Below are 56,118 nucleotides of genomic sequence, written 5' to 3'. Positions count from 1 at the left end.
TGGCGACCGCCGTGGCGCATTTGATCGGACGCTCCAACTTTGATGCCATGAGCGGCCAGTATTACGCCCGCTTCGTGGTGAAAAACGTCGATAACTCAGACAGCTATCTGCGTCAGCCGCACCGCGTGATGGAGCTGCACAATGACGGTACCTATGTCGAAGAAATTACCGACTACGTGCTGATGATGAAGATCGATGAACAGAACATGCAGGGCGGCAATTCACTGCTGCTGCATCTCGATGACTGGGAACATCTCGACGAATTCTTCCGCGATCCGCTGGCCCGCCGTCCGATGCGCTGGGCCGCGCCGCCGAGCAAAAACGTCAGCAAAGACGTCTTCCATCCGGTTTTCGACGTCGACCAGCAGGGCCGACCGGTAATGCGCTATATCGACCAGTTTGTGCAGCCGAAAGATTTCGAAGAAGGCACCTGGCTGAGCCGCCTCTCCGATGCGCTGGAAACCAGTAAAAACATTCTTTCCGTACCGGTGCCGGTGGGGAAATTCCTGTTGATAAACAACCTGTTCTGGCTGCACGGTCGCGACCGCTTTACACCGCATCCGGATTTACGTCGCGAACTGATGCGCCAGCGCGGCTACTTTGCGTATTCCACGAATCATTACCAGACTCATCAATAAGGGTTCTCAGGCGAAGGAATTGAGCGGATGTATGATTTCGTGATTATCGGCGGCGGCATTATCGGCATGTCGACCGCCATGCAGTTAATTGAGATTTACCCGGACGCCCGCATTGCCCTGCTGGAAAAAGAGTCCGGTCCGGCCTGCCATCAGACCGGTCACAACAGCGGAGTGATCCACGCCGGCGTTTACTATACTCCCGGCAGCCTCAAGGCGCAGTTTTGCCTCGCCGGCAACCGCGCCACTAAAGCCTTTTGCGAGCAGAATGCGATTCGCTACGACGTCTGCGGCAAGATGCTGGTTGCCACCTCGCCGCTGGAAATGGAGCGGATGCGCGCGCTGTGGGATCGCACCGCCGCTAACGGCCTGCAACGCGAATGGCTGAGCGCGAGCGAGCTGCGCGAACGCGAGCCGAACATCAGCGGACTGGGCGGGATCTTCGTTCCTTCGAGCGGCATTGTCAGCTATCGTGAAGTAGCGGCGGCAATGGCGAAGATCTTCGAATCCAAAGGCGGAACGATCGTTTACGATGCCGAAGTCAGCGCCCTGAAAGAGCACGCCAGCGGCGTGGTCGTCCACACCCGCCAGGGCGGTGAATATGAAGCATCGACGCTGATTACCTGCTCCGGGCTGATGGCCGACCGGCTGGTGAAAATGATCGGCGTCGATCCCGGCTTTATCATCTGCCCGTTCCGCGGCGAATATTTCCAACTGGCGCCGCAGCACAACCAGATCGTTAATCATCTGATCTATCCGATCCCCGATCCGGCGATGCCGTTCCTCGGCGTCCACCTGACCCGCATGATCGACGGTAGCGTCACCGTCGGCCCTAACGCGGTGCTGGCGCTGAAGCGCGAAGGCTATCGCAAGCGCGATATCTCACTGACCGATACCCTTGAGATCCTGACCTCGCCCGGCATTCGCCGGGTACTGCAAAACAACCTGCGCTCCGGGCTTGGCGAAATGAAGAATTCGCTGTGCAGAAGCGGCTATCTGCGGCTGGTGCAGAAATACTGCCCGAGCCTGACATTAAGCGATTTGCGCCCGTGGCCTGCCGGCGTGCGGGCACAGGCGGTATCGCCGCAGGGCAAGCTGATCGACGATTTCCTTTTTGTTACTACCGCGCGTTCCATCCACACCTGTAACGCGCCGTCGCCGGCGGCCACGTCGGCTATCCCGATCGGCGCGCACATCGTCAGCAAGGTGCAAACCCTGCTGGCAAGCCAGAGCAATCCCGGACGCACGCTGCGTGCGGCACGTAGCGTGGAGACACTACACGCCGCTTTTATTCGTTAACCCCTTAAGACAGGAAGCGATTATGCAACTTAAAGATGCAACTCTGTTTCGCCAGCAGGCGCTAATTGATGGCCAGTGGCGCGATGCGCAAAACGGCGACGTGATTGCGGTGACCAACCCCGCCAACGGCCAGCAGCTGGGTAGCGTGCCGAAAATGGGCGCCGACGAAACCCGCGAAGCGATTGAAGCCGCCAACCGCGCCCTGCCAGCCTGGCGTGCCCTGACCGCCAAAGAGCGCGCTACGCTTCTGCGCCGCTGGTTCGATCTGATGATGGAGAACCAGGACGATCTCGCCCGTCTGATGACCCTCGAACAGGGGAAACCGCTGGCGGAAGCCAAAGGCGAAATCAGCTACGCCGCCTCCTTTATTGAGTGGTTCGCCGAAGAAGGTAAGCGCATTTACGGCGATACCATTCCCGGCCATCAGGCCGACAAGCGCCTGATCGTCATCAAGCAGCCCATCGGCGTTACCGCCGCCATCACCCCGTGGAACTTCCCGGCGGCGATGATCACCCGTAAAGCGGGCCCGGCGCTGGCCGCCGGCTGCACTATGGTTCTGAAACCGGCGAGCCAGACGCCGTTTTCCGCGCTGGCGCTGGCCGAACTGGCGAATCGCGCCGGTATTCCCGCCGGGGTATTTAACGTGGTCACCGGCTCTGCCGGGGCTGTCGGCAACGAACTGACCAGCAACCCGCTGGTACGCAAGCTCTCCTTCACCGGCTCGACCGAAATTGGCCGCCAGCTGATGGAACAGTGTGCGAAAGACATCAAAAAAGTGTCGTTAGAACTCGGCGGCAACGCGCCGTTTATCGTCTTTGACGACGCCGACCTCGATAAAGCCGTCGAAGGGGCGCTGGCGTCGAAATTCCGCAACGCCGGGCAGACCTGCGTCTGCGCCAACCGTCTGTATGTACAGGACGGCGTCTATGACCGTTTCGCCGAGAAACTGCAGCAGGCGGTGGAAAAGCTGCGCATCGGCGACGGCCTGCAGGACGGGGTCACCACCGGCCCGCTGATCGATGATAAAGCGGTAGCTAAGGTCGAAGAACATATTGCCGACGCCCTTGCGAAAGGCGCGCGCATCGTCACCGGCGGCAAACCGCACGCGCTGGGCGGCAACTTCTTCCAGCCCACCATCCTGGTCAACGTCCCGAGCAGCGCCAAAGTGGCGAAAGAAGAGACCTTCGGCCCGCTGGCGCCGCTGTTCCGCTTTAAAGATGAAGCCGATGTCATTGCCCAGGCCAACGATACCGAATTCGGCCTCGCCGCCTATTTCTACGCCCGCGACCTGAGCCGCGTCTTCCGTGTCGGCGAAGCGCTGGAGTACGGCATCGTTGGCATCAATACCGGCATTATTTCCAACGAAGTCGCGCCATTCGGCGGCATTAAAGCCTCCGGTCTGGGCCGCGAAGGTTCGAAGTACGGCATCGAAGATTATTTAGAAATCAAATATATGTGTATCGGCCTTTAACAGGAGAGCAGGACATGACCAACAATAAAGCGTTAATGCAGCGCCGTAGCGACGCGGTGCCGCGCGGCGTCGGACAAATTCACCCTATCTTTGCCGACCGTGCGGAGAACTGCCGGGTATGGGACGTTGAAGGCCGTGAATATCTCGATTTCGCCGGCGGTATCGCGGTGCTGAACACCGGCCACCTGCACCCTGAGGTGATCGCCGCGGTGGAAGGCCAGTTGAAGAAGCTGACCCACACCTGCTTCCAGGTGCTGGCCTACGAGCCCTACCTGCAGCTGTGCGAAATGATGAACCAGAAAGTGCCCGGCGATTTCGCCAAGAAAACCCTGCTGGTGACCACCGGTTCGGAAGCGGTGGAAAACGCGGTCAAAATCGCCCGCGCGGCGACCGGGCGTAGCGGGACCATCGCCTTTACCGGTGCCTATCATGGCCGTACCCATTACACCCTCTCGTTAACCGGTAAAGTGAACCCTTACTCCGCGGGCATGGGGCTAATGCCGGGCCACGTCTATCGCGCGCTCTATCCGTGCGCGCTACACGGCATCAGCGATGATGACGCGATCGCCAGCATCCATCGCATCTTCAAAAATGACGCCGCGCCGGAAGATATCGCCGCTATCGTCATTGAACCCGTCCAGGGCGAAGGCGGTTTCTACGCCGCCTCCCCGGCCTTTATGCAGCGCCTGCGCGCGCTGTGCGACGAGCACGGCATCATGCTGATCGCCGATGAAGTCCAGAGCGGCGCGGGCCGTACCGGCACGCTGTTCGCGATGGAGCAGATGGGCGTGGCGCCGGATATCACCACCTTTGCCAAATCCATCGCCGGCGGTTTCCCGCTGGCGGGCGTCACCGGACGGGCGGAAGTCATGGACGCCATCGCGCCGGGCGGATTGGGCGGCACCTATGCCGGCAACCCAATTGCCTGCGCCGCCGCGCTGGCGGTACTCAAGGTTTTCGAACAGGAAAACCTGTTGGAAAAAGCCAATCAGCTCGGCGACAAGCTGCGTAAAGGCCTGCTCAATATCGCCGAAACACATCGCGAAATCGGCGACGTCCGCGGCCTGGGGGCGATGATCGCCATTGAACTCTTTGAAGAGGGCGATCACAGCAAACCCAACGCCAAACTGACGGCGGATATCGTCGCCCGCGCGCGGGATAAAGGCCTGATCCTGCTCTCCTGCGGGCCGTACTACAACGTGCTGCGTATTCTGGTGCCGCTGACTATCGAAGATGCGCAGATCGCGCAGGGACTGAAGATTATCGCCGACTGTTTTAACGAAGCTAAACAAGGCTAACACTCCTGCACCGGATGGCGACGCTCACGCGCCCCGTCCGGTTGCCTGTCGGTCGGATTGGGCGCAATCGCCATCCGACAAACGGTGCCAAAAAACAATAAAAGGGGTTAATGATGGGGCAACTGTCGCAATCACATGATTTAGGGGGCGGGCTGAAATCACGCCACGTCACCATGTTATCTATTGCCGGCGTTATCGGCGCAAGTTTGTTTGTCGGTTCCAGCGTCGCCATTGCCGAAGCGGGCCCGGCGGTGCTGCTCTCCTACCTGTTCGCCGGGTTATTGGTGGTGATGATTATGCGTATGCTGGCCGAAATGGCCGTCGCCACCCCGGATACGGGCTCCTTTTCGACCTACGCCGACAAAGCGATCGGCCGCTGGGCGGGTTATACCATCGGCTGGTTGTACTGGTGGTTCTGGGTCCTGGTGATTCCCCTGGAAGCCAATATCGCCGCCATTATTCTCAACTCGTGGATCCCCGGCGTACCGGTATGGCTATTCTCGCTGGTCATCACCCTTGCCCTCACCGGCAGTAATCTGCTGAGCGTCAAAAACTACGGCGAATTCGAGTTCTGGCTGGCTATCTGCAAAGTTATCGCCATTCTGGCCTTTATCGTGCTGGGCGCGGTGGCCATCACCGGCTTCTATCCCTATGCCGAAGTGAGCGGGATTTCGCGTCTGTGGGATCACGGCGGCTTTATGCCTAACGGCTTCGGCGCGGTGCTCAGCGCGATGCTTATTACCATGTTCTCATTTATGGGCGCGGAGATCGTCACCATTGCCGCCGCCGAATCGGATACCCCGGATAAACATATCGTTCGCGCCACAAATTCCGTAATCTGGCGCATCTCTATCTTCTATCTGTGCTCCATTTTCGTGGTCGTCTCGTTGATTCCGTGGAACATGCCGGGGCTGAAGAACGTCGGTTCATACCGTTCGGTACTGGAGTTACTGCATATCCCCTACGCCAAACTGATTATGGACGGGGTGATCCTGCTGTCGGTGACCAGTTGCCTGAACTCGGCGCTGTATACCGCTTCGCGAATGCTCTATTCCCTGAGCCGCCGCGGCGATGCGCCAGCCATAATGGGCAAAACCAACCGCAGTAAAACGCCGTATGTGGCGGTGCTGCTCTCCACCGGCGCGGCCTTCTTAACCGTAGTGGTGAACTACTATGCCCCGGCGAAGGTATTTAAATTCCTCATCGATAGCTCCGGCGCCATCGCCCTGCTGGTCTATCTGGTCATTGCCGTATCTCAGTTGCGGATGCGCAAAATCCTGCTGGCGAAAGGCGGTGAAATTCGCCTTAAGATGTGGCTCTATCCGTGGCTCACCTGGCTGGTTATCGCCTTTATCACCTTCGTACTGGTAGTGATGCTGTTCCGTCCGGCGCAGCAGCTGGAGGTCATTTCCACCGGCGCGCTGGCGATCGCTATCATCTGTACGGTGCCGATTATGTCGCGCTGGAAAAAGCTGCTATTGTGGCAAAAACTGCCGCTACAAAATACGCGTTAACCCTGTACCCGGCGCAGGCCGGGAAATGTATTCAGGAGCAAGACTATGACCGCCATTCCCCAAGCGACGGCCATTGATGGATACCGCTGGTTGAAGAACGACATCATCCGCGGCGTTTATCAGCCTGATGAAAAACTGCGTATGAGCCTGCTGACGTCGCGCTATGAGCTTGGCGTCGGGCCGCTGCGGGAAGCGCTCTCGCAGCTGGTGGCCGAGCGGCTGGTGACGGTGGTCAATCAAAAAGGCTATCGCGTCGCCTCGATGTCCGAGGCGGAACTCCTCGATATTTTCGATGCCCGCGCCAATATGGAAGCCATGCTGGTGCGCCTCGCCATTGAGCGCGGCGGCGATGAGTGGGAAGCCGAGCTGCTGGCCCGCGCGCATCTGCTTAATAAGCTGGAATCCAGCGAAGCAAGTGAGCGCTTACTCGATGAATGGGATCAGCGCCATCAGGCGTTTCATACCGCCATTGTCGCCGGCTGTGGTTCGCAGTATTTACTGCAGATGCGCGAACGGCTGTTCGATCTGGCGGCGCGCTACCGCTTCATCTGGCTGCGCACCACGGTGCTGTCGGTAGAAATGCTGGAAGATAAACATGTCCAGCACCAGACGCTGCTGGAAGCCATTCTGGCGCGAGATGCCGAGCTAGCCAGCGCGCTCATGCGCGAGCACTTACTTACCCCCATCCCGATTATCCAACAGGCGATGGCCGGCAAACTGCTGTCGCAGCAATCCTGATTCAGGCAGCGGGCTTTTTATAATACGGCAGTTGTGTGACCGGATACTCGTAGTGTTCCTCCACCACGCAACGGTCCGGCGTCGCCATTCCCGAGTAGAAGAAAAAGTACTCCTGACTGTCCGGGAAAAAGACCAGATCGTCGCCGTTGCGAAAGCTGGTTACCCGATAGGGAATATGATTTTTGGTCTGCGCCTGACGCATGCCGGAAGCCACCTGGAAATGGTCGCCCCACTTCATGGTCGATAGCTGGTAATGGAAACGCGAGATGGTCACATTTTTGCGTAAAGAGCAGGACAATTTTACCGCTGTGCCGGCGAAAGCCGGAGAAAGAAAGAAGCTTAATAAACTGATAGATAATAGAAATTTCATGAAGGTCTTATAATTTTAGGGTCAATATTTGACGGTAACATGATTTTCCTGCGCAGGCAGGGATCGCGGCGGATTTTCTTGCCGCCGCGCCCTATTCCAGGAATATTCCTAATTATTCTCGCCGCGTAGCACCTCGCGAAAGTGCATCACCAGCGGGCGCTGGTTGGCTTTGTGCCATACCGCCCACAGCTGGGTCGAATAGCTCATCCATGGAAGTTCCCGCAGCACGACCCCCTCAGGGGCGTTATGCCGCAGGCTGTGCTGGATCAGCGCCACGCCCAGTCCCGCCGCCACCAGCCCCAGGGCCGTTAATGGCTCTCCGGCTTCCAGACGAATATCCGGATTAAAGCCCGCACGCACGCAGGCGGCGACGAAATCATCGCGCGAATGGGCATCGTCGTTATGGATAACCGCGATCCACTGCTGATCGGCCAGCTGCGCTGGCTGCAAGTTTTCCGCCGCGGCCAGCGGATGATTCTGCTGCAAAGCCAGCAGCATCCGGTCATCAAGCACCTGGGTATACTCCAGATCCTGTTCGCCCGCCGAAGGCGGCATGTCCACCAGCGAGAAGTCCAGGCTGCGCTGGCGCAGGCCCTCAATCTGCGTGGCGGGCGGCTGGCTATACAGCGCAATATGCACGTCCGGGCGCGACGTTCGCAGGGTGCGCAGAGCGGTAGAAAGCACGCCCGAGTGCATGGCGTTTTCGATATAACCGATACACAACCCGCCATCTTCGCCGCGCCCCAGCCGTTTACCTAATGATTCGAGACGGTTGGCGTGGGTCAGCAACGAGCGCGTTTCGGCCAGAAACGTCTGCCCGTCCGCCGTCAGGCGAATACGCTGCTGGTTACGTTCAAACAGCATGAGCCCAAGGCGCTCCTCCAGCTGGGCTATCTGGCGGCTGAGCGGCGACTGCGAAATATGTAAGCGTTCGGCGGCACGGCCAACATGCTCCTCTTCCGCTACCACCACAAAGTACTTCAACTGGCGTAAATCAATCATGTGAGACCTCAAAGGACTTAAGTCAGACGAATTATGTCCTATCAAGTCATAACACCGCAAGGTATTGTGATCTCCGTCACAGGGCGACAGCACAAATCGCCCGCACAGAACCCTTCCCAGACGGGAACCCAATATCGAGGACATCTTAGATGAGCATCAAACATATTCTGCCAGGCAACATTGGTTTAGGCGGCGCGCCGCTGGGTAACATGTTCCGTAACATCCCGGAAGACGAGGCGCACGCCACCGTCGCCGCCGCCTGGGATCTGGGCGTTCGTTACTTCGATACCGCACCGCTGTACGGGTCCGGTCTTTCTGAAATCCGGATGGGCGAAGCGCTCTCGCAATACCCTCGCGACCAGTTCGTTCTGAGCAGCAAAGTCGGCCGCATCATGCTTGATGAAATGGAAGACCCGGCGACGCGTGATTTTGGTGAGAAAGGCGGTCTTTTCGAATACGGCCTGAAGAACAAAATCCTCAACGACTACTCGGCCGACGCCACCCTGCGTTCTATTGAAGACAGTTTAAAACGGCTGAAAACCGACCATCTCGACATCGTATGGATCCACGATCCGGCGCAAGATTTCTACGGCGACAGCTGGCTGGAGCAGTTCAACATCGCCCGTACCGGCGCCTTCCGCGCGCTGACCCGCCTGCGTGAAGAAGGCGTAATAAAGGCATGGGGGCTGGGCGTGAACCGCGTCGAACCTTGCGAATTGACCTTAGCGCTCGACGAGCCGAAGCCTGATGCGTTCCTGCTGGCTGGCCGCTACTCGCTGCTGGACCACAAACGCGCCCTGCAGCGCCTGATGCCGGAAGCGCTGGAACAGAATGTCGATATTGTCGTCGGCGGCCCTTACAGCTCGGGCGTTCTCGCCGGCGGTGAACACTTCGAATACCAGAAAGCCTCTGCGGCGATCCACCAGCAGGTGGCGCAGATCAAGGCCATTGCCGCCCGTCATCAGGTGGATGTGAAAGCCGCTGCGCTGCAGTTTGCCCTGGCTCATCCGGCGGTGGCCGCCGTAATCCCAGGCTCCAGCCGTCCGGGCCGTATGGCGGAAGATCTGGCCGCGCTGAAAGCGACCATCCCAGCCGCTTTCTGGGATGAGATGCGCAGCCAGAATCTGGTGGCTGATAACGCGCCGCTGCCGATTCGTTAATTTTAGCGGGGCCGCAGGGCCCCTCTTAAAACAAGAGAGACAACATGAAACTGGATCTAACCCATAAAGTCGCCGTGGTGAGCGGCTCCACTTCCGGCATCGGACTGGGCATCGCTAAAGGCCTTGCCAGGGCGGGCGCGACCGTGGTCATCGTCGGCCGTCAACGGCGCGGTGTTGATACCGCCATAGCGGCGATTAATGCCGAATACCCCGATGCGCAACTGCGCGGAGTGGTCGCCGACCTCAGCACTGAAGAAGGCGTCAGCGCCCTGCTCGCCGCCGAGCCGCATGCTGATGTGGTGGTTAACAACCTCGGCATCTTTAACGATAAAGATTTCTTTAGCGTGCCGGATAGCGAGTGGCTGCACTTTTATAACGTCAACGTGCTTTCCGGCGTGCGCCTGTCGCGCCACTACGCGCAGGGGATGATCGATAACGGCTGGGGACGCATTATTTTCGTCTCCTCGGAATCCGGCGTCGCGATTCCTGCCGACATGATCAATTACGGCGTGACCAAAAGCGCCAACCTCGCGGTCTCCCACGGACTGGCGAAACGGCTCGCTGGTACCGGCGTCACCGTTAACGCCATTCTACCTGGCCCCACCTTCACTGAAGGTTTGCAGGAGATGCTGGCGGAGGCCGCTACGCAATCTGGCCGCAGCCCGCGTGAGCAGGCTGATGAATTTGTAAAGACCGCACGCCCAAGCTCGATTATCCAGCGGGCGGCGGACGTCGACGAAGTGGCGAACCTGGCGGTATATCTCGCCTCGCCGCTCTCGTCGGCCACCACTGGCGCGGCGCTGCGCGTCGATGGCGGCGTCGTCGACACCCTGGCAATGTAATTCTAATTATCTGAAATAAAGAGAGAAATAAAATGGCTACTACCACTGTATCTATCGAAATCCCGGCATCTGTCGACCAGGTCTGGCAACTGATGGGCGGCTTTGACTCGCTGCCCGACTGGCTGCCGTTCATCCCGAAAAGCGTGGTGAGCGAAGGGGGGCGCGTGCGTACGCTGACCACATCCGATGGCGGCACGGTCATTGAACGTCTGGAAGCGTTTGATAACCGCCAGCGCAGCTATAGCTACTCGATCATCCAGGCGCCGTTCCCGGTCGTGGATTACCTCTCCACTATCGCGGTAGTGGCAACTGCCGATAGCAATATCACCCGCGTTGAGTGGTCCGGCAGCTTCACGCCGGTTAACGTCAGCGACGCGGATGCCGAAGCGCTGTTCAGCGGTATTTATCGCGACGGCCTGCAGGCGTTGAAAAATAACTTTAGCGCCTGATTGTTGCCAGGAATGGCCGGGCCATTCCTTTTATGAACAAAAGAAGAAAAGTCTATTGCCCGTTGCCCTCTTTTTCAGACAACGGGCGGGACATATCCTTTACGCCATCACGTTGCAACGGGCAACGTTAACGAAACAACTTAACAGGATTATGAACATGAAAACCGTATCGACTATTTTTTCCGCAGCTGCACTTTCACTTTTTGCCTTTACCGCTTCCGCGCATAGCGTGACTGCAACCGGTAATACCCTTGACTCCGCTGAAGCGGTGATTGCCAAAAAAGCGAAAGAGCTGAATGCGACTGATTATAAAATCACCAGCGCCCATATGGGGAATAAGGTGACGATGAGCGCGGAACTGTACAAGTAAAGTCGGGTCCCCTTCAGAGCCCCGGCGACTCAGCATCTTGAGTTGGCCGGGGGCTAAGAATTCTCACTCTCCAGCCGCCGATTGTTTCACTTGCAATTAACCCTGTCCCTTGCATTCCTCTCTGCGTTTACGCTCATCAACAAATAATACTTCGGTATTAATCCCCCTCTATACCGCTTAAATAAGTCTCATAAAGAACATTAAAAAGCAGTTTTATTTTTAAACTGAGATTGGTCGACACTACTCAACTCATAGTCTACAATGATGATTGATAACCATTTATTGCAAATGTGAATGATTATCAGGCTTTCCAGTTAGTTTAAAAAAATAGCATAACGATGTTTAAATAACTCATTTTAAACGAGCAAAAAATGGCAGATAACAATATAAAAATTTATCATTCCCGTTATAGCAAGTTGATAAAACTACTGGACTTTCTCACCGTCAACGTTTTGATTTTTATCTATTTAAAATATTTTTATACTGAACCCACAACCGCTTCCGCGCTCGTTGGAATTATCTATTCATTAGTATTTATAAGAATTAATGAGTATTTTCATTTGTATTCAGGGCAATTTAAAGGGCACTATTTCACAAAATCAGCAGCGCTTATTTTAAGCGTGTGCCTTAGCAGTATTGTTTCATTCTTATTTTTCGTCGTCGCCGAGTGGTTAATTAATACGCAATCAGTCGTTAATTTTATTCCGCTGGCCGCCAGTCTGGCGAAATGCTCAATATTTATATTTCTCATTGTCTTCGTGGTACGGGCAATCACTGCCCATTATCTGTTTAACTCGGTGTTACGGGTCGCGATTCTCGGTATTACGCCCGCGGGCCTGGCCATCGAGCAGGCTTTACAAAAAGAGTACTCACAACGCGGTATCATCATCAGCTATTTTGAAGACCGCAACAACCAGCGAGATAGCCGGCTGATGAGTATCGAAAGAAAAGGCAACTCGCGCGATCTGCTGGCTCTGGCGAAGACAGGCGACGTTGATGAAATTTATATCGCGCTTCCCATGGTTGCACAGCAGCGCATTAAGCAATTTCTCAATGAATTCTCTGACACAACCGTCGATGTATTCCTGGTACCGGACCTGTTCTCTTACAGCTCACATATTTCCCAGCTGCGCATGTTCGGCAATCTGCAAACTATCAGTATCTTCACTTCGCCTTTTGATGGCGAAGGGGCAATCATCAAGCGTATTGAAGATATCATTCTCGGTTCTTTCTTTACCTTAATTAGCCTGCCGGCGATGCTGTTTGTGGCGATTGGTATCAAGCTCACCTCTCCGGGGCCGATTTTATTTAAACAGAATCGTTATGGCCTCAACGGTAAACAAATAGAAGTCTGGAAATTCAGAACCATGCGGGTCATGGAAAATAGCGCCGTGGTCACTCAGGCGACACGCAACGATCCACGCATCACCAAATTCGGCGCTTTTTTGCGTAAAACCTCACTGGATGAACTGCCGCAGTTTTTCAACGTGCTTCAGGGGCGGATGTCGATCGTCGGCCCGCGCCCGCACGCGGTGGCGCATAACGAGCAGTATCGCGTGCTGGTGGAGAACTACATGATTCGCCATAAGGTTAAACCAGGGATCACGGGGCTTGCGCAGATTAACGGCTTCCGCGGCGAGACCGACACGCTGGACAAAATGGAAAAGCGAATTCAGTACGATCTGGCCTACATCCAGTCGTGGTCGCTGTTCCTCGATCTCAAAATCGTCTTTTTGACTTTCTTCCGGGGCTTTGTTGGCAAAAATGCGTTCTAGGTTCGCCGTTCTGGCCGGTTTGCTGTCTGTGCCTTACGCACACGCCGACCTGCAGGCAAAACCGCATACCGGGGTTGCCGGCATCGATTTCGAGAGCCAGTTGGGTTATGACATCGGTTACGATGACAACGTGACCTGGCAGCGCTACGACCAAAATAAAATCGGTTCCAGCTACCAGAATATTAAACCTATCGTCAAAGCTATCGGCGAACGTTATGAAGACCGCTACCTGTTGATGTATTCCGGCGATTACCGCAACTATGGCAACGATAGCGCGGATAATCGCAATAACCATTTTTTTATGTTTAACGGCAAATGGCGATTTGGCAGCATGCACGGGCTGTCGCTGGATCTCGATGAGACGCTGGGTCATGAAGAGCGCGGCCGCGACACCACCGAAGGCTTTTTGCCCGAGCAGTTTAAAGAGTTTGGCATCAACAAGCCGATCGGCACCCGCTTCTTTAACAGCGAGCTGCGTTACAGCTACGGCGCGCCGGAAGGGCGCGGTAAAGTTGAAGTCGCGCTACTGCATAAACAGTTGCGTTTTCGCGACCTCGACAGCATCAAAGACGCCAGCGATGACTTTAACTATTACATGCACGATCAGGAGTGGCATGAAAACAGCCTGGTGGCCGAAGTGTTTGACCAGAAAGCCAAAACGCTGCGCTACCGCTATAGCTTTATCACCAACCAGCGCCGCTACGAGCTGAATCCGTTAAAAGACAGCAATGAGTATTATTTACTGGTCGGCATGAAGAATCGCCTGTCGGGTAAAACGGAGATTAACGGTAACGTCGCCTGGCTCTACAAAGACTTTATCCATAACCCGGACTCACAGGGTTTTAACGGCCTGAACTGGGATATCAACGCCGACTGGAAACCGCTGGAACAAATGAAAGTTAACCTACACAGCTCCCAGCGCATCAAGGACCCCACCGACTCCGGCGGCTATATCCTGGTGTCGAATTTCGGCGTCGGCTATGAACATCACTGGCTGGTGGATCGTTTCTCAACTCTGGTCGATTATTCATATATCACTGAAGACTATAAGCATCAGAGTAATAAGCGCAAAGATAAGTCTAATCTGCTGTCGCTGACCTTTAACTATGATTTCCGACCATCGGTTAACTTTAAGCTGAAGCTGCAATGGAACACCATGCACTCAAATAAAGATACGGACACTTTTTATATTGGCCCGGACTACTCGCATGCGGTTGACCGCACCCTGGGCTACGACGATTCGGCCATTATTTTTATGACGCAGGTACAACTATGACCTTTTTAAACAGGACACTGGTGATGCTTCCGCTGCTGGCGCTACTGCTGGCGGGCTGTTCAACGCCGCCGCAGACCATTAAAACGCCGCCGGACGCCGTCTACCTTTTGGACCAGGGCGATGAAGTCAATATTGCGGTCTCCGGGGAGCAGGATCTGACGATGCGGGTAAAAATCGATAATAGCGGCAGCATTGATTACCCCTATATCGGATCGCTGCTGTTAAAAGGCAAAACGCCTGAACAGGTGAGTAATGAAATCGCCGATAAACTGCGCGGTAACTACCTACAGGCGCCGATGGTCACGGTGAGCATCGCCGAATACCGCAAAGTTTATCTGCTCGGCGAAGTGAAAAAACCGGATGGTTATGCCTGGGAGCCGGGTTTAACAGCGGAAAAAGCCATCGCCCTGGCCGGCGGTTTCACCGACCGCGCCGATCGTCATGATATTCAAATTCGACAGGCCCGCGGCGGAAGGCTGCTGGAAAATGTCGCCGCCGACTCCGCCGTGCAGGCAGGAGATACCATCATTATTGGCATGAGTTTCTTCTGATATGGCAATTTCACTGGTCGAAAACGCGAAAAAGAAAGAAGGCTTTATCGACTTCACGCCTTATTTCAACAAAATTAAGCACAAGCTTATCTGGTGCCTGGCGGTGGTAATTGTCGCCGCCGTGGCGTCATTTATTCTGACGCGCTTTATGTCTTCCAGCTACACGGCGACCGCTACCGTACTGTTCAAAGCGCAGTCGCAGGACGTCTCTCCTCTGCCGCGACTGGAAAACTACGATTCCACGCGCAGCGATTACTACGAGACCAAGTACGCGTTAATGGGGTCACGAGTAGTGCTCGATGCCGCGGTGCGTAAATTAAAACTGGAGCAGGATAGCGAATTTAACGGCGGCGATAATCTCGACGAAACCGCGCGTATTAATAATGCTATTCAGGCGCTGCAAAAAAGCCTGACCATTTCCGGCGTGCGCACCACCCAACTGGTTGCCGTATCGATGGAAGCGAAATCACCGCAGAAAGCCGCCGATATCGCCAACGGCGTCGCCCAGGCCTTCATCGATTACAGCCTGCAGCAGAAGCAAAACACCTTGCTTCAGGCGCAGGGCTGGAACGAAAAAATGATGGACGACCTGAAAACCAAAATGGATCAGCAGAAGGCGGACATCGATAACTTCCTCAAGCAGAACGGATTACTAACCTTCCGCAGCATGGATGGTTATGAGACCGAGCGGCTGGGGATTGTGATTAACCATCTGGCCGACGCCACCCAGCGCCGCCTGAAAGCGCAGACGGTATGGGACAAGGTCCGCCGCCAGCAGGGTAAACCGGTAGAGCAGATTATCTCACTGCCGGAAATCTCCGGCCATCCGCAGGTGCAGGATTTACGCATTGCGCTCATCCAGACCCGGCGCAATCTTTCCGAAGCGGCCAAACACTACGGCCCGCAGCATCCGAAATATCTGCAGGCCCAGGCGCAGCTGCAGGCGGTGAATGCCCAGCTCGGCCAGGTATTGGGCGAGCTGTTTAACGGCCTGCGCCAGCAATATCAAATCGCCCTCGACGATGAGCAGCACTACCAAAAGATGCTCAACGATCAGAAGGCCGATTTCCAGGCGCTCGGCGCCAAGCGCGACCAGTACAACACCATGACTACCGCGCTGAATAAAACCGAAGAGCTTTATAAATCACTGTACCAGCGCGCTAACGAACAGAAATTATCGGAGACCTTCTCGGTACCGGATGAAGTCATTTACGACGCCGCCGTACCGCCGGATCGTCCATCTAAACCCCAGCGCGGCCTGTTGATCGTGATGATTACCCTGATGGCGCTGGCGCTGTATATCATGTACCTGATAGTCAGTACCGCACTGGATAAAACGGTGAATAGCCTCAGCGAGCTCAAAGCGAAAACCTCCCTCGAGGCCAGCGGCGAATTTCCGCTACTGGCGCATCTGGAAAACGCGCAGCAGATTTTCCATAACGTGCTCTACGCCGATATGATCCACAGCCTGCGGCTGGCGTTGCTCAATCAGCGCGATAAACCCGCCACCATCCTGGTGACTTCGGTGCAATCCCGTTCCGGCAGTTCGTATATTGCCGAACTGCTGGCCTGCTCAGCCAGCAAATCGCGTAAAACGCTGCTGATTGACCTCGACTACCTGGCGACTCAGGGGTTATCAGCGAAATTTCCGCAACATAAACAGGGCTTCAGTCAATTGCTGAACGGCGAGTGCATGCCGGAGCAGTCCGTCGTCAAACTGGATGATCAACTGGACTTTATACCCCGCGGCAAGCTCAACGACTCTTCGCTGCTGTTGCTCACCTCTGAACGCCTGCCGGCGCAGCTGGCAACGTTGCATCAAACTTACGATACGCTAATCATCGACGCCCCGGCGCTGAACCAGGCTCAGGATAGCCTGCTGTTGGCGGCACAAAGCGATATGACTCTGCTGGTGGTGAAGGCCGGCGAGCAGGCTCCGCGGATCCGCAAAGCGGAACAACGTCTGCAGAGCGCGGGTAGTAGCCGGGTGGCGAGCGTGCTTAACCAGGTGCGCGAAGAACACCTGGAAACGCAGGAAGGTAAACGCCTGCTTGAGCGCCAGATGCACGAACTCATTGCTCCGAAATAGCGCCTATGAATCTGATTAAGAGTATTTCATCCATCGCCAGTTCATCGGTGCTTTCGCAGCTGATCGGCGCCTTTTCGGTCTGGCTTATCTCTCATCGCTATGGGATGGCGGAGGTCGGCCATTACGCGATGATCTACAGCAATGTACTGATCGGCGCGCAGGTCTGTACCTTTGCCTCGCAGTTGCTAATCCCCCGTCAGGAGGATCACGAGCTTGGGCAAAACGTAGTGTTCTGCCTACTGCAGAGTCTGCTGATGGCCCTCCCCTGGGCGGTCATCACCGGGCTTATCTTCGAACTTAACATTGCGTTTCTCTATTTGCTGACCTTTGGCTATGCGCTGGTGCTGGTGGCGGAAAACCTTTCCCTGCGCGGCGGTAACTATCCTTTCCTGACCTTCCAGCGCATTGCGGTGTCGCTGGTGGTCGCTATTGCGCTGCTGGTGATGCCCAACCCAACGCTGTTTTATCTGGCGTGGATGGTCGGCATCCTGCTGCTGCTGGTCGCCTGCCTGATTCGCCTGTTTAACTTCAAAAGCTTAACGTTGCGCCACTTTTCGATTGCGACGAATGTACGTTTTTTACGCGAGCACTGGCAGCATATCAGCCGCGTCGGCAGCGCCGAGGTACTGGCGATGGCCAGTAATAACCTGCCGACGATGCTGATTAACATCTGGTTCTCGCCGCTGGTCGCCGGCTACTTTTCGGTGGTCAGCCGTTTCTGCCTGTCGCCGGTGATGATTATCGGTAACGCCGTGCGCAACTCCATCTTTTCTAAATGGTCGATGGATTTTCGTAACCGCACCTTTAACTATCCGGAATATAAAAAAGTTCGCCTGCTGCTGCTGGGCGCCGCCGCGGTTTGCATCCTTGGTATCTGGATTTTCTATCCACTGGTGATGCGCCTTGGCTTTAGCGAGGAGTGGCTGAATTCGATCCCCACCTCGCGCTACATGCTGCCTTATCTGTTCGCCGCGCTGGCGGTCAGCCCGCTGACGGTGATCGAACTGATCTTCGGCTCCCGGCGCTACTTTTTGCGTATTCAGATTGAGCAGTTGCTGATTATCGTCATCGCCTTCATCGCCTTGCCGTACTTTGGCGTCAGTTATGAAATCGCCCTGCTGGCCTTCTCGTTCCTGACCTTCGCGCGTTACTTGTTCATTTTGCTCAAAATGAATCAGCGGGCGAAAACGCTTTCGCTGCAGGAGCAGAAAATATGCAGCTAAACACCGGCCGCTATCTCGAAGCCTATGCCCTGATGACGCTGGTGTTCTGCGGTACGGTCCAGTATTTCACCGGTATCGCGGCCGTGCTGTGGCTGCCATTTTTTCTGGTGCTGGTGATGGCGGTGCTGCTCCTGATGCAGAGCCGCCCGCAGCCGCTGGCGCTCACCGGGCGGGAAAAGCTAATACTGGCGCTGTATCTGACCTTTATCGTACTCGGACTGGTCTCAACGGTACTACAGTCAGGGGTCGTCACCGCCATCGTCGGCTTTAAAAACGAGCTGGCGCTCTCGCTGCTGATGTTTTGCATGCTGCTGGGGATGTTTAGTGAATCACAGCTGTACCGTCTGACGCGGCTTTTCTACTGGATCTACTATGTGCAGATCCCGGTCGCTATCTATCAGGTGATTTTCGTGGTGCCTAAACGGGTGGCATTTCGCGGCGAAGATGAGAAATGGGACTCGGTGGTCGGCACTTTCGGCGGCGACCCGATGGGCGGCGGCAACACCGCGGCGATGGGGATGTTCTGTCTGCTGATCATGCTCATGAAAGTGTCAGAGTTTAAGCACGGCATCTGCTCATTTAAATCGCTGGTGATCCACATCGCGCTGGGTTTCTTCCTCTGCGTGGTGGGGGAAGTAAAATTCGTCATTCTGCTGTCACCGTTCCTGCTGGCCCTGCTGTGGATCCTGCCCGGCTACGTGAGCGGCGTGAGTAAAGTTAGCCTGCGATCGCTGCTGATCATCGCCGCCGGCATGGCGCTATTAATTTTTGTCGCCATTACCGTGTTGGCCTCCAACTATTCCTCGGCCTTCGGCGGCGACCCGACCAAAAGCGCGCTGTCGGTGTTTATCGATTCACTGGGCTATATTTTTGATACTAACTACATTATGCCCAGCGGCGAACTGGGGCGTTTTACCACCCTCTTCTTCTGGCTGCAGCATAACGAACTATTTGGTCCTGGCGGCATGCTGTTTGGTTACGGTCTTAACGCCACCAACAGCGGCAGTACCGTCTCGCCAGGCTATATCGGCGTCTGGTATCACCTGATCCTCGATTCCACCGCCTTAAGCATGCTGCTGTGGGAAGTGGGGATTATCGGCATCATTCTGTTCATTGGCACCATCGCCTCAATCCTGGTCGCCATGCGGCCGAAAGAGACCTTTTCGCGCCACGATCTCAAGCTTGAGGATCTGCAACTCCTTAGCGCGGCGCCGGCGTTCTACGTTTTTGTTATCGGCTGTCTGCTCAGCCTGCCCTACAGCCAGATCCTGATGATCATTCCCATGCTACAGTTTTTATTATGGTTATCCCTTGGGGCGCTGATTGTCATCCACCGCGCTGTCCGTCTTAACTCCGGTACCCACTATGAATAAAACGCCATCCATTACCGTCAGCATCAAGACCCTGAACGAAGCGCAGGGCATCGAGAAAACGATCGATAGCGTGCGCAAACAGCTGCAACCGTACCCGCATCAAATCATCGTCGCCGACAGCTTATCAACGGATAACACCCGCGAACTGGCTATCGCGAAAGGCGCGATGGTGGTGTGTCTGGATAACGCCGCCGACCGCTGCTGCGGTATCGGCCACCAGCTGGGCTGGCTGTATAGCGAAGGCGATTATCTGCTGCTGCTGGATGGCGATATGGAGCTGGAGCCGGGCTTTCTGGATACCGCGGTCGAATTCCTGGAAACGCATCCGGAGTACGCGGGAGTCGCCGGCAGCGTCGAGATGGATGATGCCTCTAACTATGAGTTCAAATCGCGCAAGCAGCGCCTGCATCTGATCTATCCACAGGGCGACACCGATCATCTGGGCGGCGGCGGCCTGTATCGTCGTGAAGCGATCGCGAAAATCGGCTATCTGACCAACCTCAACCTGCACGGCTACGAAGAAGCGGAGCTGGGCATTCGTTTACAAGCAGCAGGTTACAAACTGCATCGCCTGGCGGCACCCTACTTTAGCCACGCTTCTTACACCATGCCAACCTTTAAAATGCTGGCCTACCGTTGGAAGAACGGCTTTCTGTGGGCGCCGGGCGAGTTGCTCCGAAACTGCTGGGGTAAAGCCCATTTCCCGGCGGCGCTGCGGATTGTACGTAATGAGCTGCTCTTCACCCTCTATCTGCTGGTTTTACTGATTTGTCTACTGACCTTCAATGGCAAGGTTATCGCCATTGCCCTGCTGCCGCTGCTGGCGTTTATCGCTCTGAAGGCCATTAAAAATAAATCGCTGCGCGATGGCGTGCAGAGCGCGATTAACTTATCGCTATTTTCAGCGGGGCTGCTGCGCGGGGTGATTAATTCAGTGCGCGATCCGATGAAACGCCCGGCGGTGACCGTCTCGAATCCACAGCATATTGATACTGAAAATGAAAATTCTCTTCGTTAACAAATTCTTCTTTATCAAAGGCGGCGCGGAAACCGTTTATTTTCAGGAGCGCGACGCGATGCTGCAAGCCGGCTACCAGGTGGTCGACTTCAGCATGCTGCACGCGGAAAATAAACCGTCGCCGTGGGAGGAATTTTTCGTCCATAACGTCGATTACCACGACAGCCACGGCCTGATGAGCAAAATCAAAGCCGGGGTGGACTTTATTTATAATGCCGAGGCCTGCGCGAAGCTCAACACGCTTTTGTTGCGCGAGCGGCCGGATATTGTTCATTTTCATAATATCTATCATCAGCTTACGCCTGCCGTTATCGGCGTGGCGAAACGCTTTGGCTGCAAAACGGTACTCACCGCCCACGATTACAAAATCGTCTGTCCTTCGTACACCATGTTGCGCGATGGTCATGTCTGCGAAGAGTGTCTGACCGGGTCAGTGATCAACGCTTTTCGTCACCGCTGCCAGCAGGGCGATACTTTCAAAAGTCTGCTGCTATCGTTGGAGGCCTACTGGCAGAAGTTCGCCAAAAATTACGCCATGCTCGACTGTATCATCGCCCCAAGCGAGTTTATGCGCCAGACCCTGCTGCGTAAGCTGCCCGACGCCCGCATTGAAGTGATCGTCAACGGTATTGATGCCAATAGCACCGTCCCCGGCGAAACTGCGGGCGACTATTTTCTCTATATTGGCCGTCTGAGCCGGGAAAAAGGCGTACCGACTCTGGCGCAGGCGCAGCAAAAAATGCAGGAGGCGATGCCGCTTAAGATTGTCGGCGATGGCCCATTGGGCGCAGACCTGCGCGCGCGCTTCAACGGCCCGCAGTTCCTCGGCTATATGAAACACGGCGAGGAGCTGAATAACCTTATTCGCGGGGCCCGAGCGGTAGTCGTCCCCTCTGAATATTATGAAAACTGCTCCATGTCGGTGCTCGAAGCCATGGCTTTTGGCCGCCCGGTGATCGGCGGCAATATTGGCGGTATCCCGGAACAGATCCGTGACGGCGTCGACGGCTATCTGGTTGAACCCGGCAATAGCGACGCGCTGGCGCAACTGATGGACAAACTGGCTGCAGACCCTGAGCTGGCCCGCAATATGGGAATTAACGCCCGCCAGCGGCTGGAAGAAAAATACGATCTCGCCCGCCACATGCAGGTGCTGCAGGCGCTTTATGAACAACTTGTCGGGGAGAAAAAATGACCATCAACGTCACGGTATTAGGCACGCGCGGGATCCCCGATGTGCAGGGCGGCGTCGAAACTCACTGCCAGAATTTATACCCGGAAATCTATCGCCAGGGCAGCGCGGAAGTCTGCGTGATCGCCCGCTCGCCCTATGTGAACTACCGACGCAGCGAATATCAGGGCGTTAAACTCAAGAGTCTGTGGGCGCCGAAAAGCCGTAAATTCGAGGCTATTATTCACTCGGCGCTGGCGGCGTTCAGTACCTTATTCGACGGCTCCAACGTGGTTCACGTTCACGCCGTCGGCCCCGGCCTGGTGGTGCCGTTGCTGCGTCTGCTGGGAAAACGCGTCGTCTTTACCCATCATGGCCCGGATTACGATCGGCAGAAATGGGGCCGGATGGCCAAAGAGATGCTGCGCCTTGGCGAAAAATGGGCGGTGAAATACGCCAATGAAGTGATCGTCATTTCCGAGGTCATCAATAATCTGATTAAGCACAAGCATGGCCGCCATAACGCCCATGTTATCTACAACGGCGTGCGTCAGGCCGACCTGCCTCCTGCGGATCGGCAGGCGGAGATCCTCGATAAATACGGTCTAAAACCGGGCCAGTATATCGTTGCCGTGGCCCGTTTTGTCGAAGAGAAAGGGCTGCACGATCTCGTTGCCGCCTATGCCGCCGCCGGGTGTTCGGTACCGCTGGTGCTCATTGGCGATGCCGACCACGCCGATGAATATAGCGAGCGCCTGAAGCAACAGGCGACCGCCACGCCAAACGTCATCCTCACCGGCTTTATCAGCGGCGCGCCGCTGCATACGCTGTTCTCGCAGGCCGGGCTATTCGTGCTGCCCTCTTATCATGAAGGATTGCCGATCGCGCTGCTGGAGGCCATGTCGTGGTCACTGCCGGTGGTGGTCAGCGACATTCCGGCCAACCTTGAAATTGGCCTGCCGCCAGCGGACTACTTTCCCGTCGGCAACGTTCCGGCTCTGACGCAGAAACTGCAACAATGGGTCGCAGGAGAAAAAGCGGATTACAGCCAGTTTATGCCGAAGTACCGCTGGCCGGAAATCGCCGCGCAAACCGCGCAAGTCTATCAGCGCTTAACGTAAGCAGGTTACTCGTGCCGAAATCTACAGCAGAACTGGTGGTCGAGCGCTTCTATGCCGCGCTTGACCAGGAGGTTGAAACCTCATTAACCGCGGAGCAGAAACGGGGAATCGAGCAGGCGTTGGTGCGCGCCAACCTGGCGTCACGCCATCGCATCGATTTTCGCCACAGCTTTCCCTTCCTGCATCGCCGCTATTTCGTGGTATTTCTTTTTGGTCGGGATCTGCGCAAAGTTTCGCGCGAAAGCACTCTGTTCGGACGCATCTTCGCGACGCTGCTGATTACGCTTGGCGTGGTGTTCGCCCTGCTGTCGATCCTACTGGCGCTCTATATGTTGAAATCAGCGTTAGGCATTGATGTATTTAAAAATTTCCACGTCGGTATCTGGACGTGGTTTGTTAATCTTCATGACCACATGACAAAGTGAATTGAGTATGGCGATATTATCTCTGCATAGCGCTCCTCTGTTTCGCGCCCTGCTACTGGCCAGCGCGCTGGCGTCAGCATCCGTTGGCGCGCAAACCACGGTCATCACCCCGCCTCCTTTCGACGGCCTGCTCACCAATCCGGGCATCGGCGTCGCCAGCTTTCATGATGGCTATGGTGAAAAACCGACCCGCGCCGAGTATCCCGATACTGGTTTTGAATACGATCGCTTCTACTGGAGCGAGCTGGAGCCACAGGAAGGGGTCTACAATTTCGCGCCGATCGATAATGCTTTTAGCGTCGCCGCCAGCCATCAGCCAGCCATGAACGTCGGCCTGCGGGTAATGGCGCTCGACGAGCCGCAAACGGGATCGAAAATTCCCGACTGGCTGATCGCCAAAGGGATCAAAGGACAGTGGGTCGCCGACGGTAAAACCTTCGTGCCGGATCTCAGCGATCCAACTTTTATCACCTATGCGCAGAAACTGTTGAATGCCCTCGGTCAGCGCTATGACGGCAACCCGGAACTGGCCTTTATCGATATCGGCATGGTCGGCTCCTGGGGCGAATGGCACAACTCCAACTTTAGCGAGATTCCGCCGTTAATGGAGAAGTACACGCCGGAGCAGCTCAATCGCTATGTTGATATGCATTTCGATAGCTTCCCGAAAACGCCGAAAGTCATGCTGATTAGCGGCGGCGATTCGCTGGCCTGGGCCAGCCGCCGCGGCGCGGGCTGGCGGGCGGACTGCTGGGGCGACTGGCATAACTTCTCCAGCGAATGGAGCCATATGCGCGATGATTATCCGCAGCGTCTGGCCGCCGCTCAGGCCGCGGCGCCGGGGTTTGTCGATAGCTGGAAACGGGCGCCCGTCAGCCTTGAGATCTGCGGCTATATGAGCGAATGGCAGAGCGTACAGCACTACACGCGTGAAGAGGTGCAGGCCACCTTCGACTGGGCGCTACAGCAACACGCCAGCAGCCTGAACCTGAAATCACGACCGATTCCGCCGGAATACCGCGATATTGTCGATAAAGCCTTACTGCGAATCGGCTACCGTTTCCGGGTCAACAAACTCGCCTTCGAAACGCCGGTTAAGGCTGGTAAGCCGTTAGCGGTCAGTGTTACCTGGCGTAATGATGGCGTCGCCCCGGCCTACCTGTTCTACCCGGTACAATGGCGCGTGGTCAACGCCGCCGGCGCCACGGTTACCCAGGTAAAAACCCAGGATGACGTGCGCCGCTGGCTGCCGGGGGAGATGCAAAGCACTGTCACTCTCACGCTACCCGCCTCGCTGCCCGCCGGCGATTACGCGTTGCAGACCGCCATTACCGATGCCCAGGGCAAGCCGCGGCTGCTGCTGGCCAACCAGGGTAAAACCGCCGACGGCTGGTATCAACTGACCGCCTTTTCCCTTAAGTAAACGGAGAATTCATGCCTAATGCCATCAGCCAGGTCCGCCGCGAGATCAAACATACCGGCAGTATGAAGGCGAAAATCGCGATTCTGCTCTATCGCCTCGCGACGATGTATCGCAGCCGCAACCCGTTTTACAAGCTGCTCGGCATTCCATTCGTTATTCTCAATAAACTGATTAACGAGTGTCTGTTTTGCGTCGAACTACCGTGGCAAACGCGGATCGGCTACGGGTTGAGGCTGTACCATCCACACTGCATCGTCCTCAACCGCGGCACCGTCATCGGTGAAAACTGTATCCTGCGTCAGGGAGCCACCATCGGCAGCCTGACGGATAGCGAAGGCCGCGAAGGGGCAAGCCCGATGATTGGCAATAACGTCGAATTCGGCGCCCACGTGGTGGTCATCGGCCCGGTGACGTTGGGTGATAATGTCAAAATTGGCGCGGGTACCGTGGTGACGAAAGATCTGGCCGCCGGGCAGGTAGTGGTCGGCCAGCCATTCCGGGTGTTGTCAACTCATCGCGAAGTGCAGGAATAACGGCTGAAGCGCCGTGACCTGATGTCAAGTATCATCGTTGGCGGTCATCCGCTTCCCGCGGCAGGAAGCGGATGCCAAAAGCCGGGTTTACGCGCGCAGGCGAACCAGTTCGCTGAAATCGTCAGCCGGTTCGAGTTTCAGATTGAACGTTGCCAGCAGCGCCGCAGCGCGCTCGTGGAACTCACGCAGCGTTTTTTCGAGTCTTTCACGAACCTCGGGATCGTCGATGTCGACCGCTTGCCAGTCACCCTCTTTATCGAACAGGCCGAACTGGTAGCTATAAGTGAAACGAGATTCCTGTGCTTCCATTTCCATCCACCAGCCCCAGAATTCCCGCTTCTCCGGCGCTGGTTTAACGTTGACGCAAACTGCCAGGCAGTCGAAAAAAAAGCGGTTTTCTTCACACTGCCCTTCACGGATATAGGGGCCTAGCGCCGTGAATTTTTTAATCAGCTTACTTTTCAGGTGTCCACTCGGTAACGTCATTGCGATCTCCTTTAGTGATGCAACTGTTTTACCAAACCAATAAAATTTAGCAATATATTAACCAAATCTATGGTTGATCCAGCGGGCAATCTGACGCAATGCGTGATCGAAATTACGGTAAACCGGCTTAAACGGTATCTCCAGCAGCTTGCCATCCGCCGAGGAGGAGGTGATTAACCGCGACTCCTCTTCGGGGCTAAAGGGATCATCTTTCCAGTAGCCGGAGAGCATCGGCGTAGGGCAACGGCGGCCCAGCAAGCCCTGAGTTTTTAATGAATAACGGTTAAGTTCGACGCGCAGCGCTTCGTCGGAAGCATCGTGCATGCCAAGACGCGATGCCAGCACATCGAGGAACATCTCCGGCACCCGCGCCATCAGTTGCGGATCCACCAGCAGGTTGTGCACCACCGGCCCCAGACAGGCCACCGCCTTCAGCCGCTGCGACTCCAGATACCCCAGACGAACCGCAATATTGGCGCCGAAGCGGAAACCAAATGCCGCCACCCGGGTATGGTCAACCCAGGGGACATTCTGCAGATGCTGTAGCACGTACTGATGCAGCATGCTGGTGTCCTGGCTCAACGTCCACTTGGTTGAGAAACCGATGGACGGCATGTCCAGCGTCAGCATGGCGATCCCCAGCGGGGCAAAATACTTCTCATACAGGCTGTAATAATCGGTTTGCAGCGAATCCAGACCGCCGCACATCAGCACCGTCGGGAACGGGCCTTCGCCTTTCGGCATATGCAGGAAGCCCGTCACCGGGGCGCCGCCGGGAATAGCGAACTCCAGTTCACGCAGCTCGCCAGGCAGACGTTGCGCCGCCTCTTCATAGGCCCGATTGGCCAGCGTCTGCGCCTGATCGGCCAGCCCATCGCCCTTGATATGCGGGTAGGCGGCGATGCTATAGAGGTTGGAGGCGTGCAGCCAGTGGCGACCGCTCTGCAAAGGATCGGCTTCCTGAGTCGCTTTTTGCTGCCACATCATCGCTTGTTTAGTCCACTCATACACCCAGTTGCCGCCGCGATAGCCAATCACCGTATCGTAGAGCTCCGGGTCAGAGCGCTCGGCATCGCTCATCACGATGCGCGCCTGGACATCCCATATCTCCTGCGGCGAGACGCCGCGCCAGATCCACATCAGGCGATTGATTAAGCGATACCAGTGATCGACGTGATTACCGCTCAGCGCGGTCTGCATGCCCTGATGCTGGCCGGATGAAAACCGACGGACCAGCGTTGAGGTTTCCGGGTATTTGAATCGGGGTTTAAACAACGTTTCGCTAAGGTTAGCCTGTGACATGTGCCGCCTCCATCATGTTGCTGCTTTCGCTATTGTAACCCGCGTCAGGGTAAAAAAAACCACGCCCGGCATAACCGGGCGTGGTAATTATTCACGATTGGCGGGAATTAACGGCCAGCGATTGGCGGGACGAAGACGACGCCCATATCCCACGGCTGTTCAATCCAGGTATCCTGCGGGATATCAACCACATAATCATCAACCAGCGGACGGCCCGCCGGCTTAGCGAAAATGGTGACAAAGTGTGCTTTAGGATACATTTCGCGAATAGCGACGGCGGTGCCGCCGGTATCGACCAGGTCATCAATAACGATGAAACCTTCGCCATCGCCTTCAGCGCGCTTCAGTACTTTCAGTTCGCGCTGGTTGTCGTGATCGTAGCTAGAGATACATACGGTATCAACATGACGAATACCCAGTTCACGCGCCAGTAAAGCTCCCGGTACCAGACCGCCACGGCTAACGGCAATGATGCCTTTCCATTGTTCAACCGGCAGCAGACGGCTTGCCAGTTTGCGGGCGTGAATCTGCAACATGTCCCAGGTGACGACGTATTTTTCGCTCATGTGAATTGTCCCAGCCTGTGTATAACGGCTTAAATATTGTTCGAGGGGGAAAATGGTTGCGCGAGATTATAGAGACCTGACGCGCTAAAAACCAGTATTAAGCGCCTCCGGCAACGCTTTTTGCGTGCTTTACACTAGCAGAGCGCGTGGAAAGTGGTATTCTCAACCACATCGCGCAAGCCCGAGCTTGTAGTGAATCTTATTGCTAACCCTCGACCTGTAAACGACTTTTGCAGGTGACTGTAAGGAGACTCATCGTGTCTGAATTGTCTCAATTATCCCCGCAACCGCTTTGGGATATTTTTGCCAAAATTTGCTCCATCCCACACCCGTCCTATCACGAAGAACAGCTCGCCGAGCACATCATGGGTTGGGCAAAAGAGAAAGGCTTACACGCGGAACGCGACCAGGTTGGCAACATTCTGATTCGTAAAGGCGCGACCGCCGGTATGGAAAACCGCAAGCCGGTAGTTCTGCAGGCGCACCTCGATATGGTGCCGCAGAAAAATAACGATACCGTCCACGACTTCACCAAAGACCCGATTCAGCCGTACATCGACGGCGAGTGGGTTAAAGCGCGGGGCACCACCCTGGGCGCGGATAACGGCATCGGTATGGCCTCCGCGCTGGCGGTGCTGGCCGACGATAGCGTTGCCCACGGCCCGCTGGAAGTGCTGCTGACCATGACCGAAGAAGCCGGTATGGATGGCGCGTTCGGTCTACAGGCCAACTGGCTGCAGGCGGATATCCTGATCAATACCGATTCGGAAGAAGAAGGCGAAATCTATATGGGTTGCGCCGGCGGTATCGATTTCACCTCTAACCTGGCGCTGACTCGCGAAGCGATTCCAGCCGGTTTCCAGAGCTTTAAACTGACCCTGAAAGGCTTAAAAGGCGGCCACTCCGGCGGTGAAATCCACGTCGGCCTGGGCAACGCTAACAAGCTGCTGGCGCGCTTCCTGGCGGGCCATGCCGATGAACTGGATCTGCGTCTGGTCGATTTCAACGGCGGTACGCTGCGTAACGCTATCCCGCGTGAAGCCTTCGCGACCGTCGCCGTCGCCGCGGACAAAGCGGATGCGCTGAAAGCGCTGGTGAATACTTACCAGGATATCCTGAAAAACGAACTGGCGGCCAAAGAGAAGAATCTGGTCGTCCTGCTGGAAGCGGTCGCGAACGATAAAGCGGCGCTGACTCAGGCTTCCCGCGACGGTTTCGTGCGCCTGCTGAACGCGACGCCGAACGGCGTGATCCGCAACTCCGACGTCGCCAAAGGCGTGGTTGAAACTTCGCTGAACGTCGGCGTCGTCACCATGACCGACGACAACGTACAGATCCACTGCCTGATTCGCTCGCTGATCGACAGCGGTAAAGACTATGTTGTCAGCATGCTGGATTCGCTGGGCAAACTGGCGGGGGCGAAAACTGAAGCCAAAGGCGCTTACCCAGGCTGGCAGCCGGATGCCAACTCTCCGGTTATGCACCTGGTGCGCGAGACCTATCAGCGTCTGTTCAACAAGACGCCGAACATCCAGATTATCCACGCTGGCCTGGAATGTGGTCTGTTCAAAAAACCGTATCCGGATATGGACATGGTTTCCATCGGCCCAACCATTACCGGCCCACACTCCCCGGATGAGCAGGTTCATATCGAGAGCGTCGGCCAGTACTGGACGCTGCTGACCGAACTGCTGAAAGCTATTCCGGCTAAGTAAGCCCTATACCGGCGGCGCTATGCCGCCGGTTGTGCCTCCGGCCCCGGTGATGACCTGTTTTGTCGGGTGGCGGCTAACGCCTTACCCGACCTACGCCGGCTACAGTAATGTGCAGTTTGGTAGCCCGGATAAGGCGCAACGCGCCGCCGGGCAATAACCGCGGGTAAAGAGCCACTTTCGCGCCGGATGGCGGCTACGCCTTATCCGGCCTACGGTTCGTGGCCTCTACCCTGTACCCGTGGCTACTGAAACTGCCGGTGTTGGTGGCCTCAAAATCGCTGAGACGTTCCCGGCAGGCCGGGGCAGCCCGCATGGATGCGGGCTGAGGGCCGTGTTTTGCACGGACGCTGCCTCGGCCCGACCCGAAGCCTGCAGGGATAAGTCGAAGGTACCACGAAGTGGCGATTTTGGCGGCCAGAGCCCGGGGGTACAGGGGGCGGCGGCGACTGGCCGCCCCCTGTGCGCTCCCTGCGCCAGGAAAGCCATAACGCAGAAGAAATATCGGGAGCGCAATGTGCTCTGAATTAACACAAAACACGTGTTTTTCCCGGACCAAAAAAGTCGCAAACCGATAACAGTATCTATTCAGCCTTACCCGAACCGCGTTTTTCCATTCGATAGTTGGTGAACCTCTCTCCACGCGATTCTACTCGCTGCTCAGCGACGACACGAAATCCCTGACGAAGAAAACTGGATCGTGCCGTTATGCTCGCATCAACCGACAATATCTTTCCCGGAAGGCTGGCGCAGACCCCCCCGATGAGCGCATGACCGATTCCACGACGGGTATAATCCGGCGAGACGAAAAAGAGGTCGATATAATCATTATCGACAGTGATAAATCCAACCGGCTGATTATCAATAACCGCCACCAGCACTTGCGAATGCGCAAATTTCTGCCGCCAGCGGGATTCATCAACCTGCGCCCAGGCGGCAATTTGCGCGGGAGAATAATCCCGGCTGGCGGTCTCTTTAACCGCACGCAAAAAAATGGCGCACAGCGCCGGAAAATCCTCTTCTACATACGCCCTGATCGTTAACATCGTTATAGTCCAAGTACCAGTTGTCGTTCGAGCTGTGGGTCGAGCAGCGTCACGTGTAACCCCACCAGCCGCACGCCGCGACTGCCCCGACGCTCAAGCCAGGCGTTGCGCGCGGTCGCGATTAAATCCTCTTTGTTTAATCGCGGCCAGACGTGCTCCTGAGTAGTGAGCTGGAAATCGTTAAACTTCAGTTTAATGCCCTGACGCGCGATCAGTAGATCCGGTTTTACCTTCGCCAGACGGCGTTCCAGCTCGGGATAGAGATTTTCGATAATCGCTTCGCAGTCTGACCACTCGTGAATATCTTCCGCCAGAGTGCGCTCGACGCCGACCGATTTACGCTGACGATCGTTATGGATTTCTCGCTCGTCAATGCCGTGGCTGCGCTCCCACAGGATACGGCCAAACTTACCAAAACGTTTAAGCAGCATCGCCAGATCGCTGTTTTGCACGTCGCCACAGGTACGCAGCCCCATATTTTCCAGCTTCGCCGCCGACACCTTCCCGACGCCGGGAATTTTCGCCAGCGGCAGAGAGCGCACAAACTCCGCCACCTGATGCGGGGCAATGACGAACTGGCCATTCGGCTTGTTCATATCTGAGGCAATTTTAGCGAGGAATTTTACCGGCGCCACGCCCGCTGAAGCGGTGAGATTCAGTTCACGCTCGATGGTCTGGCGGATCTCCTGGGCCATCAGCGTGGCAGAGCCGTGGCAGTGTACGCTGTCGCTCACGTCAAGGTAGGCTTCATCCAGCGACAGCGGCTCGATTAACGAGGTATAGCGGGAGAAAATTTCGCGGATGTGGTTCGAGGCTTCTTTGTAGGCATCAAAGCGCCCCGGCAGCAGCGTGAGGTGCGGACACAGTTTAAGCGCCGTCGCCGTCGGCATCGCGCTGCGCACGCCAAACTTACGCGCAGGATAGTTCGCGGTACTAATCACGCCACGTTGTACCCGACTGCCGCCGATTGCAATGGGGATATCGCGCAACGCCGGGTTGTCACGCATTTCCACCGCTGCGAAGAAGCAGTCCATATCGACATGGATAATTTTACGCATCGCCTTGCCCAACACTGTATACCCATACAGCATAGCAAAACTACACGCAAATTTTATTCTTTTTTTAATTCAACCGCCAAAAAAGCTGTTACAACATAAAAGTGAAACAAATCACCTTTATTTTCATACATTTAAATAATGAATCAGGAAGATACAATCATGAAGAAAATACTCACGGTACTCTGTCTGCTGGCGACCGGCAGCGTTTTCGCCAATCCGCAGCTGATTGCCCACCGCGGCGGTACCGGCGATGCGCCGGAAAACACCCTACCGGCCATCAAACTGGCGCTGGAAAACCACGCGCAGGCCATCTGGGTCACGGTACAGCTAAGCCGCGATGGCGTACCGGTACTCTATCGCTCAAGCGATCTCTCCGCCCTGACCAACGCCGAGGGCAAGGTCTCAAGCTTAACCGCCGCCGAGCTGGCAAAAGTCGATGCCGGCTGGAAATGGGGCGATGACAGCCATCCGTGGCGCGGCAAGCAGGCCACGATCCCGACCTTACAAAGCGTGCTGCAGCAGTGGCCGCAGACCTTCTTCTACATCGATATAAAATCACCGGATGCCGATCCGGCGGTGATGGGCGAACGCCTGCTGGAGGTGTTAAAAAATACCCATAGCCTCGACCGGGTACGGGTTTATTCCACCGAAGACCGCTATATCGCCGCTCTGCCGCAACCGATCCCCCGCTTTGTTAGCCGCAGCGAAACCCGAACCAGGCTTGCAAACGTTTCGCTCAGCCACCAGTGCCAGCAAGACAGCCAGCGCGATGGCGATAAGTGGTACGGGCTGGAACTAAAGCGCAAGGTGGAGGTAGTCGAGAAGTTTACCCTTGGTGAAGGCGTTTCTCCGGCGACGCTCACCTGGGATAAAGAGGCGATGGATTGCTTCCGCTCGCAGGGCCAGGCCCACATCATTTTCTTCGGCATCAATAGCGCGGAAGATTATCGAACGGCGAAAGAATTAGGCGCCGACGGCGTGATGGTGGATTCTCCGGCGCAGGCGAAAAACTGGCAGTAAGATAAAAAAGGCCGCGAAAGCGGCCTGAAAAACACAAGCGTAGCGCCGTCGGCGCATTAGAGAATGCGCTGCTGCTGGCGCTGCGCCTCGCGGGCGAGACGTTTCTTACGCGCGTCGCACGGCTCCGGACAGTCGCAGACTTTCTCCAGCCCCAGCGAGGAGATCCCGCCGCAGCTGCCTTGAATACTCTTACGCTTCACCAAGTAGCCCAGGGACATGCCGAGGATCACCAGCGCAAAAATCACAAAGGTCGCGACAAATACCGTCCACATCATCAGCCTCCAAAGTCATCGAGCATGATGTTCTCATCTTCGACGCCCAGATCTTTGAGCATTTTAATCACCGCGGCGTTCATCACCGGCGGCCCGCACATATAGAACTCGCAATCTTCCGGCGCCGGATGGTCGCGCAGATAGTTTTCATACAGAACATTATGGATAAAGCCCGTATGCCCGGTCCAGTTATCTTCCGGCAGCGGATCGGAGAGCGCGACGTGGAAGGTAAAATTGGGGTTTTCGCGCGCCAGCTGTTCAAACTCATCGTCATAGAACATTTCGCGCAGCGAACGCGCGCCGTACCAGAAGCTGATTTTACGCGTGCTGTGCAGGCGCTTAAGCTGGTCAAAGATGTGCGAACGCATCGGCGCCATGCCCGCGCCGCCGCCGATAAACACCATCTCGGCGTCGGTCTCTTTGGCAAAGAACTCGCCAAACGGCCCGGAAATCGTCACCTTATCGCCAGGCTTCAGCGACCAGATATAGGACGACATAATCCCCGGCGGCGCATCCGGTACCTTCGGCGGCGGCGTGGCGATACGCACGTTGAGCATAATGATGCCCTCCTCTTCCGGGTAGTTAGCCATCGAGTAGGCGCGCAGGGTCGGCTCTTTCACATCAGAGACATAGCGGAACAGGTTGAACTTGTCCCAGTCTGAGCGATATTCATCGGGAATATCAAAGTCGGCATAGGCCACTTTATGCGACGGGCATTCGATCTGAATATAACCGCCGGCGCGGAACGGCACCGCTTCACCATCCGGCACCCGTAATTTGAGCTCTTTAATGAAGGTCGCTTTGTTATCATTAGAGATAACCTCGCACTCCCATTTTTTCACGCCGAAAATCTCTTCCGGCAGCTCAATTTTCATATTCTGCTTCACCGCCACCTGGCAGGCCAGGCGGCACCCTTCTTTGGCTTCGCGTTTGGTGATATGCGAAAGCTCTGTCGGCAGAATATCGCCGCCGCCTTCTTTGATGGTCACCCGGCACTGGCCGCAGGAGCCGCCGCCGCCGCAGGCGGAAGAGACGAAGATACCGTTGCTGGAGAGCGTGTTCAGCAGTTTGTCGCCCGCCGGCGTGCGGATCTGTTTATCCGCTTCGTTATTGATTTCAATAACCACATCGCCCGCGTTCACCAGCTTCGAGCGCGCCACCAGGATAAGCCCCGACAGGACCAGCACGATCAGCGTGAACATCACCACGCCAAGAATAATTTCCATACTTTTCCGCCCTTATAGCTGCACACCGGAGAATGACATAAAGCCGAGCGCCATCAGTCCGGTGGTGATAAAGGTGATCCCTAACCCGCGCAGACCGGCGGGCACGTTGGCGTACTTCATTTTTTCGCGGATCCCCGCCATCGCGACAATCGCCAGCATCCAGCCGATGCCGGAACCAAAGCCGTAGACAATAGATTCCGGGAAGTTGTAATCGCGCTGCACCATAAACGACACGCCGCCGAAAATAGCGCAGTTAACGGCGATAAGCGGCAGGAAGATCCCTAACGCGTTATAGAGTGCCGGGAAGTACTTATCGAGGATCATCTCAAGTATTTGCACCAGCGCCGCAATCACCCCGATAAAGGTGATGAAGTTAAGGAAGCTGAGGTCTACGCCTTCCATCAATGCGCCGTCGCGCAGCACCAGGTTATAGACCAGGTTGTTGATCGGTACGGCAAGACCCAGCACCACCGTGACCGCAACGCCTAGGCCAAACGCGGTGGAAACCTTTTTCGACACCGCGAGGAAGGTACACATCCCGAGGAAGAAGGCCAGCGCCATGTTCTCAACGAACACCGCGCGGACAAACAGGCTAATGTAATGAGCCATGATCGGTTACTCCTTTTCCTGCTGTTCAGGTTTCCAGCTACGCAGGGCCCAAATCAGCAAACCGATAATGAAGAACGCGCTCGGCGCCAGCAGGAACAGGCCGTTCGGCTGATACCAACCGCCGTTCTGCACCGTTTCCAGTACGGTGATACCGAACAGCTTGCCGCTGCCGATAAGCTCGCGCAGGAAACCGACGATAATCAGGATCGCGCCGTAACCGAGACCGTTACCGATACCATCCATAAAGCTGGCCAGCGGCGGCGATTTCATAGCATAAGCTTCGGCACGCCCCATCACGATACAGTTCGTGATGATAAGCCCGACGAACACCGACAGCTGCTTAGAGGTCTCATAGGCGAAAGCCCGCAGCAGCTGATCCACCACGATAACCAACGAGGCGATGATCGCCATCTGCACGATGATGCGCACGCTATTGGGAATATGGTGGCGAATCATAGAGATAAACATGCTGGAGAACGCCGTTACCAGCGTCACCGCAATGGTCATCACGAAGGCGGTTTCCAGTTTGGTGGTCACCGCCAGCGCGGAGCAGACGCCGAGCACCTGCAGGGCGATGGGGTTATTGGCGATAAGCGGCCCCACCAGCACGCGCTTCACCTCTTTCATATCGCTCTGTTCAGCCATTATTCAGCTCTCCCTCACGAACCTTTTTCAGGAACGGACCAAAGCCCAGTTCGCCCATCCAGAAATCAAAGCTATGCTGCACGCCGTTTGACGTCAGCGTGGCGCCGGATAAACCGTCAACCGCGTGGAGATCGCCTGCGCGCGCGCCGCCTTTTACCACCTTCAACGACGGCATGCCGTTGTCATCCAGCACCTGCTTACCGACAAACTGCTGACGCCAGTTCGGGTTTTCCACCTCACCGCCCAGCCCCGGCGTTTCGCCCTGGTCGTAGTAAGTAATGCCTTTCACCGTGCGCCCATCGACGTCCAGCGCCACGAAGGCATACATCATGGACCACAGGCCATTGCCATAGATAGGCAGCACGACTTCCTGAATCTGCTGCTGCGCGTCACGCACCAGGTAAATTTCCGCCAGGTTGCTGCGGCGTTTAATCCCGGCCGGATCCTGGCTTACGTCGAGCGCGATGCTCTGCTGCGGATCTTTCAGCGCCTGGGCCTGATTAAATTTACCCGGGTCTTTATCCAGCAGTTCGCCGGTCGCCAGATTGACCAGCCGCGGGGTAATGCGCGCGGCGAAGGTTTCCGCCACCGCGTCAGCATCCATCCCCTGCTGCATCAGGCCGGCGACGGCCAGGATATTGCGCTGTTTATCCAGCGCGCGTTGTTCCTGCTGACGCGACTTGAGGCCCACGGCGGAACCGGCGACCACAATGGAGCACACCAGACAAAGCACCAGCACCACCAGCAGCGTTTTGCCGATGCTATCGTTACTTTTCTTCTCAGCCACGCGACTTCCTCCGCTTGATATTGGCCTGCACCACCAGGTAATCGAACAGCGGCGCAAAGAGGTTGGCAAACAGAATCGCCAGCATCATCCCTTCCGGATAGGCCGGGTTGACGACGCGAATCAGTACGCACATCACGCCAATCAGCAGGCCGTAGCTCCATTTACCTTTATCGGTAAAGGAAGCCGATACCGGGTCAGTCGCCATAAACATCATGCCGAAGGCGAAACCGCCGAGCACCAGATGCCAGTACCACGGCATCGAGAACATGGGGTTGGTATCGGAACCGATGAAATTAAACAGCGTGGCGGTGGCGATCATACCGACCATCACCCCGGCGACGATGCGCCAGGAGGCGATACGGGCAAAGATAATGAACGCGCCGCCGATGAGGATCATCAGCGTCGACACTTCGCCAATCGAGCCGGGAATATTGCCAAGGAAGGCGTCCATCCAGCTCACCGGGATGCCGGTGGCGACGTTAACCAGCGCTTCACCGCCGCCGCTGGCCCACTGGGAGAGCGGCGTCGCGCCGGAAAAACCGTCCGCCGCCGTCCATACCAGGTCGCCGGAAATCTGCGCCGGGTAGGCAAAGAACAGAAACGCGCGCCCCGCCAGCGCCGGGTTGAGGAAATTGCGCCCGGTGCCGCCGAAAATTTCTTTGGCAATCACCACGCCGAAGGAGATCCCCAGCGCCGCCTGCCATAGCGGCATCGTTGGCGGCACAATCAGCGCGAAGAGAATCGAGGTAACGAAAAAGCCTTCGTTGATCTCATGTTTGCGCACAATCGCGAACAGCACTTCCCAAAAACCGCCGACGATGAATACGGTCAGGTAGATAGGCAGGAAAAATACCGCCCCCAGCGTCATCATGCTGAGCCACCCGGCATCGGCGCTGAAGCTCACCCCTAACCACTGGGCAACGCTATAGTGCCAGTTGTTGGCTATTACCTGCTGTAACTGTTCGGCGCCGTATAGCTTGTGCAGCGCCGGAATAGTCTGCAAGCCGACGTTATACATGCCCCAGAACATCGCCGGGAATACCGCAAACCAGACGAGGATCATCATCCGCTTGAGGTCGATGGCGTCACGTACGTGCGCCGCGCCGCGGGTGACTAAACCCGGGGTGTAGAAGATCGTCGCCGCCGCTTCATACAGCGGGTAATATTTTGCTAACTTGCCGCCGTGCGTGAAATGCGGCTCAAGTTTCTCAATCAGGTGCTTTAAGCCCATCTCTTATCCTTCCTGCTCAATCTGGGTTAACACGCTGCGCAGCGCCGGGCCGTATTCATATTTGCCCGGACAAACGTAGGTGCAGAGCGCCAGATCTTCTTCATCCAGCTCCAGACAGCCCAGCGCCTGGGCGCTATCGCTATCGCCGGCGAGCAGATCGCGCAGCAATATGGTGGGCAGAATATCCAGCGGCATTACCCGCTCATAGTTGCCGATCGGCACCATCGCCCGCTCGCCGCCGTTAGTATCAGTGGAGAAATTAAAGCGCTTGCGCTTAAAGAAATGACCAAGGGTGGTACGGGTAATCGAGAACTTCTCTTTGCCCGGCATCACCCAGCCAAACAGCTCTTTTTCACGGCCTTCTCGTACCACGCTGACCTGCAAATGGTAGCGCCCGAGGAAGGCGTGAGGGCCGCAGGCATGGGTGCCGCTCAAGACTGAACCGGAAATTACCCGGTTTTCATCATCCACCAGCTCGCCCGCCAGCAGTTCATCGAGGCTGGCGCCGAGACAGGTTTGCAGCAATCGCGGCTGTTTTACCTGCGGGCCGCCAAGGGCAATGACGCGGTCGCTGTACAACTCGCCGTCGAGGAACAGTCTGCCGATGGCGATGACCTCCTGATAGTTGAGATGCCAGACCTGTTTGGTCAGGCTGACCGGCTCAAGGAAGTGAATGTGCGTACCGGCAAGCCCTGCCGGATGCGGGCCGCTAAACTGGTTGAATGTCACCTGCCCGGCGGGATGGCCGCCCAGCTTGCCGCCGCTGGCCTGACAGACGTGGACTTTACCGTCCGTCAGGTGCGTCAGCACCGTCAGACCGGCATCAAAGGCTTCACGCTGGGCCAGGATAATCGGCTGCGGTTCAGCCGCCAGCGGGTTAGTATCAATAGCGGTGACGAAGATAGCCGCCGGAACGCTACCCGGCGCGGGAATTTTGCTGAAAGGACGGGTACGAAACGCCGTCCACTGCCCGGAGTCCAGCAGCTGTTGCTGCACCGCTTCCCGCGCTAAATCGTTAAGATCTTCTAATGCGTAGCGGGTAAACGACACCGCATCATTACTGCCGTCGACGTCAATCACCACCGATTGCAGCACCCGGCGCTCGCCGCGATGAATGGCGCTAACTACCCCGCTGGCTGGCGCGGTAAAACGTACCCCGGCGTTCTTTTTGTCTTCGAACAGCACCTGGCCTTTCTGCACCCGATCGCCTTCGCTCACCGCCATCGAGGGGCGCATGCCGACGTACTCCTCGCCGAGCAGCGCGACGCGTTTCACCGCAGGCCGGGACGAGATCTGCTGTAATGGCATGCCAGCTATGGGCAAATCCAGCCCTTTCGTGATTTTAATCATATCGTTAGCAGGTATCCGTAACCTAAACCCCGGCTCAAGCCGAGGCCAGCATTATTGATGGAATATCAGAATAAGAAAGGAATAGCGGTGCCACGGGGGCACAAGACGGGAGAGAAGCATCCTTTCTTACCCTGGTCATAAACGGCGGGAGTGTAACATTTTGTGAGTGGCAGAAGTAGGAAAAGCGCCAATAAGTGCTTCTAAAATGCGAGCTATTGCGCAAAGTTCTCACTGCGCTTTGCGGCAATATTCGCTATAAAGGAACATTAAATTGTAAACGCAGCCACACCGTGCTTGCGAAAAACTGCCGTGATGCTAATGTGAGCGCTCTAAATCCAGAAAACTCTGATTTCGGGTATCTCTTGCCGTCCTGGCATGTGGTTTTTTGTTTTATCAAGGAACAAGCAGTATGCGCAAAATCGCATTCTTTATTGCGATGCTTCTGTTGCCGTGCGTGTCATTTGCTGGGTTACTCAGCAGTAACAGCCCGACAACGCCGGTTAGCAAAGAATATAAACAGCAGTTAATGGGCTCTCCCGTTTATATCGAGATCTTCAAAGAAGAGCGGATGCTCGATCTCTACGTCAAAATGGGCGAAACCTACCAGCTTCTCGATAGCTACCGGATCTGTAACTACTCCGGCGGCCTCGGGCCGAAGCAACGCCAGGGCGATTTCAAAAGTCCGGAAGGATTTTATAACGTCTCGCGCAGTCAGCTAAAACCAGACAGCCGCTTTTATAAAGCGATCAATATCGGCTTCCCAAATGCCTACGATCGCGCGCACGGCTATGAAGGTAAATACCTGATGATCCACGGCGCCTGCGTTTCCGTCGGCTGCTACGCGATGACCGATACCGGCATTGACGAGATCTTCCAGTTTGTCACCGGCGCGCTGGTATTTGGCCAGCCAAGCGTGCAGGTCAGCATCTACCCGTTCCGCATGACCGACGCCAACATGGCGCGGCATAAGTTCTCGTACTATGCGGATTTTTGGAAGCAGCTGAAGCCAGGCTATGACTACTTCCAGCAGACCCACAAACCGCCGGTGGTTTCGGTGATGGATGGCCGCTATATCGTCAGTAAGCCGCTCAGCCACGAGGTTATCCAGCCGCAGCTGGCCTCAAACTATACGCTCCCCGAGGCAAAATAACGCCCACTCGCCTGGCATGATTTTATTCCAGGCCTCATTGCCGGTCAGCGGCTGAGTGGCGATAACGGAGACCACATCGTTTGGTGTGGTCTCACGTTGAAAATCAATTTCCACATCCTGATCCAGCAGCTTCGCCACGCCAAACGGCGCCCGACGGGTGATCCAGTACAGGTTGGTTGAACAGTACGCCATCACATAGCGCCCGTCCGATAACAGCATATTAAACACGCCCTTCTCGCGCATTTCGCCCGCCAGCGTCGCGATGTATTTAAACACGCCGACCATATTGCCAGGCGTGCGCGGATAGCGCTCGGTTAAACGGTGCAACAGCCAGCAGAAAGCCGTTTCGCTGTCGGTCTCGCCCACCGGGCGGAAATTTCCCGTCTTCAGCGATTTATAACCCTTGAGCTGGCCGTTATGGGCGTAGGTCCAGTGGCGGCCCCACAGTTCGCGGGTGAACGGATGGGTGTTCTCCAGCGCCACTTCGCCGCGGTTGGCCTGACGGATATGGGCAATGACGGAACAGGATTTGATGGGATAATCCTGTACCAGTTTGGCTATTGGCGACTGAAAGCTCGGCTGCGGATCTTTAAATGTGCGACACCCTTTCCCTTCGTAAAAGGTAATACCCCAGCCGTCTTTATGCGGCCCGGTGCCGCCCCCGCGCTGAACCAGCCCGGAGAAGCTAAAACAGATATCGGTCGGCACATTGGCGCTCATCCCGAGCAATTCGCACATAGATCACCTCATACCACTGCACAAAATATCCTGCCGCTAAAGCCTTGTCGCCGTGGCTCCTCAACATGGAAGCCACGACGCCGTCATCATGGCAAGTTAAGCTTTAACCATCTCTTTTTCGATCAACATAATCAGAATATGAATCACCTTAATGTGAATCTCCTGAATGCGATCGGCGTAACCGAAATGCGGTACGCGAATTTCCACATCGGCGGAACCCGCCATTTTGCCGCCGTCTTTACCGGTCAGGGTGATCACTTTCATACCCTGCGCGCGCGCGGCTTCAATCGCTTTGATCACGTTGCCGGAGTTGCCGGAGGTGGAAATGCCCAGCAGAACATCGCCTGCGCGGCCAACCGATTCAACGTAGCGGGAGAAGACATATTCATAGCCAAAATCATTACTCACGCAGGACAGATGGCTGACGTCAGAGATAGCGATCGCCGGATAACCAGGGCGGTTCTCGCGATAACGCCCGGTCAGCTCTTCCGCAAAATGCATCGCATCGCAATGAGAACCGCCGTTGCCGCAGGAAAGCACTTTACCGCCAGCTTTGAAGCTATCCGCCAGCAGTACCGCCGCGCGCTGGATAGCGTGAATGTTGGCCTCGTCCTGCAGAAAGTTGGCCAGCGTTTCCGCGGCTTCGTTCAGTTCGTTACGAATAAGATCCTGGTACATGAGGATAATCCTTCAGTATTGGTTGGAATAACCCTGGCAGTGTACCGGATAGCCGCCGAAGCGAGAAGCAGCAGGCGACTTTATCCCTCGTCCTTTTGATTTTACGTGCCGCTTTTCCAGCCAACAATGTGAGCAAGGTTGTAATTATTTTGTAAACACATTGCTAAAACAAATTACATCCACTACAACCAATACATCACAAGTGGTCAGACCTCCTACAAGATAAGGGAGCATTTCTCTATGATGATTTTGAGTATTGTTGCAACCGTAGTGTTACTCGGCGTGCTCTTCTATCACCGAGTCAGCCTGCTTCTCAGCAGCGTGATTTTGCTCGCCTGGACCGCGGCGCTCAGCGTGGCGGGGCTGTGGAATATCTGGCTGCTGTTGCCGCTGGCGATTATCCTGCTGCCGTTCAACTTTGCGCCGATGCGTAAATCCCTTTTCTCCGCCCCGGCATTCCGCGCCTTCCGCAAAGTAATGCCGCCGATGTCGCGTACGGAAAAAGAAGCCATCGATGCCGGCACCACCTGGTGGGAAGGCGATCTGTTCCGCGGCAACCCGGACTGGCACAAGCTGCATAACTATCCGCAGCCGCGCCTCACCGCCGAAGAGCAGGCTTTCATCGACGGCCCGGTAGAAGAAGCCTGCCGCATGGCGAACGACTTCGAAATTACCCATGAAATGGCGGATCTGCCGCCGGAGCTGTGGGCGTACCTGAAAGAGCATCGCTTCTTTGCGATGATCATTAAGAAAGAGTACGGCGGCCTGGAGTTTTCCGCCTATGCCCAGTCTCGCGTACTGCAAAAACTGTCCGGCGTTTCCGGGATCCTGGCGATCACCGTCGGCGTCCCTAACTCCTTAGGGCCGGGCGAACTGCTGCAACATTACGGTACCGAAGAGCAGAAAAATCACTACCTGCCGCGCCTGGCGCGTGGTCAGGAGATCCCATGCTTCGCGTTGACCAGTCCGGAAGCGGGCTCCGACGCCGGCGCGATCCCGGATACCGGCGTAGTCTGTATGGGCGACTGGCAGGGTCAGCAGGTGCTGGGGATGCGCCTGACCTGGAACAAGCGCTATATCACCCTCGCGCCAATCGCCACCGTACTGGGCCTGGCTTTCAAACTCTCAGACCCGGACCGTCTGCTGGGCGGCGAGGAAGAACTCGGTATCACCTGCGCGCTGATCCCTACCTCAACGCCGGGCGTGGAAATTGGCCGTCGTCACTTCCCGCTGAACGTACCGTTCCAGAACGGCCCCACTCGTGGTAAAGATATTTTCGTACCGATCGATTACATCATCGGCGGCCCGAGCATGGCCGGCCAGGGCTGGCGTATGCTGGTTGAGTGCCTGTCCGTGGGTCGCGGTATTACTCTGCCGTCCAACGCCACCGGCGGCCTGAAATCCGTCGCTATGGCGACCGGCGCCTACGCCCACATTCGCCGTCAGTTCAAAATCTCGATTGGTAAAATGGAAGGGATCGAAGAGCCGCTGGCGCGTATCGCAGGCAACGCCTACGTAATGGACGCCGCCGCTTCGCTGATTACCTACGGGATTATGCTTGGCGAGAAACCGGCGGTGCTGTCGGCGATCGTTAAATATCATTGTACCCACCGCGGCCAGCGTTCAATCATAGACGCTATGGATATTACCGGCGGTAAAGGCATCATGCTGGGCGAAGGCAACTTCCTTGCCCGCGCTTATCAGGGCGCGCCGATCGCCATTACCGTTGAAGGGGCGAATATCCTCACCCGCAGCATGATGATCTTTGGTCAGGGGGCGATTCGCTGCCATCCGTATGTACTGGATGAGATGGCCGCCGCGCAGAACAATGACGTTAATGCCTTCGATAAGCTGCTGTTTAAACATATCGGCCATGTCGGTAGCAACAAAGTACGCAGCTTCTGGCTGGGCCTGACTCGCGGCCGCACCAGCAGCGCGCCGACCCGTGATACTACACGTCGCTACTATCAGCACATGAATCGCCTGAGCGCCAACCTGGCCCTGCTGTCGGATGTATCAATGGCGGTACTGGGCGGCAGCCTGAAGCGTCGCGAACGTATCTCCGCGCGTCTCGGCGACGTGCTGAGCCAGCTTTACCTGGCATCGGCGGTGCTGAAACGTTATGACGATGAAGGCCGTAATGAAGCGGATCTGCCGCTGGTCCATTGGGGCGTGCAGGATGCGCTGTATCAGGCAGAGCAGGCTATCGATGACCTGCTGAAAAATTTCCCGAACCGCTTTGTCGCCGGCGCGCTGCGTCTCGCCATCTTCCCGACCGGCCGTCACTACGATGCGCCGTCCGACAAGCTGGATCATAAAGTGGCGAAAATTCTGCAGGTTCCGAGCGCGACCCGCTCTCGTATCGGTCGCGGCCAGTACCTGACGCCAAGCGAACATAACCCGGTTGGCCTGCTGGAAGAAGCGCTGCTGGATGTGATGGCGGCGGACCCAATCCACCAGCGCATCTGCAAAGAGCTGGGTAAAAATCTGCCGTTTACCCGCCTGGATGAGCTGGCCACTAATGCCCTGGCCAAAGGGTTAATTAATCAGGAGGAAGCCTCGATTCTGACCCGTGCGGAAACCAGCCGTCTGCGCAGTATTAACGTTGATGATTTCGCAGCGGATGAACTGGCGACCAAACCGGTAAAGCTGCCGGAAAAAATCCGCAAGATTGAAGCGGCATAATAAAAGCAATACTGCACATCACGACGAAGGCGGGGAATTTCCCCGCCTTTTCTTTTGTTACTCCCCCGCCAAAGTAGCATTTTTTTAACAAAATATTCCATGCCGCCTCCCGCTGCTGATATGGTATTAAAATTATCTAAACGCCCTCTTTATAATGGAGTTCACCACTGTGCCTGGCTTGAAAATTACGCTGTTGCAGCAACCGCTGGTGTGGATGGATGGTCCCGCCAACCTGCGCCATTTCGATCGTCAGCTGGAAGAAGTGAGCGGGCGCGACATCATTGTACTGCCTGAGATGTTTACTACCGGTTTTGCCATGGAAGCGGCGAAGCAGTCGATGCCGCAGGAAGAGGTCGTTGAGTGGATGCAGGCGAAAGCGGAGCAGACCAACGCGCTGATTGCCGGTAGCGCGGCATTGCAGACCGAACGCGGCCCGGTGAACCGCTTTCTGCTGGTAGAGCCCGGCGGTAAAACGCATTTTTACGATAAGCGTCACCTGTTCCGCATGGCGGATGAACATCACCATTATGAGGCAGGAACCGAACGAGTGGTCTTTGAATGGCGCGGCTGGCGGATTCTGCCGCTGGTGTGCTATGACCTGCGCTTCCCGGTATGGTCGCGTAACCACAACGATTACGACCTGGCCCTGTATGTTGCTAACTGGCCTGCCCCGCGTTCGCTGCACTGGCAATCGCTGCTGGTCGCCAGAGCTATTGAAAACCAGGCCTACGTCGCCGGCTGCAACCGCGTCGGCACCGATGGCAACGGCCACCACTATCGGGGTGATAGCCGTATCATCAGCCCGCAGGGAGAGATTATCGCCACCGCCGAACCGCATCAGGCGACGCGGCTCGATGCCGATCTGTCGTTGGCCGCGCTGCAGGAGTATCGCGAGAAATTTCCGGCCTGGCAGGATGCCGATCCTTTCACGATCGGCTAAACACTTTTCGGGAGCCGCTGCGCTCCCTTTTTATTCCACCACGATCCGCAAAGCGCAGTAGACCAATAACGCTGCCAATACCCAGTTCAGTTGCCGTCCGTACAGCAAAAACAGGCGCTGAAACAGATGCCCCGCCAGCGCCCAGCACAGATTTCCCAGCGCACCAATCGCCGCCAGCAGCAGACTCACGCTAATGAGCCAAATCGGCTCGCGGGTAACGGGCAGGACAAAGGTAGAGAGCGCGGTGATGCCATACAGAATAATTTTTACGTTGACGAACTGCAGGCCCAGGCTCGCCCAGAAACCCACCGGCTCTGTACTCAGCGCACCTGCCCCCGGTTTGCTTTTGGCTATCTGCCAGGCCAGCCACAGGATATACGCCGCGCCAATCCATCCCAATATCCGGGTAAATCGCGAGTCGAGTTCCACCAGCGAAAAGGTTAAAGCCGCGCAAATCAGCATAGTGATAATAAAACCAATGCTCATCCCTGCCAGCACCCGCAGACTGCGGCGTAAGCCATGGGAGGTGACGCTGCTGAGGGCAAGAATATTATTGGGGCCGGGAGTCAACGCGGTTATTAGGGTATAAGTCAAAAAAGCACTAATCAAAGCTGGGGTCACTTGTCTTCTCCTTCGTTTTGGCAGACAGTACCCAAAGCCATTCATTTAAAAAAATGAATGTTTTCTGATTCTGAATTCGATAATTTCGATAGTTGGTGGCGAAATGGATCTGCGGCGTTTTATTACTCTCAAGACGGTAGTGGAAGAAGGCTCGTTTTTACGCGCGGCGCAAAAACTATGCTGTACGCAATCCACCGTGACCTTTCATATTCAACAGCTTGAGCAAGAACTTGCCGTTCAGCTGTTTGAAAAAATAGGCCGCCGCATGTGCCTGACCGAATCCGGTAAAAAGGTGCTGCCGCACGTCCATGAACTGGCGAGGGTGATGGAAACCATTCGTGAGGCGGCTCGCGAGGATAGCGAACCGGCTGGCGAGCTGCGCGTTGCCTGTGGGGAAACCCTGCTGGCCTATAAAATGCCGCAGGTGCTACAGCGCTTTAAACAACGAGCGCCGCAGGTACGCTTATCATTGCAATCACTTAACTGTTATGTCATCCGTGATGCGCTACTCAACGATAGCGCCGATTTGGGCGTGTTTTATCGGGTTGGCAACGATGACGCGTTAACCATGACAAGCTTTGGCCAGCAGCCGCTGACGCTGGTCGCCTCGCCGCAGCATCCGGCGGTCGATTTTACCCGCTGCGGGCAACATATCCCGCTGAGCTTTGTTATCAATGAGCCACAGTGCGTATTTCGGCAAATTTTTGAAAGCACGCTGCGCCAGCGCGCCATTACCCTGGAAAATACTATTGAGCTCTGGAGTATCGAAAGTATTAAGCAGTGCGTGGCGAGCAATCTTGGCGTCAGCTATCTGCCGCGTTTCGCCGTTGAGGAAGAGCTTAAGCGCGGTACGCTGGTTGAGCTACCGTTTAGCGCTGTTCCGCTCACTATTAACGCGATATGCGCTCATCACGCCGGTAAAGTAGTTAGCCCGGCAATGCGGGTATTTATGCAGTGTGTTGAAGAGGCGTTAGGGGCGGATTAAATGATAATTCCCCCAAACGACGAAGGCCTGAATCATTTCTGATTCAGGCCTTCTGAATAGTGGCGGAACGGACGGGACTCGAACCCGCGACCCCCTGCGTGACAGGCAGGTATTCTAACCGACTGAACTACCGCTCCGCGTTGTTGTTCCGTTGGGAACGAGGCGAATATTACGGTTTCCCTACATCGTCGTCAACGCTTTTTCTTCACTTTTGAATCGTTTGATGCAAAATTAGCCCACCCGCCTATTTTTAGCGCATATTGTCGGCAATCAGGCGCGCCACAGGCAGCTTCCGCCCTTCTTCTGCACCAGATCGAGACGCGATTCATGGTCCGCCAGCTCGCTGTCAGAAGCATAAACCACGCGTAATTTACTGGCGGCGCGGACAACGCGCTGTATTCCAATATCGCCGGCCTGCTGTTGGCCTTCCCCTTCCATCGAAAACGCCATGCTGGTCTGCCCACCGGTCATCATCAGATAGACGTCAGCCAGAATCTGGGCATCGAGCAACGCGCCGTGCAGCGTACGCTTGCTGTTGTCTATTTCATAACGTGAACAGAGCGCATCGAGGCTGTTACGCTTGCCGGGGAACATCTTACGCGCCAGCGCCAGGCTATCGGTGACCTTACAAAAGGTTTCCGTTTTCTCAATGCCGCGGTTCAGCTTTTTGAATTCATAATCCATAAAGCCGATATCGAACGATGCGTTATGGATGACCAGCTCCGCGCCGCGGATATACTCCATGAACTCATCGGCAACGTCGGCAAATGTCGGCTTATCCATGAGGAATTCATCGGCAATACCGTGAACGCCGAAGGCTTCAGGGTCCACCAGCCGGTCGGGCTTCAGGTAAACATGGAAGTTATTACCGGTGAGGCGACGGTTGATCACCTCTACGGCGCCGATCTCGATGATCTTATGCCCTTCATAGTGGGCGCCGATCTGGTTCATACCGGTGGTTTCGGTATCGAGAACAATCTGTCGTGTAATTGCAGTGCTCATAGCGGTCATTTATGTCAGACTTGTCGTTTACATATCGATTTCAATTACAGGAAGTCTACCAGAGATGCTCAAACAGGTAGAAATTTTCACCGATGGTTCTTGCCTGGGGAATCCAGGGCCTGGCGGCTACGGCGCTATTATGCGCTATCGCCAGCATGAAAAAACCTACAGCGCGGGCTACCGCCTGACGACTAACAACCGCATGGAACTGATGGCTGCCATCGTCGCTCTCGAAGCGCTTAAAGAGCACTGCGAAGTGGTGCTAAGTACCGATAGCCAGTACGTCCGCCAGGGGATAACCCAGTGGATCCATAACTGGAAAAAACGCGGCTGGAAAACGGCGGACAAAAAGCCGGTTAAAAATGTCGATCTGTGGAAACGCCTTGATGCCGCTCTCGGCCAGCATCAGATTAAATGGGAATGGGTCAAAGGCCATGCCGGACACCCGGAAAACGAACGCTGCGACGAACTTGCGCGCGCCGCGGCATCTAACCCCACGCTGGACGACGTCGGCTACCAGCCGGAAAGCTAATTTCCCCCGTCGCGCCACTGCCTGGTGGCGCCAACGGCCGGACGCAGCTGCGTCTTCGCCTTCCCGGACTTCATCGGATTTAGCGTCAACGGAATGGTTCTTTTCCGCGCGACGATCATCTGCAAACATCCCAAAGCAGGCAGATGAGTACTTAGCATTTTTCCCCCCTGCCTCGACCAGGGCAGCACCTGATAGCGACCATAGTGCAGCACCTCAAAATTGAGCAGCGCCAGCCAGTCTAGCTGTCGCGTCATGGTAAACATCCGGCTGTTATAGGGGATAGTTTTTCGCAGAACCGGCGTCACTTTGCGCAATCCAATCAGGCTCAGCGGGTTAAAAGCAGTCAAAATCATCCAGCCATCGTCAATCAGCACGCGGTCAGCTTCCCGCAACAGCCGGTGCGGATCGCTGCACCATGGCAGAGTATGCGCCAGTAAACAGGCATCCACCGATTTGGCGGCGAAAGGAAGATACAGCGGGTCGGCTTTGACCTGGATAGGACTTCCCCCCAGCGAAACGTTCACCTGATGGGAGATCGCGCAGGCTTCGGTATTGATTTCCGCGCTCAGATTGCCAATCTTAAGTAGATGAAAGCCATATAATTTAGCCAGCCACGGTTTCATATGTCGTTCCAGCGACTCGCGATAGTATTCACCCCACGGCATACTGGACCAATGCTCTGGAGCTGTAATTGTATGAGGTATCCTTGCCGGCTTCATCGCAACCTTCCGCAACGCTTTGAGAGGTAATTTATGAATCTTATCAGTATTCCTGCATTTCAGGACAACTACATCTGGGTTGTTAGCGACGATAGCCGTCGTTGTGTGATAGTCGATCCCGGTGAAGCCGCGCCGGTACTCGCGGCCATTGAAGAAAACAACTGGCAGCCAGAAGCGATTTTGTTAACCCACCATCACCATGATCATGTTGGCGGCGTGAAAGAACTGCGGCAAAAATTTCCGCAACTTGTGGTTTACGGGCCGGCAGAAACCCAGGATAAGGGAAGCACGGATATTGTATCTGATGGCGATAGCATTACTCTTTTGGGTCACGAATTTTCTATTTTCGCCACGCCAGGTCACACATTAGGACATATCTGTTTCTACAGCAAACCTTATCTATTTTGTGGCGATACAATGTTTTCCGGCGGCTGCGGCAGGCTGTTCGAAGGTACAGCAGATCAAATGTATCAATCATTTATGAAAATAAATGCGCTTCCCGCTGACACCCTAATTTGTTGCGCACATGAGTACACTTTAGCAAACATGAAGTTTGCATTGAGTATCCTGCCAGATGATATGGATATAAAGGATTACTACCATAAAGTTAAGGAGTTACGCGCAAAAAACCAAAAGACACTACCCGTTACTCTGAAAAATGAACGCCGTATAAATTTATTTTTACGTACGGATGACAATGATTTAATTAAAGAAATATCCAAAGAAACAAATTTGCAACACTCAGCGCAGAGATTTGCATGGTTAAGGTCAAAGAAAGATGACTTCTGAGATTTAACGCTTGTCATCCTCGGCCTTCACCGTTATCCTTGCTCGTCTTTTAAGCAACTATTGACACACACATGAAGGCACGAGCGATATTACTCGCCTCTGTCCTGCTGGTAGGGTGCCAGGCGTCGAAGCACGACGGCACCGTAGAACAGCGAGCACAGAGCCTTTCTGCAGCTGGTCAAGGGGAAGCAGGCAAGTTCACAAGTCAGGCGCGATGGTTAGATGATGGAACCCTCTACGCGCAAGACCAGGATCTGTGGACTTCCATAAGCGACGAGCTAAAGATGGGAATTCCGGAAAACCCCCGGATTCGCGAACAGAAACAGAAGTACTTACGTAATAAGAGCTATCTCCACGATGTAACTTTACGGGCTGAACCGTATATGTACTGGATAGCCGGGCAAGTTAAGAAACGTAACATGCCAATGGAACTGGTATTACTACCCATAGTGGAGAGCGCTTTTGACCCACACGCAACGTCTGGCGCCAATGCCGCAGGCATTTGGCAGATCATTCCGAGCACAGGGCGCAATTATGGTTTAAAACAGACCCGCAGTTACGATGCGCGTCGTGATGTCGTCGCGTCCACTACCGCGGCGCTGGACATGATGCAACGTCTGAACAAAATGTTCGACGGCGACTGGTTACTGACCGTCGCAGCATATAACAGCGGCGAAGGCCGGGTAATGAAGGCCGTGAAGGCGAACCGTTCGCGTGGTAAACCCACCGATTTTTGGTCGCTCTCGCTGCCGCGTGAAACCAAGGTCTACGTGCCAAAAATGCTGGCTTTGAGCGATATTCTCAAAAACAGCAAGCGTTACGGCGTGAAGCTGCCAACGGCTGATGAAAGCCGTGCGCTGGCGCGCGTTCGCCTCGATAGTCCGGTTGAGATTTCTCAGCTAGCGGACATGGCAGGAATGCCGGTCAGCAAGCTGAAAACCTTTAACGCCGGCGTAAAGGGTTCAACGCTTGGCGCTAGCGGGCCAAAGTACGTTATGGTGCCTCAGAAGCACGCGGCTCAACTGCGTGAGTCTCTGGCCTCTGGCGACATTGCCGCCGTACAGCCGACGCAGCTAGCTGACAATACGCCGCTGACCAGCCATAGCTACAAAGTACGTTCTGGCGATACGATTTCCGGGATTGCTTCGCGTCTCGGCGTCACCACCCGGGATCTGCAGCAGTGGAACAACCTGCGCGGTTCAGGGTTGAAAGTTGGACAGAATCTGGTTGTCGGCGCAGGCAGCAGCGCGCAACGTCTGGCGAACAACAATGATAGCATCACCTATCGTGTTCGTAAGGGCGACTCGCTATCGAGCATCGCAAAACGCCACGGCGTCAATATCCGCGACGTTATGCGCTGGAACAGCGATACCGATAACCTGAAGCCTGGGGATCAGCTAACGCTGTTTGTGAAGAACAACGACAGACCTGAATCCTGATTTCAGAATAATGAGAAAGGCACCGATTCCCCGGTGCCTTTTTTATTGCCAGCGCTACACTGCTTTATGCGCTTCAAACATGATGGTATCGCTGGTAAACGATCCATCCTGCTGTAATTCGAAGTAGGCTTTAACCTCCGCCGATGCACTCTGCTGATATAAGCGAATCGCCTCCGCCAGCGCTTCTGGCGTGCGCATCCGCGCGACCCAGGAGCTAAATTCCAGCGGCAGACGATCGGTCAATAAATGATTGATCGCCAGGCCTGCGTCGTTGGCCAGCGCCAGCCACTCGCCGCTGGAGTAATTACGCACGTGCGAGGTGTCGCGCAGGGCCTCTACGGTCTGCAGCCAGACATCACGTACCGGATGCCCCGGAGACATTACGTCCATCATGATCATCACCCCGCCCGGCTTCAGCACGCGTTTCACCTCGCGCAGCGCCTGGCCGACATCATGCCAATGGTGAGCGGAGTAGCGGCTAATCACCACATCAAAACTGGCGTCGGCAAACGGCAGCATTTCAGCATATCCCTGCTGAGTGACGATGTTGGTAAAGCCTTTGTCTTTTGCCGCCTGAGCGACAACCTCCAGCATCTGGCTCGATAAATCATACGCGGTAACCTGCGCTACCTGGCCGGCAGCGGTAAAACTGGCGTGCCCTGCCCCGCATCCCATATCCAGCAACGTTGCCTGCGGGAAATCCGCCAGCCGTTCCGCCAGACGCTGCAGATCGCGCCCGGAGGCGTGTACGGCGCTGGTCAGATAGGCGCTTGCCTGTGAGCCAAACTGCTTTTCGACGTTGTCATGATGAGAGCGTGTTGTCATTGTGTTGTCCTTCGGTGGTTTGAGTAATAAAGGGCAGCATCGTGCTGAACGCAGACCTGCCCGATGGCAGGCCTGACATACCTTAATTAATCAGGCTTGCCGGGACTGAATTCGACTAGTAGCGGGTTGTGATCGGAGGCGCGGGTCACCAGCACGGAGGCATCGTGCACGCTTAAGCCGCGGTAGAACACAAAATCGAGCGGGCGACCAAACGCGCGGCGGCGCTGATCGTCAGAGAAACGAACCTCGCGTAACGACATCTCACGCGCAAAGCGGTACAACGCATTCATCCGCGGGCGGCTCCAGGCGTTGAAATCACCAGCCATGATTACCGGCCCGCTGTGATGGGCAATCTGATCGCCAATTGGCAGCAGCTGTTTACTATAGACATCGACGCCAAGACTAAAATTAACCGCATGGATATTCACCACCATTAACAGCCGTGCATCGGGCAGCGGATAAACGGTCACTAACGCCGATTTAGGCAAACGTAAAATAGGTTCGCGCTCGCGCAAGGGACAGCAATAGATGGGGTGAGCGGAGGCCAGCGTCATCACGCCGGAAGGATGCTGCGGCAATACCAGCGCCGGCACCTGATCGGCGGCCAGATAGTTTGAAGTCGCGAACCTGACCAGTTCTGGGGTGGTTTGCGCCTCCTGCAACAGGACCAGATGCGCGTCTTTGCCGAAATTTTTGAGCACTGACTGCCATTCTGCACGCTGCTGCTTAAAGATATTCCACACCAGCACGCGAATTTTCTCATCGCTGCTTAATGGCGCGCCGGCGGGATAAACCGGACTGACGCCCGCAAACGCCCCCGGAGGCAAGATTCTCTCCGCGGGTTGTCCGGCGACATAGCGCATGGCATAGGTATTCTTTCGCAATTTGGGCATTCAACCTCGATAACAGGAAACCAGCCCGACTGCGGCTGGTTCTTCTGTTATAGGGATTTTCCCATACACTTTCAATGCAATTTGCGAGAAAGCCTTATCCTTCGAGAGAAACGGCTGCCGAACGGCGTGGAGATTTATCTAAACGACCGCTCAGTACGACCAGTAGCAAAGCAACCAGCACAATCAGCGCGCCAATCCACGGCGTCTGCGCCAGACCGTACAGCTCGACCGTCTGTCCACCAATGACCGAACCGAGGGCAATACCAATATTGAAGGCAGCAATGTTCAAACCAGAGGCGACATCAACGGCGCCCGGCGTGTATTGTTCAGCCTTTTGTACCACATAGACCTGCAGACCCGGAACGTTGCCGAAGGCGAAAATCCCCATCACCAGTACCGTTGCCAGAGCGGCGTAGTGCAGATTGGCCGTGAACTGGAAGACCAGCAACAGCACCACCAACGCAGCGAAGATAAATTTCAACGCGGCGACAGCGCCATGTTTATCGGCGAGCTTACCGCCCCACACGTTACCGATAGCGACAGAGATACCGTAACCCAGCAGGATCCAACTGACCGCAGACGGGCTAAAGCCAGCCAGCTCCTGCATCATCGGCGCGAGGAAAGTAAATGCGGTAAACACGCCGCCATAGCCCAGCGCGGTAATCGCGTAGATCATCAACAGGCGCGGATGGGTCAAGACTTTCAGCTGATCGCGAAGGCTGGCGCCGGCGCGGCCCGGAATATTATTTGGCACCAGGATCAGGCTGCTGATAAGCGCAATGACGCCAAGAATCGATACCGCGAGGAACGTTTCCCGCCAGCCAAAATGCTGACCGATGAAAGTCCCGAAAGGCACCCCGGTTACCAGCGCGACCGTCAGGCCGCCGAACATGATAGCAATGGCCGAGGCGGCTTTCTCTTTTGGCACCAGGCTAGTGGCGATTGTCGAGCCGATTGAGAAAAACACGCCGTGCGCCAGGCCGGTCAGCAGGCGGGCCACAATTAAAGTGCCATAACCCGGTGCCTGCCACGCCAACAGGTTGCCGGCGGTAAACAACACCATTAACGCCAGCAGGAGCTGCTTACGCGGCATGCGCCCGGTTAGCGCGGTCAGCACCGGGGCGCCAATCGCCACGCCTAGCGCATAGATGGAAACCAGCAGGCCCGCAGACGGCAGCGAGATAGCCAGTTGTTCAGCAATGGTCGGTACCAGACCGACGATCACAAATTCGGTAGTGCCAATAGCAAAGGCACCGATGGTTAATGCAAGTAGCGCCAGTGGCATAATTTACTCCGTAGCATCAGGATTAAGATGACACGTAGTATGAAGGGATGTTTAAATAACAAAAACCATCAAAATCTCAATAGAATTTTGCTATAGGTGCAACAATGAGAGCCACGTCAGAAGAGATCGCTATCTTCGTCGCCGTAGTGGAAAGCGGCAGTTTTAGCCGGGCGGCCGAGCAGCTCGGGCAGGCAAACTCTGCCGTCAGCCGGGCAGTCAAAAAGCTGGAATCAAAGCTAGGCGTTAGTTTGTTAAACCGGACCACGCGCCAGCTGAGCCTGACAGAAGAAGGCGAGCGTTATTTCCGCCGCATGCAGGTGGTGTTGCAGGAGATGGCGGCTGCTGAGAACGAGCTTCTGGAGACGCGCACCACCCCTCGCGGATTGCTTCGCGTTGATGCCGCCACCCCGGTGATGCTGCATTTTTTAATGCCGCTGGTAAAACCGTTTCGCGAACGTTATCCAGAAATGACGCTCTCGCTGGTCTCCTCGGAAACCTTCATTAATCTTATAGAACGTAAAGTCGATGTCGCGATCCGCGCGGGTACCCTAACCGATTCCAGCCTGCGCGCCCGCCCGCTGTTCAATAGTTATCGCAAGATCATCGCCTCGCCTGATTATATCGCCCGCTACGGCACCCCGCTGAATGCGGAAGATCTTGCGGATCATCTCTGCCTGGGGTTCACCGAGCCTGTCTCGTTAAATACCTGGCCTATTGCCGCCAGCGATGGCCAATTACTGGAAGTCGGTTGCGAAATTACCTCTAACAGTGGCGAAACGCTAAAACAGCTCTGTCTTGGCGGCAATGGTATTGCCTGTCTATCGGATTATATGGTGGATAAAGAGATTGCCAGCGGGGAGTTTGTGGAGCTACTTGCCGACAAGCGCTTGCCGGTGGAGATGCCTTTCAGTGCGGTGTATTACAGCGACAGAGCCGTCAGCACGCGTATCAGGGCATTTATTGACTTTCTGAGTGAGCACGTCAAACAGCTCCCGAAGGAGCTGTAAGAAACTATCGTCCGGCAGCGGCGTCAACCGCCTGCCGGAATCGGTGGATTAATCCCACTTCGGCGCCAGACCTTCCGGGCTTACCAGACGGTCGTTGCAATCCAGCGCGGCAATCGCTTTACGATCTTCATCATCCAGCTTCAGATCCAGCGCTTTCAGGTTGCTCGCCAGATTTTCACGCTTGGTGGAAGATGGAATAACCGCATAACCTTCGCCCATCGCCCACGCCAGAATAACCTGTGCCGGGGTCGCATTATGTTTCGCCGCGATACGGGCAATCACTTCATCTTTCAGCGCCTTACCGTAGGCCAGCGTCATGTAAGAGGTGATGTGGATACCGTGTTCATGCGCCCAATCGACCACTTTACGGTTCTGCAGGTACGGAGACAGTTCAACCTGGTTGGTCGCGATATTTTCAGCGCCAACGGCAGCGATCGCACGTTCCATCAGTGGAATAGTGAAGTTAGAGATACCGATCTGTCGGGTCAGACCCAGCTTCTTCGCTTCCATCAGCGCAGCCATAAACTCTTCAACAGCAACCGCATCGTTCGGCGACGGCCAGTGAATCAGCGTCAGATCAACATAATCGGTGCGCAGCTTCTGCAGGCTCTCTTTCAGGCTGGCGATCAGCTTGTCTTTACTCAGGTTTTCGATCCAGATTTTGGTGGTGATGAACAGTTCATCACGCGGCACGCCGCTTTCCGCGATAGCCTGGCCAACAGCGGCTTCGTTTTCATAGATCTGTGCGGTATCGATAGTACGATAGCCCAGCTCCAGCGCCATTTTTACAGAGTTGATGACTACGTCGTCTTGCAGACGGAAAGTGCCAAGACCAAATGCAGGGATTGTCATGATTGATGTTCCTCGTTAATTATTCGTTTCGCTTAACTGAGGCCATTATGGGTGAAGGTTGGGTTGGGAAAAAGATCGATAAATGCAGAGGATTTTTGCTGATTTAGCAATAATTGGTTATTGAGAACACAAAAAAGCCCTGAGCGAATGCTCAGGGCTTTAAATAAGTGGCGGAACGGACGGGACTCGAACCCGCGACCCCCTGCGTGACAGGCAGGTATTCTAACCGACTGAACTACCGCTCCACCGAATTTTTTCTACATCTACCGGTTTAATGCCCCGGTTTTACTGCAAACTTGATGCCTGGCAGTTCCCTACTCTCACATGGGGAGACCCCACACTACCATCGGCGCTACGGCGTTTCACTTCTGAGTTCGGCATGGGGTCAGGTGGGACCACCGCGCTATCGCCGCCAGGCAAATTCTGTTTTCAACACGTCCTCAGGACGCATCGAGTAATCTGTATCAGGCTGAAAATCATCTCAAATCGCCAAAACACCTTCGGCGTTGTAAGGTTAAGCCTCACGGTTCATTAGTATCGGT

56 protein-coding genes, 2 tRNA genes and 1 rRNA gene (1 of these 59 only partly in view) are annotated in these 56,118 nt (G+C 55.6%); 33 read left to right on the top strand and 26 right to left on the bottom strand.

The annotated features are described in order from the left end of the window. From glaH to csiR, 6 genes are all read left to right on the top strand, one after another. Positions 1-638, top strand: the 3' portion of a protein-coding gene (gene glaH, locus ABLV07_RS00295) for a glutarate dioxygenase GlaH (RefSeq protein WP_042893499.1). It extends 340 nt beyond the left edge of the window; the window shows 638 of its 978 coding nt (coding positions 341-978); its start codon lies beyond the left edge, outside the window; its stop codon occupies positions 636-638. 27 nt (positions 639-665) lie between these two features. After that, on the top strand, positions 666-1,934 hold the full coding sequence (gene lhgO / locus ABLV07_RS00290) for an L-2-hydroxyglutarate oxidase (RefSeq protein WP_032712685.1): 1,269 nt from the start codon (positions 666-668) through the stop codon (positions 1,932-1,934). Positions 1,935-1,956: 22 nt separating this feature from the next. Then, entirely contained in the window at positions 1,957-3,405 is a 1,449-nt protein-coding gene (gabD, locus tag ABLV07_RS00285; RefSeq protein ID WP_015368063.1) for an NADP-dependent succinate-semialdehyde dehydrogenase, read from the top strand. A 14-nt stretch (positions 3,406-3,419) separates the two neighbouring features. After that, entirely contained in the window at positions 3,420-4,703 is a 1,284-nt protein-coding gene (gene gabT, locus ABLV07_RS00280) for a 4-aminobutyrate--2-oxoglutarate transaminase (RefSeq protein WP_063402249.1), read from the top strand. Between the two features lie 113 nt (positions 4,704-4,816). Next, positions 4,817-6,217, top strand: a complete 1,401-nt coding sequence (gene gabP / locus ABLV07_RS00275) for a GABA permease (RefSeq protein WP_015704496.1) — start codon at positions 4,817-4,819, stop codon at positions 6,215-6,217. Positions 6,218-6,262: 45 nt separating this feature from the next. Then, positions 6,263-6,955 (top strand): DNA-binding transcriptional regulator CsiR, encoded by a 693-nt coding sequence (gene csiR / locus ABLV07_RS00270; protein WP_032707503.1) that lies wholly within the window; start codon positions 6,263-6,265, stop codon positions 6,953-6,955. A 1-nt stretch (position 6,956) separates the two neighbouring features. Here csiR and ABLV07_RS00265 read toward each other — a convergent pair whose 3' ends face one another. Both ABLV07_RS00265 and ABLV07_RS00260 read right to left on the bottom strand, forming a co-directional pair. Continuing rightward, positions 6,957-7,325, bottom strand: coding sequence for a hypothetical protein (locus ABLV07_RS00265; RefSeq protein ID WP_023325096.1), 369 nt, complete (start codon positions 7,323-7,325; stop codon positions 6,957-6,959). A 108-nt stretch (positions 7,326-7,433) separates the two neighbouring features. Continuing rightward, positions 7,434-8,327 carry a LysR substrate-binding domain-containing protein gene (locus ABLV07_RS00260; protein ID WP_126027538.1) on the bottom strand — a complete coding sequence of 298 codons (894 nt, stop codon included), beginning with the start codon at positions 8,325-8,327 and terminating at the stop codon, positions 7,434-7,436. Positions 8,328-8,476: 149 nt separating this feature from the next. On the opposite strand from ABLV07_RS00260, the gene ABLV07_RS00255 reads away from it, so the two are divergent. The 16 genes from ABLV07_RS00255 to ABLV07_RS00180 all read left to right on the top strand — a co-directional run bounded on the left by ABLV07_RS00255 (position 8,477) and on the right by ABLV07_RS00180 (position 25,126). Continuing rightward, positions 8,477-9,487 (top strand): aldo/keto reductase, encoded by a 1,011-nt coding sequence (locus ABLV07_RS00255; protein WP_015704493.1) that lies wholly within the window; start codon positions 8,477-8,479, stop codon positions 9,485-9,487. 44 nt (positions 9,488-9,531) lie between these two features. Further along, positions 9,532-10,329: an SDR family oxidoreductase gene (locus ABLV07_RS00250; RefSeq protein ID WP_015704492.1), complete on the top strand. Its 798-nt coding sequence runs from the start codon at positions 9,532-9,534 to the stop codon at positions 10,327-10,329. A gap of 32 nt (positions 10,330-10,361) precedes the next feature. Further along, positions 10,362-10,778: an SRPBCC family protein gene (locus ABLV07_RS00245; RefSeq protein WP_015368056.1), complete on the top strand. Its 417-nt coding sequence runs from the start codon at positions 10,362-10,364 to the stop codon at positions 10,776-10,778. A 157-nt stretch (positions 10,779-10,935) separates the two neighbouring features. After that, entirely contained in the window at positions 10,936-11,148 is a 213-nt protein-coding gene (locus ABLV07_RS00240) for a DUF1471 domain-containing protein (protein WP_015368055.1), read from the top strand. 371 nt (positions 11,149-11,519) lie between these two features. Continuing rightward, positions 11,520-12,923: an undecaprenyl-phosphate glucose phosphotransferase gene (locus ABLV07_RS00235; protein ID WP_015704489.1), complete on the top strand. Its 1,404-nt coding sequence runs from the start codon at positions 11,520-11,522 to the stop codon at positions 12,921-12,923. Beyond that, positions 12,913-14,199 carry an outer membrane beta-barrel protein gene (locus ABLV07_RS00230; protein WP_046884053.1) on the top strand — a complete coding sequence of 429 codons (1,287 nt, stop codon included), beginning with the start codon at positions 12,913-12,915 and terminating at the stop codon, positions 14,197-14,199. Before ABLV07_RS00235 ends, ABLV07_RS00230 begins: the two co-directional genes overlap by 11 nt. After that, positions 14,196-14,750, top strand: coding sequence for a polysaccharide biosynthesis/export family protein (locus tag ABLV07_RS00225; protein WP_032707499.1), 555 nt, complete (start codon positions 14,196-14,198; stop codon positions 14,748-14,750). Before ABLV07_RS00230 ends, ABLV07_RS00225 begins: the two co-directional genes overlap by 4 nt. Before the next feature lies 1 nt (position 14,751). Beyond that, on the top strand, positions 14,752-16,839 hold the full coding sequence (locus ABLV07_RS00220; RefSeq protein WP_046884054.1) for a polysaccharide biosynthesis tyrosine autokinase: 2,088 nt from the start codon (positions 14,752-14,754) through the stop codon (positions 16,837-16,839). 5 nt (positions 16,840-16,844) lie between these two features. Next, the gene (locus ABLV07_RS00215) at positions 16,845-18,062 is read left to right on the top strand and encodes a capsular polysaccharide biosynthesis protein (RefSeq protein WP_015704485.1); all 1,218 of its coding nucleotides are present in this window, start codon (positions 16,845-16,847) and stop codon (positions 18,060-18,062) included. Further along, positions 18,053-19,435: a hypothetical protein gene (locus ABLV07_RS00210; RefSeq protein WP_020079551.1), complete on the top strand. Its 1,383-nt coding sequence runs from the start codon at positions 18,053-18,055 to the stop codon at positions 19,433-19,435. Before ABLV07_RS00215 ends, ABLV07_RS00210 begins: the two co-directional genes overlap by 10 nt. After that, positions 19,428-20,453, top strand: a complete 1,026-nt coding sequence (locus tag ABLV07_RS00205; RefSeq protein WP_015704483.1) for a glycosyltransferase — start codon at positions 19,428-19,430, stop codon at positions 20,451-20,453. The genes ABLV07_RS00210 and ABLV07_RS00205 overlap by 8 nt, the downstream gene beginning before the upstream one ends. Beyond that, complete coding sequence (locus tag ABLV07_RS00200) at positions 20,434-21,648, top strand: glycosyltransferase family 4 protein (protein ID WP_015704482.1); 1,215 nt, start codon at positions 20,434-20,436, stop codon at positions 21,646-21,648. The genes ABLV07_RS00205 and ABLV07_RS00200 overlap by 20 nt, the downstream gene beginning before the upstream one ends. Continuing rightward, positions 21,645-22,745, top strand: coding sequence for a glycosyltransferase family 4 protein (locus ABLV07_RS00195; RefSeq protein WP_045361643.1), 1,101 nt, complete (start codon positions 21,645-21,647; stop codon positions 22,743-22,745). Before ABLV07_RS00200 ends, ABLV07_RS00195 begins: the two co-directional genes overlap by 4 nt. 11 nt (positions 22,746-22,756) lie before the next feature. Continuing rightward, positions 22,757-23,170, top strand: a complete 414-nt coding sequence (locus ABLV07_RS00190; RefSeq protein ID WP_015704480.1) for a hypothetical protein — start codon at positions 22,757-22,759, stop codon at positions 23,168-23,170. Positions 23,171-23,177: 7 nt separating this feature from the next. Beyond that, complete coding sequence (locus ABLV07_RS00185) at positions 23,178-24,593, top strand: DUF4832 domain-containing protein (protein ID WP_126027537.1); 1,416 nt, start codon at positions 23,178-23,180, stop codon at positions 24,591-24,593. 11 nt (positions 24,594-24,604) lie between these two features. Then, entirely contained in the window at positions 24,605-25,126 is a 522-nt protein-coding gene (locus ABLV07_RS00180) for a serine acetyltransferase (protein WP_015704478.1), read from the top strand. A gap of 87 nt (positions 25,127-25,213) precedes the next feature. Here ABLV07_RS00180 and crl read toward each other — a convergent pair whose 3' ends face one another. The 3 genes from crl to gpt all read right to left on the bottom strand — a co-directional run bounded on the left by crl (position 25,214) and on the right by gpt (position 27,480). After that, positions 25,214-25,612 carry a sigma factor-binding protein Crl gene (gene crl, locus ABLV07_RS00175; RefSeq protein WP_116299614.1) on the bottom strand — a complete coding sequence of 133 codons (399 nt, stop codon included), beginning with the start codon at positions 25,610-25,612 and terminating at the stop codon, positions 25,214-25,216. A gap of 57 nt (positions 25,613-25,669) precedes the next feature. Further along, on the bottom strand, positions 25,670-26,914 hold the full coding sequence (frsA, locus tag ABLV07_RS00170) for an esterase FrsA (protein ID WP_015368041.1): 1,245 nt from the start codon (positions 26,912-26,914) through the stop codon (positions 25,670-25,672). Positions 26,915-27,021: 107 nt separating this feature from the next. After that, the gene (gene gpt, locus ABLV07_RS00165) at positions 27,022-27,480 is read right to left on the bottom strand and encodes a xanthine phosphoribosyltransferase (protein WP_002889733.1); all 459 of its coding nucleotides are present in this window, start codon (positions 27,478-27,480) and stop codon (positions 27,022-27,024) included. A 257-nt stretch (positions 27,481-27,737) separates the two neighbouring features. Between gpt and pepD the strand changes: the two genes are divergently transcribed. Both pepD and ABLV07_RS00155 read left to right on the top strand, forming a co-directional pair. Continuing rightward, on the top strand, positions 27,738-29,195 hold the full coding sequence (gene pepD, locus ABLV07_RS00160) for a cytosol nonspecific dipeptidase (RefSeq protein WP_015368040.1): 1,458 nt from the start codon (positions 27,738-27,740) through the stop codon (positions 29,193-29,195). 19 nt (positions 29,196-29,214) lie between these two features. Beyond that, positions 29,215-29,352 (top strand): hypothetical protein, encoded by a 138-nt coding sequence (locus tag ABLV07_RS00155; protein ID WP_015368039.1) that lies wholly within the window; start codon positions 29,215-29,217, stop codon positions 29,350-29,352. 424 nt (positions 29,353-29,776) lie between these two features. Here the strand turns inward: ABLV07_RS00155 and ABLV07_RS00150 are convergent, their stop codons facing one another. Together ABLV07_RS00150 and dinB are read right to left on the bottom strand one after the other, a co-directional pair. Then, a complete protein-coding gene (locus ABLV07_RS00150; protein ID WP_015368110.1) occupies positions 29,777-30,238 on the bottom strand; it encodes a GNAT family N-acetyltransferase in 462 nt (153 codons plus the stop codon). 2 nt (positions 30,239-30,240) lie between these two features. Next, positions 30,241-31,296: a DNA polymerase IV gene (dinB, locus tag ABLV07_RS00145; RefSeq protein ID WP_015704475.1), complete on the bottom strand. Its 1,056-nt coding sequence runs from the start codon at positions 31,294-31,296 to the stop codon at positions 30,241-30,243. A gap of 159 nt (positions 31,297-31,455) precedes the next feature. Here dinB and ABLV07_RS00140 point away from each other — a divergent pair, with 159 nt between their 5' ends. Further along, positions 31,456-32,316 carry a glycerophosphodiester phosphodiesterase family protein gene (locus tag ABLV07_RS00140; RefSeq protein ID WP_015704474.1) on the top strand — a complete coding sequence of 287 codons (861 nt, stop codon included), beginning with the start codon at positions 31,456-31,458 and terminating at the stop codon, positions 32,314-32,316. Positions 32,317-32,372: 56 nt separating this feature from the next. Here the strand turns inward: ABLV07_RS00140 and nqrM are convergent, their stop codons facing one another. The 7 genes from nqrM to ABLV07_RS00105 are packed head-to-tail and all read right to left on the bottom strand — an operon-like array spanning position 32,373 to position 38,436. Beyond that, positions 32,373-32,588: a (Na+)-NQR maturation NqrM gene (nqrM, locus tag ABLV07_RS00135; RefSeq protein WP_015368113.1), complete on the bottom strand. Its 216-nt coding sequence runs from the start codon at positions 32,586-32,588 to the stop codon at positions 32,373-32,375. Positions 32,589-32,590: 2 nt separating this feature from the next. Next, on the bottom strand, positions 32,591-33,814 hold the full coding sequence (gene nqrF / locus ABLV07_RS00130) for an NADH:ubiquinone reductase (Na(+)-transporting) subunit F (RefSeq protein ID WP_020079561.1): 1,224 nt from the start codon (positions 33,812-33,814) through the stop codon (positions 32,591-32,593). Between the two features lie 12 nt (positions 33,815-33,826). Next, positions 33,827-34,423: an NADH:ubiquinone reductase (Na(+)-transporting) subunit E gene (gene nqrE / locus ABLV07_RS00125; RefSeq protein WP_015368115.1), complete on the bottom strand. Its 597-nt coding sequence runs from the start codon at positions 34,421-34,423 to the stop codon at positions 33,827-33,829. Between the two features lie 6 nt (positions 34,424-34,429). Then, positions 34,430-35,068, bottom strand: coding sequence for an NADH:ubiquinone reductase (Na(+)-transporting) subunit D (locus ABLV07_RS00120; protein WP_002889716.1), 639 nt, complete (start codon positions 35,066-35,068; stop codon positions 34,430-34,432). Next, positions 35,061-35,855, bottom strand: a complete 795-nt coding sequence (locus ABLV07_RS00115) for a Na(+)-translocating NADH-quinone reductase subunit C (protein ID WP_032707491.1) — start codon at positions 35,853-35,855, stop codon at positions 35,061-35,063. The genes ABLV07_RS00120 and ABLV07_RS00115 overlap by 8 nt, the downstream gene beginning before the upstream one ends. Then, positions 35,848-37,086: an NADH:ubiquinone reductase (Na(+)-transporting) subunit B gene (locus ABLV07_RS00110; RefSeq protein WP_015704471.1), complete on the bottom strand. Its 1,239-nt coding sequence runs from the start codon at positions 37,084-37,086 to the stop codon at positions 35,848-35,850. The genes ABLV07_RS00115 and ABLV07_RS00110 overlap by 8 nt, the downstream gene beginning before the upstream one ends. Before the next feature lie 3 nt (positions 37,087-37,089). Next, positions 37,090-38,436, bottom strand: coding sequence for a Na(+)-translocating NADH-quinone reductase subunit A (locus tag ABLV07_RS00105; RefSeq protein WP_046884266.1), 1,347 nt, complete (start codon positions 38,434-38,436; stop codon positions 37,090-37,092). Between the two features lie 409 nt (positions 38,437-38,845). On the opposite strand from ABLV07_RS00105, the gene dpaA reads away from it, so the two are divergent. Then, a complete protein-coding gene (dpaA, locus tag ABLV07_RS00100; RefSeq protein WP_015704469.1) occupies positions 38,846-39,586 on the top strand; it encodes a peptidoglycan meso-diaminopimelic acid protein amidase in 741 nt (246 codons plus the stop codon). On the opposite strand, the gene ABLV07_RS00095 is transcribed toward dpaA, so the two are convergent. Beyond that, the gene (locus ABLV07_RS00095; RefSeq protein WP_015368120.1) at positions 39,557-40,324 is read right to left on the bottom strand and encodes a class II glutamine amidotransferase; all 768 of its coding nucleotides are present in this window, start codon (positions 40,322-40,324) and stop codon (positions 39,557-39,559) included. The two genes, dpaA and ABLV07_RS00095, sit on opposite strands and share 30 nt — an antisense overlap. A gap of 96 nt (positions 40,325-40,420) precedes the next feature. Then, positions 40,421-41,002 carry a D-sedoheptulose 7-phosphate isomerase gene (gene lpcA / locus ABLV07_RS00090; RefSeq protein WP_004099149.1) on the bottom strand — a complete coding sequence of 194 codons (582 nt, stop codon included), beginning with the start codon at positions 41,000-41,002 and terminating at the stop codon, positions 40,421-40,423. Between the two features lie 240 nt (positions 41,003-41,242). Between lpcA and fadE the strand changes: the two genes are divergently transcribed. Both fadE and ABLV07_RS00080 read left to right on the top strand, forming a co-directional pair. Beyond that, on the top strand, positions 41,243-43,687 hold the full coding sequence (gene fadE / locus ABLV07_RS00085; protein ID WP_015368121.1) for an acyl-CoA dehydrogenase FadE: 2,445 nt from the start codon (positions 41,243-41,245) through the stop codon (positions 43,685-43,687). Between the two features lie 169 nt (positions 43,688-43,856). After that, entirely contained in the window at positions 43,857-44,627 is a 771-nt protein-coding gene (locus ABLV07_RS00080) for an amidohydrolase (protein WP_042895758.1), read from the top strand. Positions 44,628-44,657: 30 nt separating this feature from the next. Here the strand turns inward: ABLV07_RS00080 and eamB are convergent, their stop codons facing one another. After that, entirely contained in the window at positions 44,658-45,248 is a 591-nt protein-coding gene (eamB, locus tag ABLV07_RS00075; protein WP_042895746.1) for a cysteine/O-acetylserine transporter, read from the bottom strand. A gap of 103 nt (positions 45,249-45,351) precedes the next feature. On the opposite strand from eamB, the gene ABLV07_RS00070 reads away from it, so the two are divergent. After that, the gene (locus ABLV07_RS00070) at positions 45,352-46,233 is read left to right on the top strand and encodes a LysR family transcriptional regulator (RefSeq protein ID WP_015704467.1); all 882 of its coding nucleotides are present in this window, start codon (positions 45,352-45,354) and stop codon (positions 46,231-46,233) included. 60 nt (positions 46,234-46,293) lie between these two features. Here ABLV07_RS00070 and ABLV07_RS00065 read toward each other — a convergent pair. Together ABLV07_RS00065 and dnaQ are read right to left on the bottom strand one after the other, a co-directional pair. Further along, a tRNA-Asp gene (locus tag ABLV07_RS00065) sits at positions 46,294-46,370 on the bottom strand. A 133-nt stretch (positions 46,371-46,503) separates the two neighbouring features. Continuing rightward, a complete protein-coding gene (gene dnaQ / locus ABLV07_RS00060) occupies positions 46,504-47,235 on the bottom strand; it encodes a DNA polymerase III subunit epsilon (RefSeq protein ID WP_015368125.1) in 732 nt (243 codons plus the stop codon). Positions 47,236-47,299: 64 nt separating this feature from the next. Between dnaQ and rnhA the strand changes: the two genes are divergently transcribed. Beyond that, positions 47,300-47,767 carry a ribonuclease HI gene (rnhA, locus tag ABLV07_RS00055; protein WP_015368126.1) on the top strand — a complete coding sequence of 156 codons (468 nt, stop codon included), beginning with the start codon at positions 47,300-47,302 and terminating at the stop codon, positions 47,765-47,767. On the opposite strand, the gene ABLV07_RS00050 is transcribed toward rnhA, so the two are convergent. Continuing rightward, on the bottom strand, positions 47,764-48,486 hold the full coding sequence (locus ABLV07_RS00050) for a class I SAM-dependent methyltransferase (protein WP_042895743.1): 723 nt from the start codon (positions 48,484-48,486) through the stop codon (positions 47,764-47,766). The two genes, rnhA and ABLV07_RS00050, sit on opposite strands and share 4 nt — an antisense overlap. A gap of 33 nt (positions 48,487-48,519) precedes the next feature. Between ABLV07_RS00050 and gloB the strand changes: the two genes are divergently transcribed. Both gloB and mltD read left to right on the top strand, forming a co-directional pair. Next, on the top strand, positions 48,520-49,275 hold the full coding sequence (gene gloB / locus ABLV07_RS00045; protein WP_015704465.1) for a hydroxyacylglutathione hydrolase: 756 nt from the start codon (positions 48,520-48,522) through the stop codon (positions 49,273-49,275). A gap of 71 nt (positions 49,276-49,346) precedes the next feature. After that, complete coding sequence (gene mltD, locus ABLV07_RS00040) at positions 49,347-50,714, top strand: murein transglycosylase D (protein WP_032705449.1); 1,368 nt, start codon at positions 49,347-49,349, stop codon at positions 50,712-50,714. 54 nt (positions 50,715-50,768) lie between these two features. Here mltD and ABLV07_RS00035 read toward each other — a convergent pair whose 3' ends face one another. From ABLV07_RS00035 to ABLV07_RS00025, 3 genes are all read right to left on the bottom strand, one after another. Further along, entirely contained in the window at positions 50,769-51,539 is a 771-nt protein-coding gene (locus tag ABLV07_RS00035) for a class I SAM-dependent methyltransferase (RefSeq protein WP_032707483.1), read from the bottom strand. Positions 51,540-51,625: 86 nt separating this feature from the next. After that, positions 51,626-52,423 (bottom strand): endonuclease/exonuclease/phosphatase family protein, encoded by a 798-nt coding sequence (locus tag ABLV07_RS00030; RefSeq protein WP_015704463.1) that lies wholly within the window; start codon positions 52,421-52,423, stop codon positions 51,626-51,628. Positions 52,424-52,526: 103 nt separating this feature from the next. Continuing rightward, positions 52,527-53,717, bottom strand: a complete 1,191-nt coding sequence (locus ABLV07_RS00025; protein WP_042895739.1) for an MFS transporter — start codon at positions 53,715-53,717, stop codon at positions 52,527-52,529. Between the two features lie 104 nt (positions 53,718-53,821). Here ABLV07_RS00025 and yafC point away from each other — a divergent pair, with 104 nt between their 5' ends. Continuing rightward, positions 53,822-54,724: a DNA-binding transcriptional regulator YafC gene (yafC, locus tag ABLV07_RS00020; protein ID WP_042895736.1), complete on the top strand. Its 903-nt coding sequence runs from the start codon at positions 53,822-53,824 to the stop codon at positions 54,722-54,724. A gap of 48 nt (positions 54,725-54,772) precedes the next feature. Here the strand turns inward: yafC and dkgB are convergent, their stop codons facing one another. The 3 genes from dkgB to rrf all read right to left on the bottom strand — a co-directional run bounded on the left by dkgB (position 54,773) and on the right by rrf (position 55,993). Continuing rightward, complete coding sequence (gene dkgB, locus ABLV07_RS00015; protein WP_042895734.1) at positions 54,773-55,576, bottom strand: 2,5-didehydrogluconate reductase DkgB; 804 nt, start codon at positions 55,574-55,576, stop codon at positions 54,773-54,775. A 168-nt stretch (positions 55,577-55,744) separates the two neighbouring features. Next, a tRNA-Asp gene (locus ABLV07_RS00010) sits at positions 55,745-55,821 on the bottom strand. Positions 55,822-55,877: 56 nt separating this feature from the next. Then, positions 55,878-55,993, bottom strand: a 5S ribosomal RNA gene (rrf, locus tag ABLV07_RS00005). Positions 55,994-56,118: the final 125 nt, after the last annotated feature.

This window comes from Klebsiella sp. CN_Kp097 (assembly GCF_040064495.1).
GTDB classification, from domain to species: domain Bacteria; phylum Pseudomonadota; class Gammaproteobacteria; order Enterobacterales; family Enterobacteriaceae; genus Klebsiella; species Klebsiella aerogenes.
Note: the sequence above shows the minus strand (reverse complement) of the source record. Positions and strands in the feature narration are given on the sequence as shown.

What these genes read in the sequence shown, in the direction of transcription:
- lhgO (WP_032712685.1), top strand. Translation starts at nt 666, where the DNA reads ATGTATGATTTCGTGATTATCGGCGGCGGCATTATCGGCATGTCGACC.
- ABLV07_RS00255 (WP_015704493.1), top strand. Translation starts at nt 8,477, where the DNA reads ATGAGCATCAAACATATTCTGCCAGGCAACATTGGTTTAGGCGGCGCG.
- gabP (WP_015704496.1), top strand. Translation starts at nt 4,817, where the DNA reads ATGGGGCAACTGTCGCAATCACATGATTTAGGGGGCGGGCTGAAATCA.
- ABLV07_RS00185 (WP_126027537.1), top strand. Translation starts at nt 23,178, where the DNA reads ATGGCGATATTATCTCTGCATAGCGCTCCTCTGTTTCGCGCCCTGCTA.
- dkgB (WP_042895734.1), bottom strand. Translation starts at nt 55,576, where the DNA reads ATGACAATCCCTGCATTTGGTCTTGGCACTTTCCGTCTGCAAGACGAC.
- fadE (WP_015368121.1), top strand. Translation starts at nt 41,243, where the DNA reads ATGATGATTTTGAGTATTGTTGCAACCGTAGTGTTACTCGGCGTGCTC.
- ABLV07_RS00205 (WP_015704483.1), top strand. Translation starts at nt 19,428, where the DNA reads ATGAATAAAACGCCATCCATTACCGTCAGCATCAAGACCCTGAACGAA.
- ABLV07_RS00180 (WP_015704478.1), top strand. Translation starts at nt 24,605, where the DNA reads ATGCCTAATGCCATCAGCCAGGTCCGCCGCGAGATCAAACATACCGGC.
- ABLV07_RS00095 (WP_015368120.1), bottom strand. Translation starts at nt 40,324, where the DNA reads ATGTGCGAATTGCTCGGGATGAGCGCCAATGTGCCGACCGATATCTGT.
- ABLV07_RS00250 (WP_015704492.1), top strand. Translation starts at nt 9,532, where the DNA reads ATGAAACTGGATCTAACCCATAAAGTCGCCGTGGTGAGCGGCTCCACT.
- ABLV07_RS00070 (WP_015704467.1), top strand. Translation starts at nt 45,352, where the DNA reads ATGGATCTGCGGCGTTTTATTACTCTCAAGACGGTAGTGGAAGAAGGC.
- ABLV07_RS00150 (WP_015368110.1), bottom strand. Translation starts at nt 30,238, where the DNA reads ATGTTAACGATCAGGGCGTATGTAGAAGAGGATTTTCCGGCGCTGTGC.
- crl (WP_116299614.1), bottom strand. Translation starts at nt 25,612, where the DNA reads ATGACGTTACCGAGTGGACACCTGAAAAGTAAGCTGATTAAAAAATTC.
- frsA (WP_015368041.1), bottom strand. Translation starts at nt 26,914, where the DNA reads ATGTCACAGGCTAACCTTAGCGAAACGTTGTTTAAACCCCGATTCAAA.
- ABLV07_RS00035 (WP_032707483.1), bottom strand. Translation starts at nt 51,539, where the DNA reads ATGACAACACGCTCTCATCATGACAACGTCGAAAAGCAGTTTGGCTCA.
- gloB (WP_015704465.1), top strand. Translation starts at nt 48,520, where the DNA reads ATGAATCTTATCAGTATTCCTGCATTTCAGGACAACTACATCTGGGTT.
- lpcA (WP_004099149.1), bottom strand. Translation starts at nt 41,002, where the DNA reads ATGTACCAGGATCTTATTCGTAACGAACTGAACGAAGCCGCGGAAACG.
- csiR (WP_032707503.1), top strand. Translation starts at nt 6,263, where the DNA reads ATGACCGCCATTCCCCAAGCGACGGCCATTGATGGATACCGCTGGTTG.
- ABLV07_RS00200 (WP_015704482.1), top strand. Translation starts at nt 20,434, where the DNA reads ATGAAAATTCTCTTCGTTAACAAATTCTTCTTTATCAAAGGCGGCGCG.
- ABLV07_RS00140 (WP_015704474.1), top strand. Translation starts at nt 31,456, where the DNA reads ATGAAGAAAATACTCACGGTACTCTGTCTGCTGGCGACCGGCAGCGTT.
- nqrF (WP_020079561.1), bottom strand. Translation starts at nt 33,814, where the DNA reads ATGGAAATTATTCTTGGCGTGGTGATGTTCACGCTGATCGTGCTGGTC.
- mltD (WP_032705449.1), top strand. Translation starts at nt 49,347, where the DNA reads ATGAAGGCACGAGCGATATTACTCGCCTCTGTCCTGCTGGTAGGGTGC.
- ABLV07_RS00210 (WP_020079551.1), top strand. Translation starts at nt 18,053, where the DNA reads ATGCAGCTAAACACCGGCCGCTATCTCGAAGCCTATGCCCTGATGACG.
- ABLV07_RS00105 (WP_046884266.1), bottom strand. Translation starts at nt 38,436, where the DNA reads ATGATTAAAATCACGAAAGGGCTGGATTTGCCCATAGCTGGCATGCCA.
- dpaA (WP_015704469.1), top strand. Translation starts at nt 38,846, where the DNA reads ATGCGCAAAATCGCATTCTTTATTGCGATGCTTCTGTTGCCGTGCGTG.
- ABLV07_RS00120 (WP_002889716.1), bottom strand. Translation starts at nt 35,068, where the DNA reads ATGGCTGAACAGAGCGATATGAAAGAGGTGAAGCGCGTGCTGGTGGGG.
- ABLV07_RS00025 (WP_042895739.1), bottom strand. Translation starts at nt 53,717, where the DNA reads ATGCCACTGGCGCTACTTGCATTAACCATCGGTGCCTTTGCTATTGGC.
- ABLV07_RS00220 (WP_046884054.1), top strand. Translation starts at nt 14,752, where the DNA reads ATGGCAATTTCACTGGTCGAAAACGCGAAAAAGAAAGAAGGCTTTATC.
- ABLV07_RS00225 (WP_032707499.1), top strand. Translation starts at nt 14,196, where the DNA reads ATGACCTTTTTAAACAGGACACTGGTGATGCTTCCGCTGCTGGCGCTA.
- dnaQ (WP_015368125.1), bottom strand. Translation starts at nt 47,235, where the DNA reads ATGAGCACTGCAATTACACGACAGATTGTTCTCGATACCGAAACCACC.
- gabT (WP_063402249.1), top strand. Translation starts at nt 3,420, where the DNA reads ATGACCAACAATAAAGCGTTAATGCAGCGCCGTAGCGACGCGGTGCCG.
- gpt (WP_002889733.1), bottom strand. Translation starts at nt 27,480, where the DNA reads ATGAGCGAAAAATACGTCGTCACCTGGGACATGTTGCAGATTCACGCC.
- yafC (WP_042895736.1), top strand. Translation starts at nt 53,822, where the DNA reads ATGAGAGCCACGTCAGAAGAGATCGCTATCTTCGTCGCCGTAGTGGAA.
- dinB (WP_015704475.1), bottom strand. Translation starts at nt 31,296, where the DNA reads ATGCGTAAAATTATCCATGTCGATATGGACTGCTTCTTCGCAGCGGTG.
- ABLV07_RS00230 (WP_046884053.1), top strand. Translation starts at nt 12,913, where the DNA reads ATGCGTTCTAGGTTCGCCGTTCTGGCCGGTTTGCTGTCTGTGCCTTAC.
- nqrE (WP_015368115.1), bottom strand. Translation starts at nt 34,423, where the DNA reads ATGGCTCATTACATTAGCCTGTTTGTCCGCGCGGTGTTCGTTGAGAAC.
- ABLV07_RS00260 (WP_126027538.1), bottom strand. Translation starts at nt 8,327, where the DNA reads ATGATTGATTTACGCCAGTTGAAGTACTTTGTGGTGGTAGCGGAAGAG.
- nqrM (WP_015368113.1), bottom strand. Translation starts at nt 32,588, where the DNA reads ATGTGGACGGTATTTGTCGCGACCTTTGTGATTTTTGCGCTGGTGATC.
- gabD (WP_015368063.1), top strand. Translation starts at nt 1,957, where the DNA reads ATGCAACTTAAAGATGCAACTCTGTTTCGCCAGCAGGCGCTAATTGAT.
- ABLV07_RS00235 (WP_015704489.1), top strand. Translation starts at nt 11,520, where the DNA reads ATGGCAGATAACAATATAAAAATTTATCATTCCCGTTATAGCAAGTTG.
- ABLV07_RS00265 (WP_023325096.1), bottom strand. Translation starts at nt 7,325, where the DNA reads ATGAAATTTCTATTATCTATCAGTTTATTAAGCTTCTTTCTTTCTCCG.
- ABLV07_RS00195 (WP_045361643.1), top strand. Translation starts at nt 21,645, where the DNA reads ATGACCATCAACGTCACGGTATTAGGCACGCGCGGGATCCCCGATGTG.
- ABLV07_RS00240 (WP_015368055.1), top strand. Translation starts at nt 10,936, where the DNA reads ATGAAAACCGTATCGACTATTTTTTCCGCAGCTGCACTTTCACTTTTT.
- ABLV07_RS00155 (WP_015368039.1), top strand. Translation starts at nt 29,215, where the DNA reads ATGCCGCCGGTTGTGCCTCCGGCCCCGGTGATGACCTGTTTTGTCGGG.
- rnhA (WP_015368126.1), top strand. Translation starts at nt 47,300, where the DNA reads ATGCTCAAACAGGTAGAAATTTTCACCGATGGTTCTTGCCTGGGGAAT.
- ABLV07_RS00215 (WP_015704485.1), top strand. Translation starts at nt 16,845, where the DNA reads ATGAATCTGATTAAGAGTATTTCATCCATCGCCAGTTCATCGGTGCTT.
- ABLV07_RS00245 (WP_015368056.1), top strand. Translation starts at nt 10,362, where the DNA reads ATGGCTACTACCACTGTATCTATCGAAATCCCGGCATCTGTCGACCAG.
- ABLV07_RS00110 (WP_015704471.1), bottom strand. Translation starts at nt 37,086, where the DNA reads ATGGGCTTAAAGCACCTGATTGAGAAACTTGAGCCGCATTTCACGCAC.
- ABLV07_RS00050 (WP_042895743.1), bottom strand. Translation starts at nt 48,486, where the DNA reads ATGAAGCCGGCAAGGATACCTCATACAATTACAGCTCCAGAGCATTGG.